Source organism: Nonomuraea sp. ZG12 (assembly GCF_052068115.1).
In the GTDB taxonomy this organism is placed as follows: Bacteria; Actinomycetota; Actinomycetes; order Streptosporangiales; family Streptosporangiaceae; genus Nonomuraea.
The window spans coordinates 566,070-622,148 of record NZ_JBQHCW010000002.1; the positions used below are offsets into that span (position 1 = coordinate 566,070).

A 56,079-nucleotide genomic window follows, 5' to 3' on the forward strand; every position below is an offset into this window, starting at 1 on the left:
GGGCCAGCAGTTTCCGCAGGTCGGTCCAGCGGGTGCTGAGCCCGCCCTCGATCAGGATGAGGGCCAGCGCGCAGGTGCCGAGGGTCTGGGCGAGCTGGGCGTCGTCGAAGTCCAGGCCCAGCACGTCCTCGCCGATCAGCACGCCGACGGCGAGGAACAGCAGCAGGCTGGGCAGGCCCAGCCTGCTCGCGGTGCGGGCGGCGGCGATGCTCGCCAGCAGCACCAGCCCTCCCGCGAGCAGGACCACGTACAGCTGCGGCAACGTCATCGTCACCACCCCTCCCCTTGCTCACGCGAAGCCCCGGGAAGCTCCAGGAAGCTCCCGGAAGCTCCCGGGAAGCTCACGCGAAGTACCGCAGCCACACATAGCCCCAGGCCATGACCGAGCTGACGGCCGTGACCAGCAGCCCGTACTTGGTGAACTGCCAGAACGAGATGGGCTGCCCAGAGCGGGCGGCGATGCCGATGGCCACCACGTTGGCGCTGGCCGCGACGGCGGTGCCGTTGCCGCCGAAGTCGGCTCCCAGGGCGAAGGCCCACCACAGCGCCTGCCCGGTGCCGGCGTCCGGGGCCTGCGCGACCAGTCCTTCGACGATGGGGGTCATGGTGGCGACATAGGGGATGTTGTCGAAGAACGCGCCGAGCACGGCGGAGCCGAACAGCAGCGCGGTCGCCGCGCCGAAGAAGTTGTCGCCCACCGCGCCGACCGCCCAGGTCCCGACGGTGGCGATGACGCCGGTGTGCACCAGCCCCGCCACCATCACGAACAGGCCCATGAAGAACACCAGCGTCGGCCACTCGACCTCACGCAGCGTCTCGTTGACGTCCGGGCGGGCCACCAGCATCATCAGGCCCGCGCCTAGCAGGGCCACCATCGACGGCTCCACGTGCACGACGGCGTGCAGGCCGAACCCGGCGACGACCAGGGCGAGCACGATCATGCAGCGGAGCAGCAGCTTGGGGTCGGTGATGGCACGCCGCTCCTGCAGCGCCATCACCTCGGCGACCCGGTCCGGGTTGTAATGGAACGAGCGGCGGAACATCACCCGTGTCATCAGCACGAAGACCGCGAACACCACCACGACGATCGGCGCCATGTGGACCAGGAAGTCATTGAACGTCAGCCCCGCGCGGCTGCCGATGATGATGTTGGGCGGGTCCCCGATGAGGGTGGCCGCGCCGCCGATGTTGGAGGCGAGGACCTCGGCGATGAGGTACGGCGCGGCGGGGATCGCGAGCCGGGCGCAGACCATGATGGTGACGGGCGCGACCAGCATGATCGTGGTGACGTTGTCCAGGAAGGGCGAGGCGATGGCGGTGATGGCCATCAGCATCACCATCAGCCGGTACGGCCGGCCCTGCGATTTCTTGGCGGCCCAGATGGCCAGATAGTCGAAGACCCCCGTCTGTTTGATGATCCCGACGATGATCATCATGCCGAACAGCAGGAAGATGACGTTCCAGTCGATCCCCTCGTGCTCGGAGAAGAACACCTCCGCGCCGGGGATCAGCCCGAACACCGCCATCACGCCGGCGGCGACGAGCACCACCTTGACCTTGTTCACCTTCTCGGTGGCGATGAAGAAGAACGCCACCACGAAGACGGTCAGGGCGAGGACACCGGTCATCGGTCGCGCCCTGGCGGTCCCGTCCGGACCCGGGCACGAGGGGCGCATGTGACATGCCGCGTCGATATCAAAAGTGCTGTCATGGCAAGTCCTTCACTTGAAAAGCGTCAGGTCCCTCAATTCTTGACAATTGGGACACATGGCACCATCGGGTCTGACACCCATCTCTCCCCTCGCGCACCATGTAGGTCCGCACGGGTGAGCCCGCAGGCGTACGGCGCGGATGGTGGCCACACCGGATGGACTCCGGTCCTCGCGCGGGGGCAGGGTGGAGGCATGACGGACCAGCGGCAGCGAACACCGGTGCAGGCCCTGTTCAGGCGGGTCATCGTGATCAACGGCCTGGTGTTCACCATCGGGACGCTCGTCCTGGCGCTCTCGCCCGCGACGGTGTCCTCGCCGGTGCTCCTCACCGAGATCCCGGTGCTGACGATCGGGCTGGCGCTGATGCTGGCCGCCAACACGCTGCTGCTGCGCAGGAGCCTGGCCCCGCTGGAGGCGCTCACCGCGCTCATGCGGCGGGTGGACGTGCTGCGGCCCAGCGACCGGCTCACCGACAAGGGCAACGGTGACCTGACGGACGTGATCGGCGCGTTCAACGCGATGCTCGACCGGCTGGAGGCCGAGCGGACGACGGCCAGCGCGCACGCCCTGGCCGCCCAGGAGGGCGAGCGGCAGCGCATCGCCCGCGAGCTGCACGACGAGATCGGCCAGAGCCTCACCGTGGTGCTGCTCGGGCTGAAGCGGGCCGCCGACCGGGCGCCGGAGGAGCTGCGCGAGGAGCTGCACGCCATCCAGGAGACGGTTCGCTCCAGCCTGGACGAGGTCCGGCAGGTCGCCCGGCGGCTGCGGCCCGGCGTGCTGGAGGATCTGGGCCTGATCAGCGCGCTGAACGCGCTGGCGGCCGAGGTCTCCTCGATGAGCGGCGTGCAGGTGGTCCGCCGCCTGGACACCGGGCTGCCTCCGCTGGGCGGCGAGGCCGAGCTGGTGCTCTATCGCATCGCGCAGGAAGGGCTGACCAACATCGGCCGCCACGCCCACGCCTCCCGCGCGGAGCTGACCCTGTGCGGGCAGCCGGGCGGCGTGCTGCTGTCCATCGTCGACGACGGGCGCGGCGGGCCGATCCACGAAGGCGCCGGCATCCGGGGCATGCGCGAGCGCGCCCTGCTCATCGGCGCCCGCCTGTCCATCGAACACCCGCCGGACGGCGGGACCGCGGTGCGCCTGGCCGTTCCGGTCCGGGCCGAAGGGAAATGATCAGCTTGGAACCGACCCGCATCCTGCTCGCCGACGACCACGCCCTGGTACGACGCGGGCTACGGCTGATCCTGGACGCCGAGCCGGACCTGACGGTGGTGGCCGAGGCCGGCAACGGCGCCGAAGCCGTCGAGCTGGCCGACGAAGGCGTGGACCTGGCCATCCTCGACATCGCGATGCCGCGCATGACGGGGATCCAGGCGGCGCGCGAGATCTCCCGGCGGCGGCCGGAGATCCGCCTGCTCATGCTGTCGATGTACGACAACGAGCAGTACCTGTTCGAGTCGCTCAAGGCGGGGGCCAGCGGCTACGTGCTCAAATCGGTGGCCGACCGGGACCTGCTGGAGGCGTGCCGGGCGGCGATGCGCGGCGAGCCGTTCCTCTACCCGGGAGCGATCACCGCGCTGATCCGCGACCACCTGCAGCGCGACGACCAGGGCGAAGGGCTGCCGGCCAGCATCCTGACGCCGCGTGAGGAGGAGATCGTCAAGCTCATCGCCGAGGGACACTCCTCCAAAGAGATCGCCGACCTGCTGGTGATCAGCGTCAAGACCGTCGAGCGGCACCGCGCCAACGTGCTGAGCAAGCTCGGCATGCGGGACCGCCTGGAGCTGACCCGCTACGCCATCCGGGCGGGCCTGGTCGAGCCATAGCCCCCGTCATTCGGGACATCCCATAACCCCCCATTGACATCTGTATAAATCGGCCCTTAGCTTTGCGAAACGTTTCGACAAGCTTCTCATGGGCCGAAGGGGGCCGAAACCGGATGTCCTCATTACGCGACGTGGCCGAACGCGCACAGGTCGCGGTCAGCACGGTCTCCGCGGCGCTGAACGGCACCCGCCCGGTGGCGGCGGCGACCAAGGAGCGCATCGAGCAGGCCGCCGCCGAGCTCGGCTACCGCCCCAACGTGCTGGCGCGCGGCCTGGTGAGCAAGCGGACCCGGATCCTGGCGCTGCTGTTCCCCGCGCCGCGCAGCGGATTCGGCCTGACCGAGATGCAGTTCGCCACCGGCGCGGCCGAGGCCGCCAGCGAGCGGGGCTATCACCTGCTGCTGTCGCCGGAGAACGCCGACCCGATCGAGGAGCTGCGCCACCTGACCGGGCTGGGCCTGGTCGACGGCGTGCTGCTGATGGAGGTACGGCTCGACGACGAGCGGACGCGGTGGCTGGCGGAGGCCGGTTTCCCGTTCAGCATGATAGGCCGGACCCGCGAGCCGGGCCCGATCGACCACGCCGACATCGACTTCGCCCGGATGGCCGGCGACGCGGTCGCGCACCTGACCGGGCTCGGCCATCGCGCGATGGCCTTCTTCAACCACTCCACCGACGGCTACTCCGCGCAGTACGGCCCGGCCATCCGCGCCGGCGAGGAGTTCGAGGCGGCCGCCCGCGAGGCCGGCCTGGGCTACGTCGGCGACTTCCGCGCCGACTCGGCCGAGCAGGGGCGGCAGGCGTTCGAACGGCTGGTCGCCGAGCACCCCGAGGTGACCGCGCTGGCCGTGATGAACGACCACGCGGCCGTCGGGGTGCTCGCCGCGGTGGCCGAGCACGGCTGGCAGATCCCCCGTGACCTGACCCTGATGCTGGTGCTCTCCTCGGCCCGGGTCGCCGAGATGTTCCACCCGAGGCTGACCACGCTGGAGCCGCCCAGCGCCGAGCTGGGCCGGCTCGGCGCCGGCATGCTCATCGACCGGCTGACCGGCGACGGCGACGGGCCGCCCCGGCGGCACCTGGTGGCCTGCCGGCTGGTGCCCGGCGACAGTTCGGGCCCACCGCCGGCCGACCGGACAGCCGACAGAACAGCGGGACGACGATGACGCCACGCCTGGGCATGCACACCCTCACGGCCGGCCGCGGCCTGCTCTTCGGCGGTGACTACAACCCCGAGCAGTGGCCGGAGAGCGTCTGGACCGAGGACGTCGAGCTGATGCGGGCGGCCGGGGTCAACCTGGTCACCGTCGGCGTGTTCAGCTGGGCACGGCTGGAGCCGGAGCCGGGCGCCCGGGACTTCGGCTGGCTGGACCGGGTGCTCGACCTGCTCGGCGACGCCGGGATCGCGGTCGACCTGGCCACCCCGACCGCCTCACCGCCGCCGTGGCTGGGCCACCGCTGGCCCGAGACGCTGCCGGTCGACGAGTCGGGACACCGGCTCTGGTACGGCGCCCGCAACCAGTTCTGCCCGAGCTCGCCGGTCTACCGGGAGCGGGCCCTGGCCCTGGTGGCCGACCTGGCCGACCGCTACGCCGGCCATCCGGCGCTGGCGCTGTGGCACGTCGGCAACGAGTACGGCCAGATCTGCCACTGCGACGACTCGGCGGCGGCGTTCCGGGCCTGGCTCCAGGAGCGCTACGGCGATCTGGACGGGCTCAACGAGGCCTGGGGCACGACCTTCTGGAGTCAGCGCTACAGCGACTGGGCCGAGGTCATCACGCCGCGCCGCGCGCCGTACCTGATCAATCCCACGCAGCTGCTGGACTTCCGGCGGTTCAGCTCCGACGCGCTGCTCGCGCACTACCGCGCCGAGCGCGACCTGCTGCGCGCCCGCACCCCGGACACGCCCGTCACGACGAACTTCATGGGCCTGTTCAAGCCGGTCGACTACTGGTCGTGGGCGCCGGAGGAGGACCTGGTCTCCAACGACCACTACCCCGATCCGGCCGACCCGCTGGCCCCGGTCCGCACGGCGCTGGTCCACGACCTGATGCGCGGCCTCGGCGGCGGACGGCCGTGGATGCTGATGGAGCAGGCGACCACGGGGGTCAACTGGCGCCCGCACAACCTGCCCAAGCCGTCCGGGCAGATGCGCCTGGAGTCGCTGCAGGCGGTGGCCCGTGGCGCGGACGGGCTCTGTTACTTCCAGTGGCGGGCCTCCCGGTTCGGCTCGGAGCGGTTCCACGCCGCGATGCTGCCGCACGCCGGTCCCGACACCCGGCTGCACGCCGACGTGCGCGCGCACGGGGCCGAGCTGCGCCGGCTGGCCCCGGTCGCGGGCACGCGGGTCGCCGCCCGGGTGGCGCTGGTGCACGACTGGGCGAGCTGGTGGGCGCTGGAGGAGCGCGGCCAGCCGAGCGACCGGCTCTCCGCCACCGACCAGCTGCTCAGCTACTACCGGCCGCTGTGGGAGCGCGGGGTGGCCGTGGACGTGGTGCCGCCCTCGGCCGACCTGTCCGCGTACGCGCTGGTCGTGGTGGCGAACCTCTACCTGATCGGCGACGCCGACGCCGCGGCGCTGACCGCGTACGTGCGCGCCGGCGGCGTGCTCGTGGTCGGCCCCTACTCCGGGGTCGTGGACCCCCGCGCGCACGTCCGCACGGGCCGGTTCCCCGCCCCGCTGCGCGAGGTGCTGGGCGCCTCGGGCGAGGAGTGGCGGCCCGCGCCGGAGGACCGGCCGGTGCCCTGCCGCTGGGCGGACGGCACCGGGTTCGCCGCGCACGCCTGGACCGAGCTGGTGCGCTCCGACGGCGCCGAGCCGGTGGCCGCCTTCACCGAGGGCGACCTGGCCGGGCACCCGGCGGTGCTGCGGCACCGCAGCGGCCAGGGCGTCGCGTGGTACGTCGCGACGATGCCGGAGCAGGACGCGCTGGCCGAGCTGACCACTCGGGCGCTGGCCGACGCCGGCGTCACCGGAGTCCTGCCCGAGGTGCCGCCCGGCGTCGAGGCGGTCCGCCGCGGCCCCGCGCTGTTCCTGCTCAACCACGGCGACCACGCCGCCGAGATGCCGATCCCGCACCGCGCCGAAGACCTGCTCACCGGATCCACGGCGGAGGGCCGGATCACCCTGGCCCCCAGGGCGGTCGCCGTCCTGCGCCCGCTCGACACCCTCTAGGAGAAAGACCCCCATGCACAGCAGAAGAACCTTCCTGGCCTCGTCCGCGGCGATGCTGTTCCTGTCGGCCTGCGGCTCGGGCGGCTCGGACGACGCCGCCGCTCCCGCCGCCTCCCCCATCGGGGGCGACGAGAACGCCGCCGCGACGCTCACCTTCTGGGCCTGGGCGGAGAACATCCAGCGGGTCGTCGACCTGTGGAACTCCAAGAACCCCACGCAGAAGGTCACCCTCAGCGGCCAGGCCGCCAGCGACGAGCTGATCGCCAAGTTCCTCACCGCGGTCAAGGCGGGCAACGCGCCCGACATCCTCCAGGTGGAGTATCAGTCGCTGCCGACCCTCATCACCAACAACGCCCTGCAGGACCTCACCCCCGTGATCGGCGACGTGAAGTCCGCCTTCCCGGCCGGCACCTGGAACCTGACCTCCTTCGGCGGCGCCACCTACGGCGTGCCGCAGGACGTCGGCCCGATGATGCTCTTCTACCGCGCCGACATCTTCGAGGACATGGGCCTGAAGGTGCCCGCCACCTGGGAGGAGTTCGGCGCGCTGGCCGAGACCGTGCGAAAGAAGGACGACAAGCGCTACCTGACCACGTTCTCCCCCGGTGACGCGGGCTGGCTGTCCGGCTTCGCCCAGCAGGCCGGCGCCAACTGGTGGACGAACGAGGGCGGCGCCTGGAAGGTCTCCGTCGACGACCCGGCGACCAAGAAGATGCTCAGTTTCTGGGGCGAGCTGGTCAACTCCGGCACGCTGCTCGGCGACCCGATGTACACGCCGCAGTGGAACAGCCAGATGAACGACGGCACCATCATCGCCTGGCCGAGCGCGGTCTGGGGAGCCGGTGTGCTGGCGGGCGTCGCCCCGTCCAGCAAGGGCAAGTGGAAGATGGCCCCGCTGCCGCAGTGGAGCGCGGACGAGCGGTTCACCGGCTTCTGGGGCGGCTCCTCCACCGCCGTCGCCGCCTCCTCCAAGCAGCAGGCGCAGGCCGCCAAGTTCGCCAAGTGGATGAACACCGACCCCGAGGCGCTGAAGGTGCTCGTCGAGATCGGCCTCTACCCCTCGGCCACGGCCGGCCAGACCTCCGGCGGGCTGGGCGCCGCGCCCGACTACATGGCGAGCCAGACCGACTACTACGCGTCCGCCGCCGCGATCGCGCAGACCGCCCGCGGCTTCAGCAGCTGGGGCCCGAACACCAACGTCACCTACGGCGCCCTGGAGGACCTGATGCCGACCGCGGTGAAGGACAAGTCCGACTTCGCGGCCGTCGCCACCAAGGTCCAGGAGCTGAGCCTGGCCGACCTCAAGAAGCAGGGCTACGAGGTCTCCGGCGGCTGAGACGCCCCTTGGAGCGTTCCAGCTCGCAGAACGGATATGACCATGACTGTCAACAAGCTCGCCCCCCGGCGGCGCGGGACGGCGTCGGCGCCCTACCTGATGACGGCGCCCGCCGTGGCGTTGTTCGTCGTCTTCATCCTGGTGCCGATCGGGTACGCGATCTGGCTCAGCCTGCACGCCATGCGGGTGCGCGGCGCCGGGTTCGGCATCCGTACCGAGGTGTTCATCGGCCTGGAGAACTACCTCGACGCGTTCCGCGACTCGGCGCTGCTGGAGTCGCTGGGGAACATGCTCTTCTACGGCCTGATCATGGTGCCCGCCACCATGGGCCTGGCCCTGCTGTTCGCCCTGCTGCTGGACGCTCCGCGAGTCGGCGGCAAGCGCTACTCGCGGATCACCATCTTCCTGCCGTACGCGGTGCCGGGAGTCATCGCGAGCCTGCTGTGGGGGTTCATCTACCTGCCCGCGGTCAGCCCGATCAGCGCCGCCCTGGAGGCGGTCGGGCTGCCCGCCGCCGACTTCTTCGGTGACGCGTCGATCTTCTTCTCGATCGCCAACATCGCGGTCTGGGGCTCGGTCGGCTTCAACATGGTGGTGCTCTACACCACCCTGCGGGCCATCCCCAAGGAGTTGTACGAGGCGGCGCGGCTGGACGGGTCCGCCGAGTGGCAGATCGCACTCAAGATCAAGATCCCGCTGCTGCGCCCGGCCCTCATCATGACCTCGGTCTTCACGCTGATCGGCATGCTGCAGGTGTTCAGCGAGCCGGCCACGCTGCGGCCGATGACCAACACCATCACGCAGGACTGGGTGCCCCTGATGCGGGTCTACCAGCAGGCGTTCGTGGAGAACGACATCTATCTCGGCGCCGCCACCTCGGTCCTGCTGGCGGTCGCCACCGTGCTGCTGTCGCTCGGCGCGATCGGCGTCTTCCGGATCCGTACCAACAGGAGCGAGCGATGAGCGTCCTGCGAGACCGCGGCACGCGCACGAAGATCGTGCCCACGATCGTGCTGGCGCTGGGCGGGCTCTACGCCATCCTGCCGCTGCTGTGGGTGGTGTTCGCGGCCACGAAGAGCTCCGAGGAGCTGTTCACCACCTTCTCCGGGTGGCCGAGCTTCAACGGCGGCTTCACCGGCAACCTCAGCGCGCTCAACGCCTACGGCGACGGCCGGTTCTGGCTGTGGATGCTCAACAGCCTCATCTACGCGGGCGGCGGCGCGTTCCTGACCGTCGTGGTCTCCACGGCGGCCGGGTACGCGCTGGCGAAGTACCGCTTCACCGGGCAGCGGCTGATCTTCGGGGCGCTGCTGGCCGGCGTGCTGGTGCCGCAGATCACGCTGGCCATCCCGCAGTATCTGATGCTGTCGGAGATGGGTCTGGTGGGCACCTACTGGTCGGTCATCCTGCCCAGCATCATCAGCCCGTACAGCATCTACCTGTGCCGGATCTACGCCGACGCGGCCGTGCCGGACGACATCCTGGAGGCCGGGCGGATCGACGGGGCGAGCGAGTTCAGGCTGTTGTGGTCGGTGGCCGCGCCGGTCATGCTGCCGGGCCTGGTCACCGTGTTCCTGCTGCAGTTCATCGCCATCTGGAACAACTTCCTGCTGCCGTACATCATGCTCGCCGACGACAGCCTGTTCCCGCTCACCGTGGGACTGTACTCACTGCTCAACCGGGGCGCCTCGCAGCCCGCCCTCTACACCCTGGTGATCACCGGCTCGCTGCTGTCGATCATCCCGATCATCGCGCTGTTCCTCTTCCTACAGCGCTTCTGGCGGCTCGACCTGGTCGCGGGCAGCGTCAAGGGCTGACCCGCACTCCTCAAGAGAACGGACACCATGAAGTTCAAAGACGGCTACTGGCGGATGCGTCCCGGCACGCGGGGCGCGTACGCCAACGCGGCCTTCGACGTGACCGCCGGACCGCCGACCGCCGGCACCCTGCGCATCCTGGCGCCGACCAGGCCCATCACCCGTCGCGGCAACACCATCGACGGGCCCGTGCTGCGGGTGGACCTGTCCTCGCCGATGCCCGAGGTGATCCGGGTCCGCGCGGTGCACCTCGCCGGGTCGGTGCCCGCCGCGCCCGCGTTCGAGGTGCGGGACGAGCACCCGGCGGTCCAGGTCGGCCTGGACGCCGAGGCGGCCACGCTGACCAGCGGCTCCCTGCGGGTCAGCGTGCGCAGGGACGCGCCCTGGGACATGACCTTCAGCGCCGGCGGGCGGGAGCTGACGCGCAGCGGCGAGAAGTGCCTGGGCGTCATGACGGACCCCGACGACCGGCACTTCATGATGGAACAGCTCCACCTCAGCGCGGGCGAGCTGGTGTACGGCCTCGGCGAGCGGTTCGGCGCGCTGGTGCGCAACGGCCAGGCGGTCGACATCTGGAACGACGACGGCGGCACCAGCAGCGAGATGGCGTACAAGAACGTCCCGTTCTACCTGACCAACCGGGGCTACGGAGTGTTCGTCAACCATCCGGGCCGGGTGTCGTTCGAGGTGGGCTCGGAGACGGTGTCGCGGGTGCAGTTCAGCGCCGAGGGGCACGACCTGGAGTACCTGATCATCCATGGTCCGACGCCGGCCGACATCCTGCGCCGCTACACCGCGCTGACCGGCCGCCCGGCCCTGCCTCCGGCCTGGTCGTTCGGGCTGTGGCTGTCCACGTCCTTCACCACCGACTACGACGAGGCGACCGTGACCTCGTTCGTCGACGGCATGGCCGAGCGGGATCTGCCGCTGAGCGTGTTCCACTTCGACTGCTTCTGGATGCGCCAGTTCCGCTGGTGTGACTTCGAATGGGACCCCGAGGTGTTCCCCGACCCCGAGGGGATGCTCAAGCGGCTGAAGGATCGCGGGCTGAAGATCTGCCTCTGGATCAACCCGTACATCGGGCAGGCGTCCGCGCTGTTCGAGGAGGGCATGGCGGCCGGTCACCTGCTGCGCCGCCCGGACGGGACCGTCTGGCAGGACGACCACTGGCAGGCGGGCCGGGCGCTGGTGGACTTCACCTCGCCGGCCGCCCGTGAGTGGTACGCGGGCAAGCTGCGCGGGCTGCTGGACATGGGCGTGGACTCGTTCAAGACCGACTTCGGCGAGCGGGTGCCGACCGACGTGGTCTACGCCGACGGCGCCGACCCCGAGCGGATGCACAACTACTACAGCCTGCTCTACAACGAGACCGTGCACGAGGTGCTGACCGAGCGCCGCGGGCCCGGCGAGGCCGTGCTGTTCGCCCGCTCCGCCACCGTCGGCGGGCAGCGGCTGCCGGTGCACTGGGGCGGCGACTGCGAGTCGACCTTCGAGGCGATGGCGGAGAGCCTGCGCGGCGGGCTGTCCCTCGGCATGGCCGGCTTCGGGTTCTGGAGCCACGACATCGGCGGCTTCGAGGGACGGCCGGATCCCGCGGTCTTCAAGCGCTGGGTCGCCTTCGGCCTGCTGTCGTCGCACAGCCGGCTGCACGGCAGCCAGTCCTACCGGGTGCCGTGGCTGTTCGACGAGGAGTCGGTCGACGTGCTGCGCTCCTTCACCCGGCTCAAGGCCCGGCTGATGCCCTACCTGTACGGCGCGGCGGTGCGGGCGAGCCAGGAGGGCCTGCCGGTGATGCGGGCCATGCAGCTCGAGTTCCCCGGCGACCGGGGCTGCGAGTACCTCGACGCCCAGTACATGCTCGGGTCCGACCTGCTGGTGGCGCCGGTGCTCTCGGCCGAGGGCGAGGTGTCGTACTACGTCCCGGCCGGCGTCTGGACCCGGCTGCTGGACGGCGGCACCGTTGGCAGCACCGTGAGCGGACCCGGCTGGCACACCGAGCGGCACGGCTTCGACAGCCTGCCGCTGCTGGTGCGGCCGGGCGCGGTGCTGCCTACCGGAGCCCGCTCCGACCGGCCCGACTACGATTACGCCGACGACGTCACCCTGACGGCGTACCGCCTGGCCGACGGCGATCGACGGACGGTGACCGTACCGGACACCAGCGGTGACGCGGCGGCGGTGTTCGAGGTCTCCCGCGTGGGTGACCGCGTCCACGCCCGCCGCGCCGACGGTGTCCCCGCCCGCTGGAACCTGTTGCTGGCGGGCGTCGCCGAAGCCGCCGGCGCCACCGGCGGCACCCTTGAGACCACCCCCGGCGGCGTACGAGTCGCCGCGAACGGCGACACTGATCACATCGAGATCGTCCTGAAATCATAGGAGTGACTCCCCATGCCCGCTTTCCCCGAGAACTTCCTGTGGGGCACCGCCACGGCCGCCTACCAGGTCGAAGGCGCCGCCTTCGAGGACGGTCGCGGACCGTCGATCTGGGACACCTTCTCCCACACCCCCGGCCTGGTGGCCAACGGTGACACCGGTGACGTGGCCTGCGACCACTACCACCGGCTTGAGGAGGACCTGAACATCCTCGCCGACCTGGGCGTCGGCGCCTACCGCTTCTCCATCTCCTGGCCCCGGGTGCTGCCGGGCGCCGGTGACCGGATCAACCAGCCCGGCCTGGACTTCTACCACCGGCTCGTCGACGGGCTGCGCGCCCGCGACATCGCCCCGGTGGCGACCCTCTACCACTGGGACCTGCCCCAGGAGCTGGAGGACGCCGGCGGCTGGCCCAACCGTGACACCGCGCTGCGTTTCGGCGAGTACGCCCGGCGCATGGGCGAGGCGCTCGGCGACCGGGTGCACACCTGGATCACCCTCAACGAGCCGTGGTGCTCGGCCTACCTGGGCTACGCCTCCGGCGTGCACGCCCCGGCCCGCACCGACGCCGCCGCCTCGCTGGCCGCGGTGCACCACCTCAACCTGGGTCACGGCCTGGCCGCCAGGGCGCTGCGCGAGGTGATCGACCCGGCCGCGAAGATCTCCGTCACCCTCAACCTGCACCACATCCGGGGCGAGTCCGAGCGGGACGCCGAGGCCGTGCGCCGCACCGACGCGCTGGCCAACCGGGCCTTCCTCGGCCCGATGCTGGATGGCGCCTACCCGCGTGACCTCATCGAGGACACCGCCTCCGTCACCGACTGGTCCTTCGTCCAGGACGGCGACGAGGCGACCGCCGCCGCGCCGCTGGACCTGCTCGGCGTCAACTACTACAACCCCGTCCTGGTCCGCCAGTGGGACGGCACGAGCGAGCGCGACCAGGCCGACGGCCACGCCAACGGCGCCGCCTCACCGTGGATCGCCTGCGACGACGTCGACTTCGTCCGCCAGCCCGGCCCGTACACCGAGATGGGCTGGAACATCGACGAGACCGGCCTGACGGAGCTGCTGCTGCGCCTGCACCGCGACTACCCCGAGCTGCCGCTGATGATCACCGAGAACGGCGCGGCCTTCCCCGACGTCGTGTCCGACGACGGCCACATCCACGACGAGCAGCGCGTGGACTACCTGCGCCGGCACCTGACGGCCGTCACCGAGGCCATCGAGGGCGGCGCGGACGTCCAGGGCTACTTCCTGTGGTCCCTGATGGACAACTTCGAGTGGGCGCACGGCTACGCCAAGCGCTTCGGCATCATCCGCGTCGACCACGACACCCAGGTCCGCACCTGGAAGGACAGCGCCCACTGGTACCGCGAGGTGGTGGCGGCCAACGCGCTGCCCGCCACCGACCAGGTCACCACCACCGCCTCCTGACCACGGCGAAAGCGGCGGATCGGGCGGATCGGGCCCTCACCCGATCCGCCCCCGCCTTTGCCTCAGGTGAGCAGTTCGACCGTGCCGCGTTCGCCGTCCACCCTGACGCGGTCGCCGTCGCGCAGCCTCATGGTGGCGTTGCCGGTGCCGACGACGGCGGGGATGCCGAGTTCGCGGGCGACGATGGAGGCGTGGGAGAGGGGTGCGCCCATGTCCGTCACCACGGCCGCCGCCCTCGGGAACATCGGCGTCCAGCCGACGTTCGTGAGCGTCGTCACCAGGATCTCGCCCGGTCCGAGCCGGTCGCCGTCCTCCGGCCCGATGATCACCCGGGCGACGCCCTCGACCACGCCGGGCGCGCCGGGAAAGCCCGTCACGATGTCACTGATAGGGGCGCCGCCGCCGCGCGCGTCGTAGAGGTCGCCGCGCCGGTCCGGGTCGGCGGCCCAGCGGATCGGGTCGAAGCGGCCGACGATCAGGGCGGGGTACGGCGGCAGCGCGGCGTAGCGCTCATAGGTCGCCCGCCGCACCGGCACCTGCTCCAGCGGGGTCTCGTCGCCGTGGAGCACGGCGAGGATCTCCTCCCGGGACAGGAAGAACATCGCATCGCCATGTCCGGTGAGCTCGCCGGCGCGGACGGCGAACGCGCGCACGACCCAGAAGGCGCGCACGACCTCCGACCGGGCGGACTCACGGTCACGCACGACGGCGTTCCAGCGCCGCACCTTGGCCCGCGTCCCGGCGAGCCTGCGCGGGTAGCGCCGGGCGAAACGGGCCCACGCCTCCTCACGGGCCCGTTCCTGGCGGGCCAGCAGCGCCTCGGTGTCCACGCTGGAGTCGCGCAGCCCGGCGAGCTGCGCGTCGATCCAGGCCGGGTCCTCGCCGGGGCGCGGCATGGAGATCTCGAACTCGTGCGGGCCGCGATGCCCGTACGCGCGGGCGAACTCCGCACAGGTGATCTCGCCCCTGGCCAGTTCGCCGAGCCCGGTCAGCAGGCCGAGGCTGGCCAGCTCGCCGTCCACGTTGACGCCGGTGAGCATGGCCTCGGCGTCGAGGTCGCCCACCAGCCGGCGCAGCCTGTCGCGGGTGAAGACCAGCGTGGCGCCGCCCTGCCTGCCCGCCGCCTCCAGCATCCGACAGGCCGTGACCAGGTGCGGCTCCCCCTCGCGGGTCCACAGCCCGGCCAGCTCCGGGCCGGTCCGGGCGCCCGCGACGGCGGCGCGGAGCTCCTCGCACCGCTGCGCGGCGGTGGCCAGGAACGGGCGCAGCCCCCTGATGTTGGCGCGCACCCGCCTGCGCACGCGTACGGCCGCCGGGAGGACGCCCTTGACGATCTCCCAGCGGGAGGCCGTCAGCAGGGGCACGTCCAGGCCGGGCGGCAGCTTGCCGAACACGTCCTCGATGGCGCTCAGCCGGCTCTGCATGCCCAGCGCCCTGGCGGCGGAGAAGGCGACGCTCAGGTTCATGTAGAAGCGGCCGCCGATGTTGCCGATCAGGTCGAAGCCGGGCAGGACCGAGGCGGACATGGCCTCGCTGATGAACAGCTGGACGAACGACCAGGTGGCGGGCGTCATCACGTCGGGGATGGCCTCGCCGAGGTTGCCCGCGGTCCACAGATGGTCGCCCTTGAGGCTGTCGTTCCACTCCTCGACCCGCTGCCCGATGGCGGTGATCGGGCGGGCCTGCACGATGGCGAACGCGCCGCCGCTCCTGGCCCACTCGACGTCCATGGGCGCGCCGTACAACTCCTGGACCCGCGCGCCCAGCGCGGCGAGCTCCAGGGCCTGCGGCTCGGTGAGCACGGGCGCGTGGCGCAATTCCTCCGGCGTCGGCCGCTCGTGCGTGCCGTCGGGGGTCCGTACGGTCATCACGGCCTTGTCCCCGGTACGCGTCTGCGTGATCTTTCCTGCGGACACCACGATCGTGTCGGGGGTGACCTGACCGCCGACGACGGCCTCGCCGAGCCCCCAGGAGGCGTTGATCACGGTCTCGGCGCGGTCGCCGGTGACGGGGTTCGCGGTGAACATGACGCCCGCCGCGTCGGCGTCGACCAGCGCCTGGACCACCACGGCCAGCGCGACGTCGTCGTGCGGCACGCCGTTGTGGTCGCGGTAGGCGATGGCGCGCGGGTTCCACAGTGAGGCCCAGCAGCGCCGGACCGCGTCGAGCAGCGCCTCGCCCCGGATGTTGAGGTAGGTGTCCTGCTGGCCGGCGAACGACATGTCCGGCAGGTCCTCGGCCGTCGCGGAGGAGCGGACAGCCACGGCCACGCCGCCACCCGCGACCTCGCCGCCCACCGCCTCGGCCCCTGCCGCCTGGTCGCCCATCGCCTCGTAGGCCGCGAGGATCTCGGCGGCGAGGTCGGCCGGGAGGTCCCGCGCGGCGAACAGGGCCGCGATGCCGGCGGCGTCGGCCTGGAGCAGCTCGTCGCGGAAGTCGGCGACGAAGGTCCGGTAGGCGTCGGTGGTGATGACGAAACCGCCGGGAACGGGCAGTCCCGCCCTGCTCAACCTGGCCAGGGACGCGCCCTTGCCGCCCGCCGTGGCGAGGTCGGCGGCGGCGTCGCCGAGAGGCAGCACGGTCTTCACGTCTCACGCTCCGCGATGCCGAGGCTGAGCGCCAGCTTGCGCCGGGCGACGTCCTCGACCGTGTCCAGATAGACCTTCGTGGCGGCCGCCACCCCGTCGGCGGCGGCTCGGTCCGCCGGAGCACCCGCGCTGAGCGCCCGGTCGGCGGTGTCCGCGATCAACTCCGGCAGCCGGTCGTCCGGCACCCGCACCGGCTCGGCCAGCAGGCCCTGGGTGAACAGGAATCCGTACAGCACCGAGGAGACGACGGCGAGCTGCTCGGCGGGCGTCCGGTCCGCGCGGGCCACGCCCAGCCCGGTCAGCGCGCCGAGGTAGGTCTCGAACGCACTGGTCAGCACGGGTGTGGTCACGCTCTCCTGCTTCTGCTTGCCGAGCCTGCCGAGCACCTCGGCGTCGCCGAGCAGCAGCGCCCGCATCAGGGGCCGCCGCAGCAGCGCCTCGGCCAGCCCACCCACCACCTCGCGCAGCGTCCCGGGAGCCGTGGCGCGGACCTCCTCCAGCAGGAGCACCCGCTCCCGGCGGAGCAGCGCGGCGAAGAGCGCGTCGCGGGTCTTCCAGTGCAGATAGATCGTGCCCTTCGCGACGCCCGCCTGCTTGGCCACGTCGTCGATGGTGGTCTTGTCGTAGCCCCAGCGGAGGATCAGCTCCGCGGCGGCGTCCAGGATCCGGTGCGCCCGCTCCACCTGCCGGACCGGATCCTGCGGCGGTCGTCCAGCCTTGACCATAGCTCGCCCCCAAATGTTTGACTGGATGAGCGTATATGGTCATTAAATAGAAATCAAAGTTTGGTGAGGAGCGCCTCCGCCTCGGCGGCGAACAGGTCGTCGCCGGTGGCGACCGCCTGCTCCAGCAGCCGTCGGGCGGCTGGCAGGTCGCCGTGCTCGTAGCGGATCTCCCCCAGCCGGCAGGCGGCCTCGGCGACGAGGCCGGGCCGGTCCGTCAGGTTGAGCGTCAGTTCGTAGAAGCGCAGCGTCCCGTCCCGGTCGCCCAGCCAGTAGCAGAGCTCGCCGAGGTGCGCCGCCGCCATGGCCGACTCCGCGTCGCCCGAGTCGATGACCCGCTGGTACCAGCCGAGCGCCTCGGGGAAGTCACGCTCGCGCTTGGCCAGCGCGCCCAGGTGCATGGCCGCCACCGCGGCGACGTGCCCCTCGGCCGCCGTCACGGCCCTGAGATACCAGGCGCGGGCGCGTACGCCGTCCTCCTCGTGGAAGGTGCCGCCGAGGGCCACCATCGCCCTGGCGGCCAGGTCGGCGTCGCCCGCCTCCAGCACCCGCTCGTACACCTGCCGGGCCTGATCCACCTGCCCGTCGCCGACCAGGGCCTGCGCCAGCACGGTGAGCGCGGTCGGCTCGCCGCTCGCGGCCGCCGCGTGCAGGGTGCGCAGCGACGCCTCGGTGTCGCCCCGCTCCTCCTGCAGCAGGCCGAGCAGGCTGCCGAACACGCCGTGGGCCGGGCCGTCCGCGTCTCCCGCCCGGCGCTCGGTCAGGGTGTAGAACGCCGCCGTCTCGCCCTGCTCGTCGAGCAACTCCAGCAGCCTGCCGCCGGCGACGAACCGCACGTCGGCGTCCTCGTGCTCGTTCAGCCGCTCGTATACGGCCCTGGCCTCCCCCGTCTCCCCCAGCTCCGCCAGCCGCCCGGCGACCTCGATCTCGGTGTACGGATCGGCGCCGGCCAGCGCGAAGTAGCGGCGCACGGCGGCCGGGTCGGCACAGAGCCCGCCGAGCCGCCGTGCCGGTTCGGCGGCGTCGGCGCCGAGCCTGGACAGCATCCGCACGGCGAGCGTGTGCTCGCCCCGCTCGCAGGCCTGCCCGGCGATGATCACCAGGTTGGCGGACGCGGCCCCCGCCTCCTCCGACCGCGGATGCGCCCGCACCGCCGCCGCGAACGCGTCGGCCGCCCCCAGCGGGTCACCGTCCTCGTGCAGCCAGCAGCCCAGCTGAAAGCCCGCCCGCGCGGCGGCGTCCGGGTCGTCGGAGCCCACGGCCAGCATCGCCTGCTCGGCCGCGGCCGCCGTGTCCCCCGTCGCGCGCAGCGCCCGCGCCAGGTCGCCGCGGATGGACGGCACCGCGTCGGCGTACCCGGCCTCGATCGCCTCGCGGAACCTCACCGCCGCGCCGTCCTGGTCACCGGCCGCCCGGCACGCCTCACCCCACGTCCAGTGCCCCATGGCCACGGTCTCCGGATCGCCGCTGGCGACGGCCTGCCCCGCCCTGCCGGGGATGGCGTCGTACTCCTCGTGCCGCACCAGATGGACCAGCAGGTGGCGCAGGCTCTCCAGGTCCCCCGCCGACACCCCCGACTCCAGCGCCCGCCGCGCCTCCCCCACGTCGCCGCGCTCCTCCTGCACCTCGGCGAGGTGTACGGCGGCGGCCGGCATCGCGGCGGTCAGCGCCTCGACCGCCCCCTCCAGATCCCCGCGCCGCGTGCGCGCCACCCCGATCCGACGCCAGGCCGGCTCCGCGCTCTCCGCCTCCCGCGTGGCGGGCAGCAGGCACAGCTCGGCCCTGCAGTGCTGCCCCTGACGGACGAGCAGCTCCCCCAGAGCGACCCGTGCCCGCCCTGCCACGGCCGAATCGCCCAGCTCGACCACCAGCCTGTACAACTCCTCGGCCGGCTCGGCACCCTCCAACGCCCCGGCCACGGCCACGACCTCCGCGAACGCCTCCGCCGTCGCCCCCTCGGCCAGCAGCCGGCGCACCTCCGGCACGTCACGCGCGTCCAGCGCCAGCAACAACTCGGCCCCCGCCCCCGACCCGGTCAGCTCCGTCAACGCCGCCACGGGCGCACTTCCAGGGTCGGTGCCCGTTTCGGCCGCAGTCGCGGTCGCCTCCTCGGGAGGGACGGTGGGCGTGGTCGGCGTGGTGAGGGCGGTGGTGGCGGCTGTCAGGTGGCCGTGGGCGCGGAGGAAGCCCGCGAGGTGGAGTGCCCCGGCGTCGCCGAAGGCTTCGTCGAGCACCTCCCGGGCCTGGGACAGCTCACCGGCGGCCACCAGGACCTCGCCGAGTCCGAGGGCGGAGCGCTGGTCGGCCGGGTTCAGGGCCAGGGCACGGCCGTACGCCCGCGCCGCCGCGTCGTACCGCTCCAGGGCTTGCCAGGCGCCGCCCAGGCTCTGCAGGGCCAGGGCCGCCATGGGCTCGTCCGCGCCTTCGGCGGCGTGCTCCCAGGCTGAGATCGCGCCGGGCCGGTCACCGGTCTCGTCGCGGAGTGCGCCCAGGTAGCAGGCCGTCTCCTGCTGGAGGCCCGGGTGTCCCGCCTCCAGGGCGAGCGACAGGGCGGCGTCGGCGGCCGCCCGGTCGCCGGCGCGCTGCCACGCGTGCGCGGTCTGCACCGCCAGCATGGTCGCCAGCCACTGCCCGCCGTCGGCCGGGATGGCGGCGAGGGACCGCGCGGCGACGGCGAAGTCCCGATCGAGCAGCGCCCTGGCGTAGCGCCCCGTCTCCCCCTGCTCCGGATCGTCGCCGGGCACCAGGGCGAAGGCCGCCCGCGCCCCTTCGACGTCGTCGAGCCGGACCCGGGTGAGACCGAGAAGCCAGCCGCTGCGAGCCGTGTCACCCTCGGCGACCAGCCGCTCGTACAACCGCCCAGCCGCCAGCAGGTCCCCCTGCCGCTCAAGAACCTGCAGCAGCCCGGCCGCCGCCGCCTTGCGCAGCCCCTCATGCTCGGCCGCGAGCGCCTCCCCGTAAGCGGCCCGCGCCTCACCGTAGGCCGCCCGCTCCTCGCCATAGGGCCCCAGCGCCCCGCCGTACGAGCCCGACATCCCGCCGTACGGACCCGGCACCTCGCCGTACGGACCCTGCGCCTTGCTGTGAGGGGCCGGCGCCTCGCTGTGAGCGGCCCGTGCCGCAGCGGGCTCGCCGGCCACCAGGTCGGCCAGGCCGTACGCCACCCAGGGCGCGAGCACCGGGTGACCGTGGGCGCGTGCCCGGCGCAAGAGGTCGATCGCCTGTTCCCGCTGGTCGTGGCCGAGGAGGAGCTCCTTGTAGACCACGGCCGTGTAGGACAGGGCGAGCGGGTCACCGGAGGAGGCGGCCGACTCGAACAGCCTGGCCGCCTCCGACAGGTCGTACCCGACCGCCACCAGCACCTGGGCGTAGACGGCGGCGGCCAGGCCGTTCGCCGGGTCGTGGTCCAACGCGGCGCGGTAGCGGATCAGCCCTTCCTGCCGGCCCAGCCGCTGGTGGTCGACGATCGCCCGCAGCACCGGGTGCGGGTCGTCGTCGCCGGAGGTGCGCAGCAGGTGCAGGAGGAAGGCGGCGTTGAAGCCCTGAGCCACGTCGTGGCCCTGGGCGACGTAGGAGAGCAGCTCGTCGGCCTGCTCCCGGTCCCCTTCGCCGATCTCCAGCTCGGCCAGCGCCACCATGGCCCTGATCGACTGGGTCTCCGCGCCGGAGTCGACGGCCCCGCGCAGCAGCCGCCGGGCCTCCTCGACCTCCCCGGCCCGCAGCCGCTCCAGCCCGCTGTCGGCGTCCTGGAGCGCCTGCTCCTCGGCGGGGTCGGCCATGGGCCGCCGGCGCGCGTCCTGGTCGAGCAGCAGCGCCGCCTTGAAGGCGGTGTCGGGGTCGGGGTGCGTGGCCGCCGCCCTGACCAGCTCCATGGCGGGTTCGTACGACGAAGGGTGCTGGTCCAGCAGCAGCGCGAGCAGGGTGACGCAGGGGGAGGACCACGGCGACTCCCCCGCTTCCAGTACGGCGCGCAACGCGGTCAGGGCCTGGGCCGCCTCGCCCGCCTCGGTGTGCAGCTGGGCCAGGCAGGCGTGCGCCTGGACGGCGTACTCGCGCTGGCCGCTGGCGATCACCCGGTGGAAGATCGCCCTGGTCGTCTCCTCGTCGCCGAGCTGGGCGAAGACCTTGGCCTGCTCCAGGAGCGCGGGCAGGCGCAGCTCGGGCCGCGGGTCCTCGGCCGCCCTGGCGTAGGCGTCGGCCGACTCGGTGTACTCGCCGAGGTTCGCCAGCGCCGCGCCGAGGAGCTTGTACGCCATGGCCAGGTGTTCGGGGTGGCCCACGGCGACGGCGTGCTCGCACACCTGGCGGGCCGCCTCGTGCTCCTCCTCCTCGGCGTACAGCTGGTAGAGCCTGAACGCCGACAGCGACACCACCTCGGGGTCGCCGCAGGTGAGGAGCCGCCGGTAGTCCTCCTCGTCCTCGGCCACCTCGTACAGCTCGGCCGCCGTGGCGGCGGTGAGGAAGGCGAATTCCGGCAGTTCAAGGTGGGCGGCCAGCTCCGCGACGGCGGGGCTGTCACAGCGGCGCGCCCGCCTCAGTGCCGCCTCGGCGCCCGCCGCGTCGCCCAGCTCCGTGCAGACCAGCACCAGCGCTGTATCGGCCAGTGCCGCCACCTCGAAGTCGGCGCCGTCGGCCGCGATGGACAGCACCCGGTGCGCCGCGGGCCACTCGCAGGCGCTGACCAGCATCAACGCCATGGCGATGGCCGAGCGCTGGGCGAACACCGGGTCGTCGGAGAGGATCACCGACCGGTGCGCGGCCTCGGCCCCGTCCAGGTCGCCCATGTCCTGCAGAAGGCAGGCCAGCAGGTGTGACGCCTCGGGGTCGCCGGCGGCCGCGACCTCCCGGAACAGCGCGGCGGCCCCGTCGAGATCTCCCGCTTCCCAACTCCGCATGGCCGGCCCGAGCCGTTCTGACGTCATGTGTCCACTCCTTGTATAGCTTTAAAGTGAAAAAACTACACATATGGCCACTTCGAGCACAGGGCTATCCGGATATCGCGAGTCCCGCGACGGGTGGGGCAGGCCGCGCCGTAGCGTAGACCTCATGGCAAAAGCGTTCTGGATCGACCAGGAGTTCGACAGGGACCGTGACGGGCGCTTCTCCGTGCACGTACGCAAGAATCTCGAAGAGTTCGAGTGGGGCGACATCGCGCCCGTCAGGTTCGCCTGCGCGGCGTGGCGGCTCGCCACGCCGCCGTCGCTGTCACCGGGCTACGTGCGCTGGGACCGGCGGGTCCTGGAGGCCATCTGCGTCCGCAACACCTGGGACGGCACGCTGAACGCGCGCATCAGGGTCGCCTCCCCGCTGCCCGCGCAGCTCACCAGCTCCCGGACCTGGTGGCGCGACCGCGGCTGGCTCGGCTGGCAGGAGGTCTTCGGCCAGTACGTCGAGCCGACGCAGCAGGACCTGGCCCGGCACCCCTTCGTACGGGCCAGCCTGCTCATCGAGGTCCCGGTGCCGCTCGCCGACCTGCCACCGGAGCCGGAAGGCCCCCACGACCAGGTGGAGCAGAGCGCCGCGCGCGCGGTGACGGTGCTGGTGCGCGAGCTGAACGAGCTGGTCACCCCCGTGCTCGACCAGCTCGGCTAGGACGCGGAGACGAGATGCGCCGGCCCAGACTCGGCGTACCTGCTGTCCCAGGTGGAGTTCCGCGAGAGGTTGGTCGTTGGCGGTACCGCCAACGTACACTCGCAGGCATGAGCGCCGGACATGCGCACGAGGAGCTTCACCACCTGGTGGATCAGCTATCGCCCGACCAGGCGCGTCGCCTCTTGCGATTGGTCAAGACCGACCCTGAACTCGTCCATGTCTCAGACGAACACGACGAACCGGTACGTCGTCGCCTCTCTATCGCCGGCATCGGGGCGTCCGGTGAGGGCGATCTCTCGGAACGGGTCGAAGATCTGCTGGCGGAACGGTTCAATCGGTCAGTGTGATCGCTGTTCTTCTGGATACAGGCCCCTTGATCGCGGTAGTCGATCGAGATGACAAGCATCACGCTTCCTGCGTCCGGCTGCTGGAAAGCTGGAACGGACCACTGCTCCTGCCGTCTACGATCTTGATCGAGGCTGGCTGGACCATCAATCGACACATGGGTTCGTCCGTACACGCTTGACTTCATCCCACCAGACGTTCAGCGAATGGCCGAACTCGTCCGCACGTATGAGGACGCACGCCTCGACCCCGCCGACGTGTCCGTCGTTGCGATCGCCGAGCGGCTCGCGATCACACATATCGCAACCCTTGACCGTCGAGACTTCTTGCTGATGCGCCCTCGCCATGTGCCGGCGTTCAGGCTGCTGCCAGAAACACTGCTGTGAAGGGGAGCGCGTGGGTTGCTCGTACCTGCGCCGAACCGCACCTCCGCCGGCTGCGGCTCAGGTGGCGCCAGGCGGGCGTCGTCGGACGGGCGGGCACGTTCCCACCCAGGCCGACAACTACGGCTAGGCGCCCGTGGAGCCGTCGATCAGTTCGCGCAGGATGTCCAGGTGGCCGTTGTGGCGGGCGGTCTCCTCGGTCATGTGACCGATCACCCAGCGCAGGGTGAGGTGGCCGCCCTTGCTGTCCTTGCCCTTGGACAGGGTGTCCAGGTCGACGCCCGCGATGCGCTCCCGTACGCGCTCGCACTGCGCCTCGTACTCCACCAGGAGGCGTGCCAGCGGCATCGTCAGCGCGACCTTGAACTCGGCGTCAGGGTCCTCGTCGGTCCACGGCCCCCGGTCCTCGTCCCCGAAGAACATCACCTCGAACCACCAGTGCTCGTTCCACCGCAGGTGGTTGACGATGCCGGCCACCGACATCAGCGGCGAGGTGGGCAGGGGCGTCCTTCTGGCGTCCTCGCTGCCCAGCCCCTCGCATTTGTGGATCACCGTCGCACGGACGTAGTCGTGGAAGGTGGTCAGTGTGGTGCGCTCGTCCCAGGAGGTCGGCGTATCGGTCCTCTTCATCGGACCAGCATGCCCGATCTTCAAATGGGTAGCAGCAGCGTATGCGGATCACCCTCGCTGTCGCGCTCGCCGCGGTGCTGGTCGCCGGCTGTTCGGTCGACACGGCCGGGCCGGCCCGCGCGGCCGAAGGGTTCCACAGCGCCCTCGCCTCCCAGCAGTTGGACGCCGCCTGCGCCATGCTCGCGAAGCAGACCGCCGACAAACTGCCCGATCCCGGCCAGAGCTGCGCGGAAGCGCTGCGTGAGCTGAACCTGGGCGCCGGCGGCCCGGTCACCGAGGTGAGCGTCTGGGGCGACGAGGCCCAGGTCCGGCTGGCGGGCGACACCCTGTTCCTGCGTCACTACCGGGACGGCTGGCGGGTCAAGGCCGCCGGTTGCGAGCCGGTGCACGATCTGCCCTACGAGTGTGAGGTGGAGAACTGATGCGGGTGATGTTCACCCTGACCGTGGCCGTGATCGTGACCGGCCTGGTCTTCTTCTTCCTGATCGGGCTGGCGCACCAATGAGCCGGATCAAGGACAACGCGCTCTCGGTGACGTTCCTGGCGCTGTTCCTGATCTGCCTGGCCGGTCAGGGGCTGGCGGGCATGCTGCACTACAACGAGCGGCAACTCGTCGACGGCGGGCAGGCCAACTCCTATCTGGAGTACGTGACCTCCTCCTCCTTCGCCGTGGACGTGGCGGAGAACTGGCAGTCGGAGTATCTGCAGTTCCTGCTGTTCATCATGCTGACCATCTGGATGGTGCAGCGGGGCTCGCCGGAGTCGAAGGAGCCCGGCAAGGAGGGCGCCGAGTCCGACGAGGAGCAGCAGATCGGCCGCCACGCCAGGGCCGACTCGCCCGCCTGGGCCAGGGCGACGGGCTGGCGGCTCAGGCTCTACAGCAACTCGCTGGGGCTGGCGATGGGGACCGTCTTCCTGCTGTCGTGGCTGGCGCAGTCGGTCGCCGGGCTGGCGTCGTACAACTCCGAGCGACTCACCGACCTGCGCGATCCCATCGGATGGAGTTCGTACGTCACTTCGCCGGAGTTCTGGGACCGGAGCCTGCAGAACTGGCAGTCGGAGTTGCTGGCGGTGCTGTCGATGGTGGTGCTCTCCATCTATCTGCGCCAGCGCGGCTCACCCGAGTCCAAGCCGGTGGGGGCGGCGCACTCGGCGACGGGGGTCGAGGGCTGACCGGTGACGACCGCGACGATCCGGGTGCCGCGGGGGAAGGCGCCCTGCCGTACGAGGTCGAGAATGCCGTACAACATCTTCGCCACATACACCCCCTCCACCCGATATTTCGCGATGAATCCGTTCAAAGTGGGTGTGGTGCGGGCGTAGCCGCCGAAGTGGTAGTCGAGGTTGATCGACCAGTTCGACCAGACCCGCCCGTACGCCTCCCGCTGCAACCTGGCCACCTCCCCCATCAGGAACCCGGCCCCCTTCAGCACCGCGAACCCGAGCGCCCGCCTCCCCTCGGGCAGCCCCGCCGAGATCCCGGCCAGCGTGCCCCCGGTCCCCACCGGGCAGCAGATCACGTCGTAGTCCCCGGCGACCTCCCCGGGCAACTCCCCCGGCAGCTCGGCGCACCCGCGCACGGCCGCCGCGTTGCTCCCGCCCTCGGGCAGGATCGCCACGTCCCCCCACCGCGCACGCAGCCGCGCCTGGATCTCGGGGGTGTGCTTGAGCCGGTACGACGTCCGGTCCAGGTAGTCGAGCCGCATCCCGCAGGCCACGGCGTGGGCCAGCGACGGGTTCAGCGGCAGGTGCTCCTCGCCGCGGATCACCCCGATGGTCTCGAACCCGTGCCGCAGACCCGCCGCCGCCACGGCCCTGATGTGCCCGGAGTAGGCGCCGCCGAAGGTGAGGATCCGGGCGGGGCCGAGGTTGTAGCGGAGCTTGCGCGCCTTGTTGTCGTCGTGCACCAGGAAGACCCGTACAGCGCCCAGCGCGGGATCCAGCAGCTCCTCCACAGCCCTCCTCGTGCCGTTCCGCCGCCCGTTGCCGCTAGTCTACGGTCGGGCCATTGTTGAGGAGTGTTGGGTTATGCGCGTTGTTGAAGCTTTTCGTGCCGCGTTCGGCTCGGACCCCGAGACCGTCTGGCGCGCTCCCGGCCGGGTCAACCTGATCGGCGAGCACACCGACTACAACGACGGCTTCGTGCTGCCCTTCGCCGTCCCGTGGGGCGTCACGGCCGCCGTGAGCCCGCGCCCGGACCAGACGATCCGCCTGCTGTCCCTCCAAGGCTCCTCCACCGAGCCCATCACCCTGGCCACCCGCGAGGAGGCCACCGGCTGGACCCGCTACGCGGTCGGCGTCCTGGCCATGCTCGGCGACCGGGTGCGCGGGGCCGACATCGCCCTCGACGGCGACGTGCCGCAGGGCGCCGGCCTCAGCTCCAGCGCCGCCCTGGAGGTGTCCGTCGCCTCGGCGCTCAACGAGCTGCACGGCCTCGGCATGACCCCCATGGAGATCGCGCTGCTCAGCCAGCGGGCCGAGAACGACTTCGTCGGCATGCCCTGCGGCATCATGGACCAGGCGGCCTCGGCGCTGTGCGAGGAGGGCCACGCGCTGTTCCTCGACTGCCGCACCCTGGGCTCCCGTTCCATCCCGCTCGACCTGGCCGCCCAAGGGCTGCGCATTCTCATCATCGACACGCAGGTGCACCACGAGCACGCCGGCGGCGAGTACGCCAAGCGCCGGGCGGAGTGCGAGTCGGCGGCCCGCAAACTGGGCGTCGCCTCGTTGCGCGACGTCACCGACCTGGCGGGCGCGCTGGAGCGGCTGCAGGGCGACGAGCGTAAGCGCGTCATGCACGTCGTGACGGAGAGCCACCGCGTGGAGGCCCTGGTCGGGCTGCTGCGCGCGGGCGCCACGAGCGAGATCGGCGCGCTGCTGAACGCCTCACACCTGTCGCTGCGCGACCAGTACGAGGTGTCCTCGCCGGAGCTGGACGTGGCCGTGGAGGCGGCCGTGCGCGGCGGCGCGAAGGGGGCCCGGATGACGGGCGGCGGCTTCGGCGGGTCCGCGATCGCCCTGGTCGGCGAGGACCGGCTGGACAGCGTGCGCGAGTCCGTCCTCGCCGCCTACGCCGAGCGCTCCTGGACGCCACCCCGCTTCCTGCCCGCCACCCCGGCGAAGGGCGCCCACCGCCTGTCCTGACGACTCACCCGTGTGTCCTTACGGGCTCAGAGCGGGGGGAAGTCGGGGTCCCGTCGCTCCAGGAAGCTCGCCACGCCTTCGGCGAAGTCGGGGCGCTCGAAGGAGGCGAGCATCTCCTGGGTGGCCGCCTTCGCCGACTCCTCCAGGCTCGTCGTCCAGTCGGACCAGATCTGGCGCTTGATGATGGACATCGACGTCGGCGAGCTGTGCCGGGCCAGGTCCCTGGCATAGGCCTGGGCGGCTTCCAGGAGCTCGCCGGGCGGCAGGGCCCGGTTGGCCAGCGACAGCGCGACGGCCTCCCCACCGGTGAAGGTCCGGCCCGACAGCAGGAGGTCCATGGCCTTCTGCTGGCCCATGACGCGCGGCAGGATCCACGACAGGCCGTACTCCGCGATGAGCCCGCGCCGGGCGAAGGCGGTGGTCCACTTGGCCTCTTCCGAGGTGAAGACGAGGTCGCAGACCAGGGCGTGGACCATGCCGAGGCCGGCGCAGGCGCCGTTGACGGCGGCGATGATCGGCTTGCCGATCGTGGTGGGGAAGGTGGCGGGCCGGGGGTCCGGCGGCTCGGCGTAGGTGCCCGCCTGGATGGCGGTCAGCGCCTCGAAGTCGGCGCCGGAGCAGAAGCCCCTGCCCGCCCCGGTCACCACGACGGCCCGCACTTCGGGGTCGCGCTCGGCCTGGGCCAGGAGGTCGAAGTATCGGCGCCCCATGGCGTCGGTCCAGGCGTTGAGCCGCTCCGGGCGGTTGAACGTGAGGGTCAGCACGCCTCGGTCGAGCGAGGACAGTACGAGTTCGGCCATGAGGCAACAGAACCATGTTCTAGGACGGGGACGCAAGGTCAGTGGCCTGTTGAGGGGTGCGGGGAGGACGGGGACGCAAGGTCAGTGGCGCGGCATGAAGGTGGGGGTGAGGGTGGGGTTGTCGTAGGAGCGGTGGAAGACGGGGGTCGCGCCGCCCGAGATGGGCGGGACGATCCACGACCACTCCGCCGGGCAGGTGCGGCCCGCCTTCTCCTCGCGCTCCAGATGGGTCAGGAACCGGCCGGACTCCGTGTGGTGGTCCGTCATGGTCACGCCCGCCGCCTCGAAGGAGTGCAGCACCGCCACGTTCAGCTCCACCAGCGCGTGGTCACGCCAGAGCGAGCGCTCGGTGGAGGTGTCCAGGCCGAGCCGCTCGGCGACCACGGGAAGCTGGTCGTAGCGGTCGGTGTCCGCGAGGTTGCGCGCGCCGATCTCGGCGCCCATGTACCAGCCGTTGAACGGCGCGCACGGATAGCAGACGCCGCCGATCTCCAGGCACATGCCGGAGATCGCGGGCACGGCGTGCCAGCGCAGCCCGAGGTCGGCGAACCAGGCGTACACCGGATGCGTGATCGGCACCTCCAGCACCGCGTCGCCCGGCAGGTTGCACAGCAGCGGCTCGCCCCGGCCGGGGTCGATGATCAGCGGCAGCACGTCGAACCTGCCCAGCCCGCCGTGCCACCCCAGCCCGCGGGCCAGGGCGGTGAACTCGATCTGGCGGGGGTCGCCGATGATCGACCCCTTCCTGGTCCGGTGCCCGGCGTAACGGATGAGCTGCTCGTTCAGCACACGCGGGGCCGGGTGGCCGGGCCGGTCGGGCGGGAACACGGTGATCGTCGGCCTGATCCGGCCGTCGCCCGTGGCCTCCCGCAGGTGGGCGACGCACTCCAGGGCCACCCCCTCCGCGCCGGTGACGTCCCGACGGTCGCGCACGCGCAGCGACTGCCAGTACAGGCGGCCGATGCAGCGGTTGCTGTTACGCCAGGCCACCCGGGCGCCGAACTGCAACTCCTCGAAGGTGTGCGTGTAGGTGCCGTGGCGGGTGATGTCCCGGGCCACGTCACGCAGGCGCGCGTGCATCCCGCCGTCGGTGGGGTGCTCGGCGTGGAAGAGCCTGATGAAGCGCTCCGCCTCGCGGAAGTCGGCCACCCGCTCCATGAGGGGCGGGGCGTCGAAGGGGCGCAGGGATCTGATCCAGGTAGGCACGCAGCAACCAGCACTTTTCGTTTCACGGAGCACCCCGCCGATTCCGGGTCGGCGACGCCTCCTGCCGGCGGCGTCCCTTTCCACGCCACCTCGTCGGCTTTGTCCGCGGCAGCCGCGCCGGTCATGGGGCTGACCGGCGCGGCGATCCCCATCCTTAACCCTCGAAGCCCCGCTTGTCCGGCGAAACGCTGAAACGTGTGACCTACCAACTACAAGGAGTGAAAATCCGCTCCCATCCTCACGCGCCGCGTCGCCGTACAACACCGAGCGCCGCCTGCGTCTCGGCGGCGGCGTCGCCGGTGCTCCACCGGCAGGCCGGAGTCCGTGGCCGGCCGGCGCAGCGCCTCCGCCAGGGTCAACCCGTCCAGCGCGGGCGGGGTGAGTGCGTCGATGAGGGCGCGGGTCCCGGCGAGGTCGTCCCTGGCGGTGCGCTTGGCCAGCGCCACGTGCCGGTCCGTGCCGGACTCCAGCAGCATGACGATGGCGGCGAACCCCAGGGCGAGCGTGTCGTGGGTCACCGGCCAGCCGCTCCCGCTCGGCCAGCACGCCGGCCTGCCTGCTGACGGCGGCGAGCGCGTCTCTGGTGCGGTCGAGCTCGGCGATGGGACATCCCGGCGGGGCCGGCAGCGGGATCGTGGTCACCAGAACAGGAAGACATACCTCGCGGTCATGGTGGGCGTGACGATGGTCTACGGCGCGGTGATCGCGATCATCGCCATGCTCGGCCTGACGACATCGCTGTCATCGCCGCGATCGGCGCCGTCATCCTGGGCCTGGGCTGGTCACTCCTCGGCGTCCTGAGCAAGAGCGACAGCGCCTCCTGACAGCACCGAGCAGGAGCGTGAGTGCGCCGGACACCACCGGACCTGCGGGCCCGCTCGGCAGGCGAACTTCTTTGCGAGCCGACCGCCTGCCGACCCAGAACAAGCGAAAACCCCCGGACCAGGGGGTCCGGGGGTTTTCGATGCACTGGCTCCCGCGAGAGGACTCGAACCTCTAACCTGCCGGTTAACAGCCGGCTGCTCTGCCGTTGAGCTACGCGGGATCGTACGATGGCGCTGATCGGCGGGGGGTTGGCCCGTCCGTCGTGCGCAGGAATAGATTAGCGCACTCGCGGAGTGCGTGTCGCATCGTGATCGGGGTAGGGCCGTGGGAGCGGAGGTGCAACATGCGATATCGAATGCCATTCGTCATGGGACTGGCTGTCGGCTACGTGCTCGGCAGCCGGGCAGGCCGTGAGCGATACGAGCAGATCAAGCGGACGGCACAGCGTGTGGCCGACAACCCGAGGGTGCAGGAGGCCGCGGGGGTGGTCGGGGCGCAGATGTCGAAGGCCGGGGAGACGGCACGGTCCAAGGTGGGCCCGCTGCAGGAGCGGATGCCGTTCAGGAATCGGCACCGCCACGACGGGGAGGCCGGCACGGGCTGGCCCGAGGAGACGCCGGCCGAGCCGAAGGCGGCCGGGCAGAGCCGGATGCCTTACTGATCGGTGCGCATGGGCGTGTCGTCTCTCACACGCCCATGCTGCGCCGCAGCCCTTCGAGAGCCTGTTCGGCCAGGGCGCGCAGGCCCGGGTCGTCGGGGTCGAGGCCGTCGTCGAAGACGAGTGTCCAGCCCACCATCTCGCCCGAGGGGCGGCGTCTGGCCACCAGCCGCACGCCGCCGCGCCCGGGCAGGTTCACGTGCTTGTTCACCACGATGGTGGCGTTGACCCGCTCGCGCACGGTCTCGGGCAGCAGCCGCGGCTCCGGCACGAGCGCCCGGCGGCTCTGGCCGTCGATGGTGAGCAGGCGCAGCCCTTCTTCGTCCCAGGACGCCTTGTCGACCGTCTCGTACGGCACCCGGGTGCCGTCGGCGAGGTACAGGGCCAGGTCCGTGGCCACCACGTAACCGTCGCCCGCGGCGGGGCTGAATGTCAGCACCCGCTCCCCCGGCAGCGTGGCCAGGGACTTGCGTACGTCGGCGGGCAGGCGGCGGAAGGCTTTCATGGCTCCACGGTATCGGCGAGCAGGTCGAGGGTGAGCGCCGCACTCCAGGAGAAGTCCCTGCACCCCCGGCCGCTGCCGTCGAACGGGTCGAAGCACTCGCGGAAACCGGCCTGCCGCACCAGCCGCAGGGTGCCGTTGGCGAGCTGCCGGCTCAGGGGTTCGAGCGCGTGCACGGCCGCCGCGTGGCGCAGGAGCCAGTTGGTGTTGACCCAGGAGGGGCCGCGCCAGTAGCGGGTCCGGTCGAACGTGGCCGCGCGGATCTCGCAGCTGGGCACGGGGTAGCCGGTCGCGCCCATGAACCGGGCCGACTCCAGCATGTCGACGGCGGCGCTGACGTGCCCGCTGGGCAGCCCGGGGTCGAGCAGCGGGCCGAACGCACCCACCGTGCAGACTTTGATCAAGCTGTCGGTACGCAGGTCGCGGGCGTAGAAGAAGCCGTCCCACAGGCGTTCGAGCAGCGCGTGCCGGATGCGCTCCGCCTGCTCGGCGTGCGGTTTGCCGTCGGCGCCGGTCAGCGGCGCGAGCTCGGCCATGGCCTGGCAGGAGGCGAGCCAGATCCCGTTGAACATCGGGTCCTCGATGGCGAACGGGTGCTCGTCGCGCAGATACTCGGGGCGGTAGCCGGCGTCACGGTAGCGCAGGGCCAGCCAGACGTAACGGTCGTGGTCGCTGTCCGGGTGCCGCTCGGCCAGCTCGATCTTGCGGTAGCCGTACCTGATCTCCGGGAGCGCGGCGAGCGGCTGGTCCCAGGCGGGGCTGTCGTCCATGCCCGACTCCCAGGGGTGCACGATGGCGGCCAGGCCGCCGCCGCCGAGGTCGCGGGCGCTCGCGAGGTAGGCGTGCTGGGCGGCGATGGCCGGGAAGACGCGCCTGACAAAAGCCACGTCGCCGGTGTGCCGGTAGAGCCACCACAGGGCCAGCCCGTGCAGCGGCGGCGCGGTGAGGCCGGAGGTCAGCACCGGTGGCGCGGCCTCGTGGTCCTGTGAGCGCCAGACGGGCGGGCCGGGGAAGTACGCCTCGGGCGTGTGGAAGACGATGTGCGGCAGCATCCCGGTCGCCCACTGCCCCTGGAGCAGGCCGAGCAGCTCGGCGCGGGCCCGGTCGGGGCGGTGCCTGGCCAGCCCGATCACCACGAACGCGGAGTCCCAGCTCCACTGGTGGGGGTAGAGGCCAGGCGCGGGCACGGTGGCGCATCCCGTCCAGTTCGCCTCGAGCACGGACAGCGCCTCGCGCCCGAGGGCAGCGTCGTCGACCGCTGGCCGCGCCTCCATCAACCCACTATGCGCCGGGATGCACCAGGACGCTATGTCCTTTTAGCCCACTTCGACAGGAACATCACGCCGAGCGCCACGGCACCGATGATGAGGCCCCACTTGACCAGACCGAAGACGAGGCCCATGAGAGGGCCTATGAGGAAGAGGGCGGCGATGATCGCCGCGATGATAAGAAGAATTCGTCCCATGCCCAGACCGTACGAGATCATTTAAGTGTTCTGCAGGTAAGACAGGGTTCAATCAGGGACAAGTCAGGGGTTCCCCTACTCTTTTGGAACCAACCGGTCGGTCCTCCCGTTGACACGGGCAGCGGGGGACTGCTGCACGGGGAGCGTGATCAGTCTGGGACCACCGATGAGCAGGGAAGCGGCCGAGTTCGCGCTCAGCGCCAGAGCCGCCGAGCGTGACCGCATCTCCGGTGACCTGCTCGACCTGGAGTCGCACACCACCTACCGATTACTGAAGGACGCGCAGTTACGCGGCCGGACGCGGCAGCGCTGGGACCGGGCGCAGGCGGCGCTGGCCACCATGTGGTCGCTCAACGACGCCTACCGCGAGGTGCTGCGCCAGGCCGAGCGGATCAGGGCCGGACGCGCCCGGCTCGGCGGCGATCAGCTCGCCGCGCTCACCGAGCTGCTGGCCGGGCCCTCGGTCGTGGTCAGGGCGCCGCGCCGGCCGGTCGAGCAGCGCTCACTGTTACCCCAGCCGGACGAGCGGCTCACCCTCGACGAGACCGTCATGCGGATGGACGCCGCCTTCCAGACCGCCACCGACGCGCTCACGGAGATCGACTCCACCTGGACCGCCCTGCTGCCCCGGCTCGACGCGGCCGACAACGCCCTGCGCAAGGTGGACGCCCTCCTGCTCCGTCTGGGTGAGACCGCCGATCTGGCCCGTACGCGCGCCGACCTGAGACGCCTGCGCGCCGCCGTCCTGGAGGACCCGCTCGACGCGGGCGCCGCCAAGCAGGAGCTCGACCCGATCGCCCGCTTCCTCGCCGACAGCCAGGCCGACCTGGAGCAGGCCCTGGCCGTCAGGGACGAGTACGGCAGGCGGCGCGAGAACCTCGGCGCCGCCCTCGATCAGGTGCGCGCGGCCGAGAGCGAGGCCCGGCTGGCGCACGGCGCGGTCGTGGTCAAGATCGCCCTGCCGCCCCAGGCACAGCCGCGCAGCCGGGTCGGCGAGCTGGCCGGCGAGCTCGACGCGCTGGACGCCGCGGCCGACTCCTGGCTGGCGCGCTCCAAACGGCTCGCCGCGCTCGAACAGCGCGTCCAGGAGGCCGCCCAGCAGGCCCTGACCACCGCGAAGGCGCTGTTCGGCCTGATCGCCAGGCGTGACGAGCTGCGCGGGCTGCTCGTCGCCTCCCAGGCCAAGGCGGCACGCCTCGGCACGGCCGAGGACCCCGAGGCCGTCCGGCTCTACGCGCAGGCGCGGGCGCTGCTGTGGACCGCCCCCTGCGATCTGACCAAGGCGGCCTCGGCCGTCGATCTGTACAAGCGCGCGATCCACGGAGGTGGCCGATGACGCCCTGCTCGCAGCCCGGCTGTACGGGCACGATCGAGGACGGGTACTGCGACCAGTGCGGGCACGCGGCCGGCCCGTCGCTGAGCACCTGCTCACAGCCCGGCTGTTCCGGCATGATCGAGGACGGGTACTGCGACCGGTGCGGGCACGCGGCCGGCGCCGCACCGGCGGCCGCCCCCGCCGCCCCCGCCGCCACCCCGTCCGGTTCCGTGAACAGCGGCGTGACCGCGCCCGTGAGCAGGGGCGTGACCTCACCGGCGAGCAGCGGCCGGTCGCGGGCCGGCATGCTCGCCGAGCTCGCCGACCTGCCGTCGGCGCCCTACCGGAATCCGGCCGACGCGGTGCTGTCCGACCCGCAGGTGTCCGAGGAGAAGCGGTTCTGCGCCAACCTGTCCTGCGGCAAGCCCGTCGGGCGCTCGCGGGACGGGCAGCCGGGCCGCGGCGACGGGTTCTGCCCGCACTGCCGCACCCCCTTCTCCTTCACCCCCAAGCTCGCCAAGGGCGACCTGGTGGCGGGCCAGTACCGGGTGCTGGGCTGCCTGGCGCACGGCGGGCTCGGCTGGATCTACCTGGCCGCGGACGAGAACCTCAACGGCCGCTGGGTGGTGCTCAAGGGCCTGCTCAACACCGGCGACCCCGAAGCGCTGGCCGCCGCCGAGGCCGAGCGCAGGTTCCTGACCGAGGTCGACCACCACAACATCGTCAAGATCTTCAACTTCCAGCGCTCGGCCGGCCTCGGCTACATCGTCATGGAGTACGTCGGCGGCCAGTCCCTGCACGAGCTGCGCCGCCAGGGCCCCTTACCGCTGCGCGAGACCCTCATGTACGGGCGCGAGATCCTGCGCGCGTTCGGCTACCTGCACGAACAGGGCCTGGTCTACTGCGACCTCAAACCGGCCAACGTGATCCGGGTCGGCAAGCGCCTCATGCTCATCGACCTCGGCGCCGTACAGCGCATCGGCTCCCCCGCCGGCTCCTCCTGGGTCACCGTCGGCTACCACGCCCCGGAGCTGGACACCCAGCCCGCGTCGGTGCGGTCCGACCTCTACACGGTGGCCAGGACGCTCGCGGTGCTGGCCATCCCGTCCTTCAGCCCGGCCAGGGGCGGCGTGGCCTCACCGCTGCCCGACGACTGCGGGCACGAGTCGTTCGCCCGGTTGCTGCGCCGGGCGACCGCGCCGGACCCCGCCGACCGGTTCGCCGACGCCAGGGAGATGGAGGAGCAGCTCGTCGGCGTGCTGCGCGAGATCAGCGCCGCCGCCGACGGCGTGCCGTACCCGGCCGCGTCCACGCTGTTCGGGCCCGAGCGGGCGCCGGTGGGAACGGCGCTGGCCGCCGCCGACGACCAGGTGTTCGACGACCTGCGCGCGCTGGACGCGGTGGCCGCGCTGCCCGTGCCGCTGGCCAACCCGGAGGACCCGGCCGCGGGTCAGCTCGCCGGCCTGGCGGGCCGCCATCCCAGCGAGCTGCTGACCGAGGTACGGGCCATGGCACCCACCCCGGAGACCCGTTTCACGCTGGCCAGGCTGCTCGTCGAGGAGGGCTCGCCCGAGGCGTCGGAGGTGCTGGACGAGCTGGACCGGCTGCTGCCCGGCGACTGGCGCGTCACCTGGTACCGCGCGGTGGCCGCGCTCGGCCTGGGCGACCCGTCGCAGGCCGTGCGGATGTTCGACGCCTGCGTGTCGCTGCTGCCCGGCGAGCTCGCGCCCCGGCTGGGCCTGGCCTTCGCCCTCGAATGCGCCGGCCAGGATCCGGTGCGCTGGTACGAGAGCGTGTGGCGGACCGACCACGGCTATGTCAGCGCCGCCTTCGGGCTGGCCAGGAACGGCCTGCCGGGGGCGCTCGACGAGGTGCCCGTCACCTCCAGCCACCGGGTGGCGGCCCAGGTCGCGCTCGTCGCCGCCACCTCCAGGGGTCCCGACCCCACGCGGCTCGGTCACGGCGACCTGGCGGCCGCCGTGACGAGGCTGGAGCAGCTCGCCGACCTCGACCCGCGCCGCCGCGAGCACCTCACCGCCGAGGTGCTGCGCGCCGGCCTGGCCCTGCTCGGCAGCACCGCGCCGCCTGCGGGGCTGCGCCTGGCCGGCGCGCCGTTCACCGAGCGGGGCGTCCGCCGCAGGCTGGAGGAGATCTACCGCGGGCTGGCCGCCGCCGCGCCCTCCCGTCAGGAGCGCCACACCCTGGTCGACCGGGCCAACGAGGTACGTCCCCGGACGTGGCTGTGAGCTGCCCCGTCTGCGACGCCCCGGTGACGGCGGGCGACGCCTACTGCGAGGCGTGCGGCCACCGGCTCTCCGCTCCTTCCTGTACGGCCTGCGGCGCGCCCGCCGTGGACGCCGAGGGCTACTGCGAGCGCTGCGGTTTGCGCCAGCCCACCGGTAGGGACCACGCGGAGCTGGAGCTCCCCGGCGGCGCGGCGGGCGTGACCGACAGAGGACTGCGCCGCGCCCGCAACGAGGACGCGATGGCCCTGCTCGCCGGTGGGGCGGTCGTGGCGGTCGTCTGTGACGGGGTGGGGAGCTCGCCGAGGGCCGACGAGGCGTCCGCCGTCGCGGTGGAGACGGCCGCCGCCGCCCTGGCGCGCGGCCTGCCGCACGAGGAGGCGTTCACGCTGGCCAAGCAGGCGGTCGTCAAGCTGGCCGCCTCCGAGGACGACGCCCCCGCCTGCACCTACGTGGCCGCGGTGGCCGAGCCGGGACGAGTGACGCTCTGCTGGGCCGGTGACAGCCGCGCCTACTGGCTGCCCGGCGGCACGCCGCTGACCGAGGACGACGCCGTCCCCACGGGTGAGATCACCGCCTGGCTCGGCGCCGACTACGCCGACGCGGTCCCCCGCGTCCGCACCTTCGTCCCGCCTGGGCCGGGGTCGCTGCTCATCTGCAGCGACGGCCTGTGGCGCTACCTGAACGGCTACCGCTTCCCCGCTTCCGGCACCCCGCTCGAACAGGCCCGCCAGATGCTGCGCCACGCACTCGACTCCGGCGGCCAGGACAACGTGACCATCGTCGTGATCCCCCTAGGAGGCCTGCATGGGTGACCAGCCCACCTTCACGCTACAGATCGACCAGAACAAGTACCTTCCCACCGGCGGGCGGGAGGTGCACGCCGTGCTCACGGTCTCCTCCACCGGTGACGCCCTGGCGACCTCCGTTCCTGCCGAGGCCGCCGAGGTCATCATCGTCGACACGTCCGGCTCGATGAGCGGCAGCAAGATCCGCGACGCCAGGCTGGCCGCCGCCACGGCCGTGGACACCCTGCGCGACGGCGTCTTCTTCGCGGTGATCTCCGGGACCAGCGGGGCCAAGGTCGTCTACCCGCGCGGCGAGGGACTCGTACGCGCCACTCCGGCCACCCGGGCGGAGGCGCAGCGGGCCGTCGCCAAGCTGAGCGCGCACGGCGGCACCGGGATGGGCGAGTGGATCAAGCTCGCCGGCAACCTGCTGTCGGCGCACCCGGACGCGATCCGGCACGCCATCCTGATGACCGACGGCCAGAACAACGAGCGCGACGAGGTGTTCGACGCCGTGCTGGCCGCCTGGAGCGGCAAGTTCGTCTGCGACAGCCTCGGCGTCGGCACCGACTGGGTGCCCGCCCAGCTCCGCAAGGTGGCCGACGCGCTGCTCGGCACCTTCCAGGACGTCCGGAACCAGAACGAGCTGGCCGAGTTCTTCCGCCGGATCACCCAGACCTCGATGAGCAAGACCCTGGCCGACCTGTCCCTGCGCGTGTGGGTGCCGCAGGCGGCCACGCTCAAGTTCGTCAAGCAGGTCTCCCCCACCCTGCTCGACCTGACCGGCAAACGGGTCGACGTCAACCCGCTGACCGGCGACTACCCCACCGGATCGTGGGGCGCGGAGGAGCGTGAGTACCAGCTGTGCGTGGAGGTCCCGCCCGGCCGGCTCGGCCAGGAGATCCGCGCGGCCTGGGTGAAGCTGGTACGGCCCGACACCCAGGACGTCTACGCCAGCGGCAACGTGCTCGCCCAGTGGACCGACGACCTGGCCCAGTCCACCCAGATCAACGTCAAGGTCGCCCACTACACCGGCCAGGCCGAGCTGCACGAGCTGATCCAGGACGGGCTCGGCGCCCGCGCGGCCGGAGACGAGCGGACGGCCACCGCCCGGCTGGCCAAGGCCAGGCAGATCGCCACCGACTCCGGCCGCGAGGACACCGCCAGGCTCCTGGACAAGGTCGTCGAGGTCGACCCGGTCAGCGGCACCGCCCGGCTGCGCGGCCAGGTCGACAAGGCCGACGAGATCGAGCTCGACACCGGCTCGGTCCGTACCAGCAGGCTGCGTAAGAGCGGGGAGGGCAGCTGATGGCGACCTGCCCTCAGGGCCACGCGTCGGGCAGCGACGACTACTGTGACGTGTGCGGCGCGCAGATCGCCGGAGCCGCCCCTGCGGCGCCCGAGCCGCAGCCGGCCGCCGAGCGGACGGGCGCCGAGCGGACGGGCGCCGAGAGCTGCCCCATCTGTCAGACGCCGCGTGCCGGGCAGTTCTGCGAGGTGTGCGGCCACGCCTTCGACGGCTCGGGCGCCCCGGCGCACCTGCCGGCGGCCGGCGCCCGCTGGGAGGCGGTCACCGCCGCCGACCGCGGCTACTACGAGCAGGTGATCGCCGAGGGCGGTCCGGACGCCGACGCCATCGCCTTCCCGCCGTACTGCCCGGAACGCTCCTTCCCCCTGGAGGCCGAGCAGGTGCGCATCGGACGGCGCAGCCGGGGCCGTGACCTCCAGCCGGACATCGACCTGTCCGGCCCGCCGTCCGACCCGGGCGTGTCGCACCTGCACGCCGTGCTGATCGCGCAGCCGGGCGGCTCCTGGATGCTCGTCGACCCGGGATCCTCCAACGGCACCCGGGTCAACGGCAAGCCCGTCGCCGTCAACACGCCCGTCACCGTCGGCGTCGGCGACCGCATCCACGTGGGCGCCTGGACGGTCATCACCGTCAGGGAGGGGACGCCTTGACCGTGACACAGGTTCAGCCGGCAGCGCCTCCCATGCCACCACCACCGGCACCACCCGCGCCACAGCCGCCGCCTTCGCGGGCGCTGCCCGCCCGGAGCGGCGTGCCCGGCCGGATCAGGTTGCTCACGGGCGTCACGGCGGCCGCGCTGGCGCTGCTCTTCGCGGCCGTCGCGGCCGGCGCCGCCGTCGCCGGCGACGGCATGCGGGTCATCGGCCGCGACGCCGGCCCGCAGGTCGTCGCCACCGCCGGGCTCTACTTCGGGCTGAGCGACATGGACTCGCAACTCGCCGACGTGCTCGTGATGGGTCAGGCGAACGAATCCCGCCGCCAGGCCGCCCTCACCCGGTACGAGCAGCAGCGCGCCATGGCCAACCGGGCGCTGCTCAAGGCGTTCGAGCTGGCCGGGACCGACCAGGCCGAGCGCCGCACCATCGAGTCGGTGCTCGACGGCCTCGGCCGCTACGAGCAGCTGGCGGCGCGGGCCCTGCTGCTCGACTCCCAGTCCGGCCACCCCGCCGGGCCACCGCCCGCCGAGGTGGTGGCGGTCTACCGGGAGGCCACCGACCTGATGCGGCTGGTGCTGCTGCCGCAGGCGTACAACCTGACGCTGGAGAGCGGCACGATCGTGCGCCGCACCTACGACGACAAGACCGTCATGCTGCCCGCCCTGCGGTGGGCCGTGGTGGCGGCCGGCCTGCTGGCGCTGGTCTGCCTGCTGCGGCTGCAGGTCTACCTGACCAGGCACTTCCGCCGCGTGTTCGGGCCCGCGCTGGTGGCCGCGACCGTGCTGACCCTGGCCACGCTCGCCTTCGGCGGGAACGTGCTCAGGCAGGATCTCGATCATCTGGAGACCGCCAAGTCCGACGGGTTCGACTCCATCGTCACGCTGGCCAAGGCCCGCGCCATCGGCAACAGCATGCAGGGCGACCAGAGCCGCTTCCTGCTGGACAAGGAGCGGGCCGACACCTACGAGCACACCTACCTCGACAAGTCGCAGAAGGTGCTCTACCGCGAGGCGGGCAACCTGGAGACCTACCACGCCCAGGTGGCGCGGGGCTCCGACGACTACCTCGGCATGCTGGGCCTGCGGCTCAGCACCGGCACCGGCCGCCCCGCGCTGGACGCCTACACCCGCTTCCAGGCGGCCGACCGGACCTTCCGCGACCTGGTGGCCGCCGGCCGGACCGACGAGGCCGTCGCCGCCCGGCTGGGGCCGGTGCGGGAGGCGTTCGACGCCTACGACAAGGAGCTGACGGCACTCGCCGACCGGCACCAGGCGGTCTTCCAGCGAGCCGTCGGCCAGGGCGAGAGCGCGCTCGGCGATCTGTGGCGGCTGCTCCCGTACGCGATGGGCGGCATCGGCCTGCTCCTCGTCGCCGGGGTGTGGCCACGACTGAGGGAGTACAGATGAAGCGGCTGCTGACGGCGGCGCTGGCGGCCCTGGTGGCGCTGCTCGCCGCCTCCTGCGGCGCCGGCGCCCCCGAGTCCGTCGTGGACAAGGACCGCATCGTCATCGGCGTCCGCCCCGACCTGCCGTCGGTGGGCTTCCGCACTGCCGACGGCGCCTTCGAGGGCTACGACGTCGACGTCGCCGGCTACATCGCCGACAAGCTCGGCAAACAGGCCGAGTTCATCCCCGTGCTGGCCTCCGACCGGGAGCGCGTCCTCGTCGAGGGCAAGGCCGACCTGGTCGTGGCCACGTACACGATCAGCCAGGACCGCAAGGCGCGGGTGCTGTTCGCCGGGCCGTACCACATCTCCTACCAGGACATTCTGGTACGGCCAGGAGAGACGGCCATCCGCAACGTGCGCGATCTGCGGGATCGCCGGATCTGCGAGGTGCAGGGGTCCAACGCGGCCTCGCGGGTGCTGGAGGAGCGCAAGGTGGCCGCGCGGGTGCTGCCGTTCAAGGACTACAAGGCCTGCCTGGCGGCGCTGAAGGCGGACCAGGTGGACGCGATCACCACCAACGACATCATCCTGGCCGGCCTGGCCAAGCAGGACGGCGGCGGGATGCGGCTGGTCAACGCCCAGTTCAACGAGCAGCGCACCGGCGTGGGCATGCGCCTGGGCGACGTGGCGGGCTGCGAGGAGGTCAACCGGGTGATCACCGGTATGTACCAGGACGGCACGGCCGCCAAGCTGCTGGAGAAGTGGTTCGGCGCCACGGGCCTGCGCATCGACACGGTGGCCGTACCGCAGTTCGAGGGCTGCGTCTGAGAGGGCTCACTCCGGGACGACGGCGGGCCGGGGAGCCATGCTCCCCGGCCCGCCGTCGTGACCCCTCTCAGTCCAGATAGTCGCGCAGCATCTGGGCCCTGGTCGGGTGCCGGAGCTTGGCCAGGGTCTTCGACTCGATCTGCCGGATGCGCTCTCTGGTGACGCCGAACTCCCTGCCCACCTCCTCCAGCGTGTGCGGATGGCCGTCGGCCAGGCCGAAGCGGAGCTGGATGATGCGCTGCTCGCGGTCCGACAGTGTCGCCAGGATGTCGTCGAGCTGATCCTGCAACATGATGAAGGCGGCCGCCTCCATGGGCACGACAGCGTCGGCGTCCTCGATGAAGTCCCCGAGGTCGGAGTCCTCCTCACCGATCGGTGACTGCAGCGACACCGGCTCCTGCGCGATGCGCTGGATCTCCACCACCCGATCGACGGGAAGGTCCATCTCCATGGCGATCTCCTCCGGGATCGGCTCCCGGCCGAGATCCTGGTGGAGTTGCCGCTGCACCCTGACGAGCTTGTTGATGGTCTCCACCATGTGCACCGGGATGCGGATGGTCCGCGCCTGGTCGGCGATCGCCCGGGTGATCGCCTGGCGGATCCACCAGGTGGCGTAGGTGGAGAACTTGTAACCCTTGGTGTAGTCGAACTTCTCCACCGCGCGGATCAGGCCGAGATTGCCCTCCTGGATCAGGTCCAGGAACAGCATGCCGCGGCCCACGTACCGTTTGGCGATCGACACCACGAGCCTCAGGTTCGCCTCGATGAGGCGCTGTTTGGCCCGGGTGCCCTGCCAGACGAGCTCCCTGAACTCAGGGAAGGCCAGCCGGGAGACTCCGTTGCCGAGCTTGTCCTCGGCGAACAGGCCGGCTTCGATCGACTTGGCGAGCTCCACCTCCTCTTCGGCTGTCAGCAGCGGCACACGGCCGATCTCCCGCAGGTAGATCCGGACCAGATCACTGGTCGGCGCCCGCTTGCCTACGTCTTCCTCATCGGCGCGGGCAGGCTCCTCGTCGCCCTGAGGCTCGAGCACCTCCACGCCGTTCTCGGCGAGCATCCGCACGACGCGTTCCAGCGCGTCGGACGGCAGCTCGGATCGGTCGAGCGCGGCTGCGACGTCATCGACGGTTACGCTTCCGCGCTCCCTTCCCTTTGCGACGAGGTCCGCCACCTGATCAACGGATGGCGGTCCACTTGGCAGCACCGATGCACCCACGGGAGACAGTCTGCAGTATTGGTTCCATAAAATGGCAGACCCATTTTTGGTACAGAAGGTAAGGCGACCACCCTTACCGAATTGAGATCACTTCAATGTTTAGCCGGAGTTTGATCAGGAAAGTAAAGTCAATTACGCGCTCTGGATTGATGTCGCCCGCCGGACGCCTCTGCACCCCTGCCGGAGGCCGTCCCATCAGGGCGTTCGCGGCGCCGGAATTGCCGATGAGTTCGGCCACTCCGTCCGCTTCCGGGCGGCTGAGTGGACTTTTCCCCGATCTTCGCCGCGCCGGGACGCACATTCATTCGGTAAGGCCGGGTCAGCTTCCGGCGGCGCGGTCGCGGAGCACGCGGCGCTGCTGCTCCAGCGCCACCAACTCGCCGAACAGCTTGTTGTAGTCCTGCTGCTCGTCCACCGGATTGAGGCGCTGCATGCGGGACTTGACCTGGGCGATCGCCCGGTCGACCGCCACGGCCTCCAGGGCGGCCAGCATGGCGCCGGCGTAGCGCTCCTCGGCGCCCGGCTCGACCTGGATCGCCTCCACCGCGAACCGGGTGACCAGCGCGCGGGCGCCCTCCTCGTGGGAGTGCGCCAGCAGCAGGTCCACCCATTCGCGCCCGCCGTGCCCGGCCGCGGCCAGGCCGCCGGCGGCGGTGAGGACGTGGTGCAGGACGACGTGGTCGGGGGCGGTGAACGCCTGCGGGTCGAGCGCGTCGAAGCGGGGGCCGAGCAGCGCGGGCCGCTGCACGGCGAGCTTGAGCAGCTCGGCCTCGACGCGTACGTGCGGGTCGACGGGCGCGAGCCTGGCGGTGCGCTGAGGGCGGCCCTGCTGGGCGCGGGCGACGTCGCCGATGCGCTGGATGACGAACCGCTCGTCCATGAACCCGAGCCACCGGTCGAGGTCGATGGCGTAGCGCTTGCGCAGGCCGGGGTCCTTGATGGCGGCCACGATGGGCGCGGCGGCGTCCAGGGCGGCGATCTTGCCTTCGTTGCTGCGCAGGTCGTAGCGGGCGATGGTGCTGCGGATGGCGAACTGGAACAGCGGCTCGCGGCTGGCGATGAGGTCGCGGACGGCGGCGTCGCCCTGCTTGACGCGCAGGTCGCAGGGGTCGAGCCCGTCGGCCTGGATGGCGACGTAGGTCTGGGTGACGAACTTCTGCTCGTCGGCGAAGGCCCGCAGCGCCGCCTTCTGGCCGGCGGCGTCGCCGTCGAAGGTGAAGACCACCTCGCCGCGGAACTCGGCCTGGTCGAGCAGGAAGCGGCGCAGGATCTTGATGTGCTCCTCGCCGAAGGAGGTGCCGCAGGTGGCGACCGCGGTGGGCACCCCCGCCAGATGGCAGGCCATCACGTCGGTGTAGCCCTCGACGATGACCGCCTGGGCGCGCTTGGAGATCTCCCGCTTGGCCAGGTCGATGCCGTAGAGGACCTGGCTCTTCTTGTAGAGCGGCGAGTCGGGGGTGTTGAGGTATTTGGGGCCGTCGTCGGAGTCGAGCAGCTTGCGGGCGCCGAAGCCGATCACGTCTCCGGTGGCGTCCCTGATCGGCCAGATGAGCCGGCCGCGGAACCGGTCGATCGGCCCGCGCCGCCCCTGCTTGGCCAGCCCGCCCTTGACGATCTCGTCGGCGGTGAAGCCGCGCCCCATCAGGTGGCGGGCCAGCGCCTCCCATTCGTTGGGCGCGTAGCCGACCCCGAACGTCTCGGCGTCGGCCCGCTCGAAGCCCCGCTCCGACAGGAACCGCCGTCCGGGCGCGGCGTCGGGGGCGAGCAGCTTGTCGGCGTAGAACTCGGCGGCGGCCCGGTGCGCCTCGATCAGCCTGGCCCGCTCGCCGTGGTCGCGCCGCGGAGCATAGCCGCCCTGCTCGAACTGCAGCTGGATGCCGGCCCGCTGGGCGAGCCGCTCGACGGCCTCGCTGAACGGCAGGTGCTCGATCTTCTCGACGAAGGTGATGACGTCGCCGCCCTCGGAGCAGCCGAAGCAGAAGTACATCCCCCGCTCGGGGGTGACGTTGAACGACGGACTCTTCTCGTCGTGGAACGGGCACAGCCCCTTGAGGTTGCCACCGCCCGCGTTACGCAACTGGATGTGCTCGCCGATCACGTCGGCGATGGGGGAGCGCTCGCGTACGAGCGCGATGTCGACATCACGGATCCGGCCAGCCACGCCGGTGAGTCTATTGCGCGCCTCCGACAGACTCTCACCCCGGTGAGAGAATGCTGTGACCTCCGTGACGGGCCGGACACCTGTGGTGACGCCATCACCCCGATACGCGGAAAGCTGTTATGGGAACGGTCCCCGTCGGCTACAAAGGTAAAGGTTGTCCTCGGATACGGTGACGCGGGTGGAGATCATGCGAGCGGGGCTGGGCGTGAGGTGGGCGGCGGTGACGGGCGTCGTGCTGCTGACGGCCTCCTGCAGCACGGCGACCGGCATCGCCGGAGTCAGCGCGCAGTCCCCGGCGTCCGCGCCCGCGTCCGGCACGGAGAAGAGGACGGCCTCTCCCGCCGTGACCGCGACCATCCCGTTGCCGTCCCCGTCCAACCAGGCGGCCGTGCGCGCCCCCGAGGGCGACGACCCGGTCAGGGTGCCGCCGCCCAAGCTGTCGAAGTACACCTACGTCTTCCCCGTCGAGGGCTGCAAGGTCACCTACCAGAGCAAGCTGCTGGTGCTGCCGAAGACGACCATCTGGGCGGCCAAGGGGTGCGCGTTCGTGGCGCCGGTCGGCGGCGTCGTCGACGAGGTCAACACCCAGAACCGGTGGCTGCCGTCCACCGACTCCGGCGCCCACCGCGAGGGCCGGTTCGTCACCATCATCGGCGACGACGGCGTCCGCTACCTCGGCGGCCACCTCGACAGCGTCGCCGACGGGATCCGGCCGGGCCTGCGCGTGTCGGCCGGCCGGCTGCTGGGGCGGATCGGCAACACCGGCAACGCCCGCGCCACCGCGCCCAACCTCTACTTCGCGATCTCCTGGAAGACCGGCCCGTCGCTGTGGTGGGTGCGCAGGGGCATGGTCAAGCCCTGGGACTATCTGGACGCCTGGCTGTCGGGCAACCCGACGCTCTCGCCCAGGGAGGAGACGCTGGCGCTGCGCGGCAGGGTCGGCGAGACGCCGCGCTGCACCGTGCTGTGCGCGTCGAAGAAGGCCCCGACCCCGCGCAAGACCAAGCAGGCGGACAAGGACGACGAGCCGTTCACGCTCAACCCGACGGGGTTCTCCTGACGCCGGTCACCGCGACAGGCGCTGGTGCCAGGCCACGGCCGAGGTGTCGGTGAGCGAGGCGATCTGGTCGATGACGACCCGGACCCTGGCGGCGTCGCCGGACGCCCCCAGGAAGTCCGGGCGGAAGGCCGGCTCCAGCGTGCCGGGCGCGCCGAGGGTGATCAGGGAGGCCAGCTCGGTGATGAGGTCGCGCTGCCTGGCCTGCTTGGCGTGGTGGTCCTCGGTGGTCATCACATAGTGGGCGGTGACGCCCTTGAGCAGCGCGCACTCCAGCAATGTCTCGTTGGGCACCAGCAGGTCGACGCGGTGGCGCGGGCCGTAGGCGTCCAGGGTGGCGGTCTGCGCGGCGCGGCAGAAGCGGCCGATCAGGCCGCTGGTGAGGGCCTTGAGCCCGGCCAGGTCGGCGAGGGTGGCGTCGAAGCGGCGCGGCCAGAGCGGGTCGGCGACCAGCTTGGCGAACACCTCCTCCAGCTCCACCGGGTCGGCGTCGGGGGCGTACCAGGTGCGGGCGATCCGGCAGACCTGCGCCCGCTCGGCGGGTGACCGCAGCGCCTCCGGGGTGACGTGACCGGAGTGCAGCGCGTCCTCCAGGTCGTGCACCGAGTAGGCGACGTCGTCGGCCCAGTCCATGATCTGCGCCTCGAAGCTGACCCGGCCGTCCGGCGCGCCGTCCCTGATCCAGGCGAAGACCGGCAGATCATCGTCGTAGACGCCGAACTTCGCCGACCGGTCACACGTCCAGGGGTATTTGATCGAGGCGTCCAGGGCGGCCCGCGTCAGGTTGAGCCCCGCGCTGCGGCCGTCGCCGGTGAGCACCTTGGCCTCGAGCCTGGTGAGCAGCCGCAGGCTCTGCGCGTTGCCCTCGAACCCGCCGCAGGAGGCCGACAGCGCGTTGAGCGCCACCTCCCCGTTGTGGCCGAACGGCGGGTGGCCGAGGTCGTGCGCCAGGCAGGCGGTCTCGACCAGGTCGGGATCGACGCCGAGCGTGGCCCCCATCTCCCTGCCGACCTGGGCGCACTCCAGTGAGTGCGTCAGCCGGGTGCGCGGGATGTGCTGGCCGCCGCCGGGAGACTCGCCCGGCCCCACCACCTGCGTCTTCGCCGCCAGCCTGCGCAGGGCGGCGCTGTGCAGAACGCGGGCGCGGTCGCGCTCGAACGCGCTGCGCTCCGGATTGCCGGGGGGCTCAGGAACCCACCGCTCCTGGTCGTGCTCGTCGTAGCCGATCATAAGTTCAGCGATTTTATCCGGTTTCCGGTCTCCGCTAGTGTCGAGCCTCGCGAGAACCCCTTCCCCGGGAGCCCTCCTCTATGACCACCGCTTTGCGCGCTCTGCTGGCCTTCGCCCTGCTCACCGGCTTCTACGTGCTGGTCGGCGTCGTCGTGGCGGTGGCCGTCGTCCTCGACGTGCTGCTGATCGTCGACTTCCACGGCAACCTCCTGCGGGGTGCGATCATCCTCACGCTCGCCGCGGCGGCGCTCGTCCGGACCCTGGTGATGGTGAGCCGCCGCAGCGGCGGCGAGCAGCCGGGAGTGCTGGTCGGCCGCGAGCACGAGCCGGTGCTCTGGCAGACCGTGGAGGATCTGGCCCGGCGGGTGCGTACGGCCCCGCCGGACGAGATCCGGCTGGTGCCGGAGGTGAACGCGGCGGTCGGGGAGGACACCCGCCTGCTGGGGCTGGTGGCGACCAGGCGGCGGATGTACATCGGGATGCCGCTGCTGCAGACGCTGACGGTGGACGAGATGCGGGCGGTGCTCGGGCACGAGCTGGGCCACTACAGCGGCGCGCACACCCGCCTGGGCGCCCCGGTCTACCGGGGCCGGGTCTCGCTCCTCGCGACCGTCCGCAACCTGCACAGGCACCGGTTCATCCAGCGCGTGTTCGCCGCGTACGCCAAGCTCTACCTGCGGGTCTCGCAGGCCGTCTCGCGCAAGCAGGAGCTGGAGGCCGACGAGTTCGCGGTCCAGATCGGCGGCCGGCAGGCCATGGGCCAGGCGCTGCGCAAGATCCACTACACGGCGACGGCCTGGGACCTCTACACCGAGACGTACCTCTCGCTGACCGGCGCGGGCGGCTACCGCCCGGCGGCGGTGTTCGGCGGCTTCCACTCGATGCTGAACGACACGGCCCGGCAGGCGGAGCTGGTGCGGCTGGGTGAGCGGCCCGAGGAGACCTCGCCGTACGACTCGCATCCGAGCCTGGCCGACCGGCTGGCGGCGATCGAGCTGCTGCCCGAGCCCGAGCACGTGCCGGACCCGCGCTCGGCGCTGACACTGCTGCAGGACGCCAACGTGGCCGCGCACGCCGTCGAGCAGTCGATGTGGACGCCGGAGGCCCTGACCGGACTGCGGGCGGCCTCCTGGGAGGAGCTCGTCGCAGAGGGCGTCTACAGCGCCCGCAACGCCCATGCGCTGTACGACCTGGCGGTGGCGGGCCAGCGGGTGATGGGGGCGAGCAAGCCCTACCTGGACGCGGCGTTCGAGGCGATCGCCAGGGGCTTGCAGGGCGAGCTGGAGGAGCGGCTCAAGGAGCTGGGCTGGGGTCCCGCCGAGCCGGTGCTGGCCAAGGTGCTGGGGCAGGCGCTGGAGGCGGTGCTGATCAAGCACGGCCAGGCCCGGTGGGAGCTGTCCTGGTCGGGCCCGGCCCGGCTGGTGTACGACGACGGGGAGGAGGTCGCGCTGGCGGAGTACGCGGCCCAGGTCGCGACCGGCCCGGCCGCCGTCGCCGGCCTTCGCGCGTGGCTGGGCGACCTGGGCGTACGCCATGACTACGTGCCGGCCGAGGCCGAGCCGGCACAGCAGCAGGCGGCCGGATAGCTCAGCGGGTGTCGGACTCGCAGTCGCTCAGCGCGGCGCGGCCCGCCTCCAGCCGGGCCACCGGGATGCGGAACGGCGAGCAGGAGACGTAGTCGAGCCCGGTGTCGTGGCAGAAGTGCACCGAGTCAGGGTCGCCGCCGTGCTCGCCGCAGATGCCGACCTTGAGGTCCGGCCGGGACCTGCGGCCGTCCTCCACCGCGAGGGCGACCAGGCGGCCGACGCCGTCCCTGTCGAGGGTCTCGAACGGGGAGACGCCGAAGATGCCGAGCTCCAGGTAGCGGGAGAAGAACGACGCCTCCACGTCGTCGCGGGAGAAGCCCCAGACCATCTGGGTCAGGTCGTTGGTGCCGAAGGAGAAGAACTCGGCCGCCTCGGCGATCTGCCCGGCGGTGAGCGCGGCGCGCGGCGTCTCGATCATGGTGCCGACGAGGGCGCCCACGCCCGCCTCCGCCAGGATGGCGACGGCCTCCTCGCGGACCGCCTCCAGCTCCTGCACGGCGGCGACGAGCGGGATCATGATCTCCGGCCGGGCGCCGGGCACCTCCCGCGCGGCCTGGGCGATGGCGCGTACCTGCATGGCGAACAGGCCGGGGATGACCAGACCGAGCCGTACCCCGCGCAGGCCGAGCATGGGGTTCTGCTCGTGCAGTCTCCTGACGGCGGCCAGCAGGACGCGGTCCTTGTCCGTGGCCTCGCCGGTGGCGACCTTGACCGACAGGTCCACGATGTCGGGCAGGAACTCGTGCAGCGGCGGGTCGATGAGCCGCACCGTCACCGGCCGGCCGTCCATCGCCTGGAAGATCCCGGCGAAGTCGGCCTTCTGGAGGGGTTCCAGGGCGTCCAGCGCCGCCTGCCGCTCCTCGTCGCCCTCGGCCAGCACCAGGTCCTCCACGAGCTGCCTGCGCTCGCCCAGGAACATGTGCTCGGTCCTGCACAGCCCGATGCCCTCCGCGCCGAACCGGCGTGCCCTGGCCGCGTCCTCGGGGGTGTCGGCGTTGGCCCGCACGCCCAGCCGGCGCGCCGCGTCGGCGTGCCGCATGATCCGGTCCACGGCCCTGACCAGGTCATCGCCGGGCTCGGCGCCCTCGAAGTACTCGACCACGGAGGAGTCGACCACCGGCACCTCGCCGAGGTAGACCTCGCCGCTGGTGCCGTCGATGGAGATCACCTCGCCCTCGGTGACCACCACGCCGCCCGGTGCGGTGAACCGGCGCTCGGACACCGACACCTCCAGCTCCTCCGCGCCGCACACGCAGGTCTTGCCCATGCCGCGGGCGACCACGGCGGCGTGCGAGGTCTTGCCGCCGCGGCTGGTCAGGACGCCCTGGGCGGCGATCATGCCGACCAGGTCGTCGGGGTTGGTCTCGCGGCGCACCAGGATGACGTTCTCGCCCTGCCCGGCGAGCTCGACCGCGCGCTCGGAGGAGAAGACCGCCTTGCCCACGGCGGCGCCGGGTGAGGCGTTCATGCCCTTGGCGATGCGGCGCTTGCCTGCGCCGCCGTTGAAGCGCGGGAACATGAGCATGGCGAGCTGGTCGCCGGTGACCCGCGTGACGGCCTCGTCCATGGTGATGTGGCCCTGGTCGACGAGCTGGACGGCGATGCAGAACGCGGCGGCGGCGGTGCGCTTGCCGACCCTGGTCTGCAGCATCCACAGCTTGCCGCGCTCGATGGTGAACTCGATGTCGCACAGGTCCCGGTAGTGGTTCTCCAGGGTCTCCATGATCGTCATCAGCTCGTCGTAGGAGCGCTTGTCGAGGCGTTCGAGCTCCTGCAGCGGGATCGTGTTGCGGATGCCCGCGACCACGTCCTCGCCCTGGGCGTTCTGCAGGTAGTCGCCGTAGACGCCCTGCTGGCCGGTGCCTGGGTCGCGGGTGAAGGCGACGCCGGTGCCGGAGTCGTTGCCGCAGTTGCCGAAGACCATCGCCACGATGTTGACGGCGGTGCCGAGGTCGGCGGGGATGCGCTCCTGGCGGCGGTACAGGATGGCGCGCGGAGCGTTCCAGGAGTCGAAGACGGCCATGACGGCCAGGCGCATCTGCTCGCGCGGGTCGGCGGGGAAGTCCTTGCCTGTCTGCTCCCGCACGATGCCCTTGAACGTCTCGACCAGGGCCTGCAGCTCGTCCGCGCCCAGGTCGGTGTCCTGGCGGTCACTCTTGAGCGTGTCGAGCGCGTGCTCGAACAGCTCGCCGTCGATGCCGAGCACGGTCTTGCCGAACATCTGGATGAGCCGGCGGTAGGAGTCCCAGGCGAAGCGGTCGTTGCCGCCGGACTGCTTGGCGAGGCCGTGCACGGACTCGTCGTTGAGACCGATGTTGAGCACGGTCTCCATCATTCCCGGCATGGAGAACTTGGCGCCGGAGCGCACGCTGACCAGCAGCGGGTCGTCTGCCTGGCCGAGCCGCCTGCCCATGCGCGCTTCGAGCGCGCCGAGATGCTCGGCGACCTCCCGCTCCAGGGCGTCGGGCGCGGCGCCCTCGGCCAGGTAGTGGCGGCACGCCTCCGAGGTGATCGTGAACCCGGGAGGAACGGGCAGCCCGAGGTTCGTCATCTCGGCGAGGTTGGCTCCTTTGCCGCCGAGCAGGTCTTTGAGATTCCTGTTGCCCTCGGTGAAGTCGTAAACATACTTGGCCACCACAGCTCCAATCAACGCTCCTGTTCCGGACTCTACCGGCGGAATTGATGATGAAACTGCACTCATTGGTTAAGTCACTGTTTCCCCAGGTAGAACCTCCTAGACAGGTCTAATCCAATCTTTATTCGGTTCCTTACCAGATTGGTTTATACCAATGGTTCAAACCAATTTCTCCACCTATGTCCACACCGCGAAGGGCACCTGACATCCGAATGTGATCCACGTCTGCCATCCTCAGCCGGTGCGCCCATCGACCCCCCTCCTGGCGGCCGCCGGCCTGGTCTGGACCCTCTCCGCCTGCACCGCCGCACCGCCCGGCCCCCTGCCGTCCCTGGAGCCATCGCTGGTCGGCTCCGAGCAGTACCACGTGACCGACCTGCGGCCGGGAGACTGCCTCGCCGCCATCTCCGCCGACCTTCGGGTGGCGGTCGTGCCGTGCGACGTCGGCCACCACGCCGAGTTCTCCTCCGTGTACGTGCTCGCCGAGGGGCCGTGGCCGGGCGCGGAGGTGGCGATGCGGAAGTCGGTGGAGTGGTGCGCGGCCAAGTTGCGGGTGAGACCGGAGAAGCGGGACACCGTGAAGGCCGGCGCCATCCTGCCGCTGGAGAGGGACTGGCCACGTACTCGCACGGCCTACTGCGTCGCGGTGCCGGTGCGGGGGGAACTGGTGGGGCGGGTGCTCAGTTAGGCCTGCGGGTGAGCGGGTTGTGGCCGGGGGCCGGGCCGCCGGCGGCGTCGCGGGCGGGCAGCCAGAGGACGAACGTGGACCCCTGGCCGACCTCGGAGAAGACCGCGACCCGGCCGCCGTGCGACTCCACGATCTGGCGGACGATCGCCAGGCCGAGGCCGGTGTGCCGGTCGCGGCGGCTGGCCTCGCCGCGCCAGAACCGGTCGAACACCCGCGCCTGGTCGGCCGCCGCCAGCCCCGGGCCGTCGTCCTGGACGGCCACCCACAGCCAGTCGCCCGCCCCGCTCACGTCTCGGTGCGCGTCGGCGCTCGACGGGCGCAGCTTGCTCATCCGGGACGATCCGCTCAGGATCTCCGCCGCCCCCATCGGAACGCCGACCGGACCGGAGGCGACCCGGACCCGGCCGCCGGGCGGGGACAACCGGACCGCGTTGGACAGCAGGTTCGCCACCGCCCGTCGCAGCGCGTCCTGGTCGCCGGTCATCTCCAGACCGGGGATGAGCTCGCGGGAGACGGTCAGGCCGCGGGCGACGGCGAGCGCGGCGTACTCCTCGCACGCCTCCCCCGCCACCCGCGACAGGTCCAGGTCGGTGTCGGCGAACGCGCTGCCCTGCCGCCTGGCGCTGGCCAGCAGGTCCTCCACCAGCCGGGTCATCCGGGTCGTCGCCCGGTCCACGATGGCGATCGCCCTGGTCCGCTCCTCGTCGCTCGCCTCGGGCGACAGCAGCACGGCGTCGACGTTGGCCCGGATGATCGTCAGCGGGCTGCGCAGCTCGTGCGATGCGTCGTCGATGAGCTGCCGCTGCGCCCTGAACGCCTCCTCCAGCCGGTCCAGCATGGTGTCGATGGTGTCGGCCAGGTCCTTGAGCTCGTCGCTCGGCCCGCTCAGCGTGATGCGCCGGGTCAGGTCCGTCGCCTGGATCTCCTCGGTGGTACGGGTGATCGACCGGACCGGGCGCAGCACCCGGCCGGACAGCACCCAGCCGATGCCGAGACTGGCGACGAAGAGCGCGCCCAGGGTGTAGAGGGAGTAGTCGCGCAGGGTGTCGAGCGTCCTGACGTTGACCGCGTTCTCCACCTCTTCGATGAAGACCACCTCCTGCTTGCCGACGTACTCACCGTTGCGGTACGCCTTGGCGATGTCGGTGGCGTACGACCGCTGCTCGGTGGTCCGTGAGACGCCGTAGTAGATGCCACCCAGCACCAGCGCGGCCAGCAGGAAGAGCAGGCCGGAGTAGAGCACGGTGAGCCGGAACCGGATGGTGTGGATCATGTTGGCTCCTTGAGCCGGTAGCCGCGGCTGATCACCGTCTCGATCAGGCCTTCCGCCTGCAGTTTGCGGCGCAGGTTGCCGACGGTCACGCGCACGGTGTTGGTGAACGGGTCCGCGTGCTCGTCCCAGACGTGTTCGAGCAGTTCCTCGCTGGAGACGACGTGTCCCGGCCGGGTCATCAGGTAGTGCAGCACGCCGTACTCCTTGGGGGTGAGCGCCAGGTCCCGGCCACCCAGCGACACCTCCATCCTCGCGGTGTCGATCCGCAGCAATCCCACTTCGAGGACGGAGGTGCCGCCGGTGTCCCTGCGCAGCAGGGCTCTGACCCTGGCCAGCAGTTCGGGAAAGGCGAACGGCTTGACCAGGTAGTCGTCGGCTCCCTCGTCGAGCCCTCGCACGCGGTCGTCCAGCCGGTCGCGGGCGGTGACCATGATGATGCGCACGCCCTGACCAGCGGCCCTGGCCGCCCGGCACAGCTGGAAGCCATCGCCGCCGGGCAGGTTGAGGTCCAGCAGAACCAGGTCATAGGCGTTGACCTGAAGTTTCTCGTGCGCGGCCGGGGCGTCGTAGGCGACGTCCACGGCATATCCGGCCCGGATCAGGCCGACGCGCAACGCGTCGACCAGATCCTCTTCGTCCTCGACGACCAGCAATCGCATGTTGTGGACCCTAGTTTCGGATGATTCGTTCTGCGATGGGGGCCGCCCGGTCGATCGGGATGGCGAAGCCGATGCCGATGTTGCCGCCGCCCCGCCCGGCCGCTATCGCGGTGTTCACCCCGACGACCTCGCCACGCGCGTTGACGAGCGGGCCGCCGGAGTTGCCCGGGTTGATGGAGGCGTCGGTCTGCACGGCCCTGCGGGTGGACCCGCCGAGCCGCACCTCACGGTCCACCGCGCTGACGATGCCCGCGGTGACGGTGCCCGACAGGCCCAGCGGTGAGCCGATCGCGAGCACCTGGTCACCGACCGACAGGTCCCCCGACCTGCCGAGCGTGGCGGCCGGCAGGTTCGCGGCCCCGTCGACCTCCAGCACCGCCAGGTCCTCGTCGAAGTCCGCGCCCAGCACCCGGGCCGACAGCCGGCGCCCGTCGTTGAGCACCACGGTCACCTGGCTCTCCCCCCGGATCACGTGCGCGTTTGTGACGATATGTCCCCGCGTGTCCACCACAAACCCCGACCCGCCGCCGCGCCCCGCCTCGATGGAGACGACGCTGGGCAGCACCCGGGCGGCGGTGGCGCTCAGGCCGGTCACGCTCCCGGCGGGCAGCGGGGCCGCCCGGGGCAGCGCGGTGGCCGGAGCCGGCTCGCTCCCCTCGAAGATGGCGGCCCCCGCCAGGCCGGCCGCACCGCCGGTGAGCGCCGCGACGAGCACGGCGGTCAGCAGCACCCGGCTGCCCCTGGCCCGCGCCGGAGATCCCCCCGTGACGACGGATCGCGGGACCGTCTCGATCGGGGCGACGGGCACCGTGCGGAAGTCAGGCCCGCTCGGCCTGCCGAGCCCGTTCACGGCAGCCTCGCGAACCACAGCATCGAGGTCACCGCCGCGAGCAACGCCGACAGCAGCGCCGCGGCGACGAACCACTGCCAGATCTCCTGCTGCTCGGTCCGGTAGCCGACGGAGGTGCCGATGTCCTCGTAGACCGCCTGGAGCTCGTCGCCGCTGGCGGCCTCGTAGAAGCCGCCGCCCGCGACCTCGGCCAGGTCCTGCAGCGCCGGTCCGTCCACGGGCACGGGCACCTGCCTGCCCTGGAGCTCGATGACGCCGCCCTGGGTGCCGTAGGCGATGGTGGTGACGGGCACGCCGCGCGCGGCCGCCTCCTCCGCCGCCTCGGTGACCGTACGGCCGGTGGTGTTGGAGCCGTCGGACAGCAGCACGATGTGCGCGGGCGGCGCCTCCTCCTCGCTGTCGAGCGCGGCGATGGCCTCCAGCGAGGAGTAGACCGCCTCGCCGATGGCGGTGCCGGACGTGGTGGACAGCCGGTCGAGCGCGCTCAGCACCGCCTGCCTGTCGGTGCTCGGCGGAACCGCCACGGACGCCTCCGAGGAGAACGCCACCAGGCCCAGGTTGAAGCGGGGTGGCAGGCCCTCGACGAACTGTTTGGCCGCCTGCCTGGCCGCGGTGAACCGGTCCGGCGAGACATCGGTGGCGCTCATCGAGGCCGACACGTCGAACGCCACCATGATCGTCGCCCGTTCCCTGGGCACCTGCACCTCGGCCGTCGGCCTGGCGAAGCCCACGACCAGCAGCACGAACATGCCCAGCAGCGCCGCCGCCGGGACGTGCCTGCGCCAGCCGGGCCCGCGCGGGGCGACCTTGTCGAGCAGGTCCAGGTTGGTGAACCGGACCGCGTACGCGCTGCGGCGCCGCGACACCAGCAGGTACGCGACCGCCAGCAGGGCGACCGGGACGAGCAGCAGCAGCCAGAGCGGTGAGAGCAGCGTCATGCCGCGTCACCCCCTCCCTTCGGATCGAATCCCACGACCGGACGACCACCGGACCCGGCCCCGCCACCGCCGCCGCCTCCCGTGCCGACGGCCCCCGTACCGGCGGGTCCCGTGTCGCCGACGCCGGTACCGCCGGCCCCCGTACCGGCGGCTTCTGTATCGGCGGGGCGGGCCGGGGCGGCGAGCCGGGCCAGCCGCCGTTGCCGCAGGACGTGCTGCACCAGCTCGCGGACCCAGTCGCCGTCCGTGCGCAGCCGCAGGTGGGACGCGCCGGCCCGGCGCAGCCCGTCCTGGATGGCGCCGCGCTGCACTGCCGCCGCCTCCGCGTACCGCAGGCGCAGCCGCGCGCTCGCCGTAGACACCTCGCGCCGCCGGCCCGACTCCGGGTCGATCAGCGTCAGGATCCCCACGTCGGGCAGGGTCAGCTCGCGCGGGTCGACCACCTCGACGGCCAGCACCTGGTGCCGGACCGTGAGCCTGCGCAGCTCGGACTCCCAGGTACGCGGGTCGTCCAGGAAGTCCGACACCACGACGACCAGCCCGCGCCGCCTGACCACCCGGCCGAGCTGGCCTGCGGCGGTGCCGAGCAGCGGCTCGCGGGTGCCCGGCGGGGTGCGCGGCAGCCCGAAGATGGCCTGGAGCAGCGCCATCAGGTGCGGCCGTCCCGTCCGGGCGGGCAGCACCCGGACGCCGCCGCCGTGGACCAGGTGGGCGCCGATCCGGTTGC

Annotated in this window: 49 protein-coding genes and 1 tRNA gene (2 of these 50 running past the window's edge); 27 read left to right on the forward strand and 23 right to left on the reverse strand. The window is 71.8% G+C overall.

The features are described from left to right. Positions 1 to 268, reverse strand: partial view of a potassium/proton antiporter gene (locus tag ACTMTF_RS09675; protein WP_441110288.1) — the 5' end (the start) only. Its footprint begins 1,430 nt before the window's first position; only the first 268 of its 1,698 coding nucleotides appear in the window; the start codon lies at positions 266 to 268; its stop codon lies beyond the left edge, outside the window. Positions 269 to 341: 73 nt separating this feature from the next. Further along, the gene (locus ACTMTF_RS09680; protein ID WP_397009688.1) at positions 342 to 1,628 is read right to left on the reverse strand and encodes an ArsB/NhaD family transporter; all 1,287 of its coding nucleotides are present in this window, start codon (positions 1,626 to 1,628) and stop codon (positions 342 to 344) included. 276 nt (positions 1,629 to 1,904) lie between these two features. Between ACTMTF_RS09680 and ACTMTF_RS09685 the strand changes: the two genes are divergently transcribed. The 9 genes from ACTMTF_RS09685 (at position 1,905) to ACTMTF_RS09725 (ending at position 13,673) form a co-directional block, all read left to right on the forward strand. Continuing rightward, positions 1,905 to 2,885, forward strand: coding sequence for a HAMP domain-containing sensor histidine kinase (locus tag ACTMTF_RS09685; protein ID WP_397009686.1), 981 nt, complete (start codon positions 1,905 to 1,907; stop codon positions 2,883 to 2,885). Further along, the gene (locus ACTMTF_RS09690) at positions 2,882 to 3,538 is read left to right on the forward strand and encodes a response regulator (RefSeq protein WP_441110289.1); all 657 of its coding nucleotides are present in this window, start codon (positions 2,882 to 2,884) and stop codon (positions 3,536 to 3,538) included. The genes ACTMTF_RS09685 and ACTMTF_RS09690 overlap by 4 nt, the downstream gene beginning before the upstream one ends. 113 nt (positions 3,539 to 3,651) lie before the next feature. After that, positions 3,652 to 4,704 carry a LacI family DNA-binding transcriptional regulator gene (locus ACTMTF_RS09695; protein WP_441110290.1) on the forward strand — a complete coding sequence of 351 codons (1,053 nt, stop codon included), beginning with the start codon at positions 3,652 to 3,654 and terminating at the stop codon, positions 4,702 to 4,704. Next, positions 4,701 to 6,713 (forward strand): beta-galactosidase, encoded by a 2,013-nt coding sequence (locus ACTMTF_RS09700; RefSeq protein ID WP_441110291.1) that lies wholly within the window; start codon positions 4,701 to 4,703, stop codon positions 6,711 to 6,713. Before ACTMTF_RS09695 ends, ACTMTF_RS09700 begins: the two co-directional genes overlap by 4 nt. Before the next feature lie 13 nt (positions 6,714 to 6,726). Further along, complete coding sequence (locus ACTMTF_RS09705) at positions 6,727 to 8,049, forward strand: ABC transporter substrate-binding protein (RefSeq protein WP_441110292.1); 1,323 nt, start codon at positions 6,727 to 6,729, stop codon at positions 8,047 to 8,049. Positions 8,050 to 8,091: 42 nt separating this feature from the next. Then, a complete protein-coding gene (locus tag ACTMTF_RS09710) occupies positions 8,092 to 9,012 on the forward strand; it encodes a carbohydrate ABC transporter permease (protein WP_441110293.1) in 921 nt (306 codons plus the stop codon). Next, entirely contained in the window at positions 9,009 to 9,866 is an 858-nt protein-coding gene (locus ACTMTF_RS09715) for a carbohydrate ABC transporter permease (protein WP_441110294.1), read from the forward strand. Before ACTMTF_RS09710 ends, ACTMTF_RS09715 begins: the two co-directional genes overlap by 4 nt. 27 nt (positions 9,867 to 9,893) lie before the next feature. Next, on the forward strand, positions 9,894 to 12,242 hold the full coding sequence (yicI, locus tag ACTMTF_RS09720; protein WP_441110295.1) for an alpha-xylosidase: 2,349 nt from the start codon (positions 9,894 to 9,896) through the stop codon (positions 12,240 to 12,242). A 12-nt stretch (positions 12,243 to 12,254) separates the two neighbouring features. Beyond that, positions 12,255 to 13,673, forward strand: a complete 1,419-nt coding sequence (locus ACTMTF_RS09725; RefSeq protein WP_441110296.1) for a GH1 family beta-glucosidase — start codon at positions 12,255 to 12,257, stop codon at positions 13,671 to 13,673. 62 nt (positions 13,674 to 13,735) lie between these two features. Here the strand turns inward: ACTMTF_RS09725 and ACTMTF_RS09730 are convergent, their stop codons facing one another. The 3 genes from ACTMTF_RS09730 to ACTMTF_RS09740 are packed head-to-tail and all read right to left on the reverse strand — an operon-like array spanning position 13,736 to position 21,905. Then, positions 13,736 to 16,261, reverse strand: coding sequence for a PEP/pyruvate-binding domain-containing protein (locus ACTMTF_RS09730; RefSeq protein ID WP_441110297.1), 2,526 nt, complete (start codon positions 16,259 to 16,261; stop codon positions 13,736 to 13,738). Beyond that, positions 16,258 to 16,986, reverse strand: coding sequence for a TetR/AcrR family transcriptional regulator (locus ACTMTF_RS09735; RefSeq protein ID WP_441110298.1), 729 nt, complete (start codon positions 16,984 to 16,986; stop codon positions 16,258 to 16,260). The genes ACTMTF_RS09730 and ACTMTF_RS09735 overlap by 4 nt, the downstream gene beginning before the upstream one ends. 53 nt (positions 16,987 to 17,039) lie before the next feature. After that, complete coding sequence (locus ACTMTF_RS09740) at positions 17,040 to 21,905, reverse strand: tetratricopeptide repeat protein (RefSeq protein ID WP_441110299.1); 4,866 nt, start codon at positions 21,903 to 21,905, stop codon at positions 17,040 to 17,042. Between the two features lie 124 nt (positions 21,906 to 22,029). Here ACTMTF_RS09740 and ACTMTF_RS09745 point away from each other — a divergent pair, with 124 nt between their 5' ends. The 3 genes from ACTMTF_RS09745 (at position 22,030) to ACTMTF_RS09755 (ending at position 23,306) form a co-directional block, all read left to right on the forward strand. Further along, positions 22,030 to 22,575 carry a hypothetical protein gene (locus tag ACTMTF_RS09745; protein ID WP_441110300.1) on the forward strand — a complete coding sequence of 182 codons (546 nt, stop codon included), beginning with the start codon at positions 22,030 to 22,032 and terminating at the stop codon, positions 22,573 to 22,575. Positions 22,576 to 22,682: 107 nt separating this feature from the next. Further along, complete coding sequence (locus ACTMTF_RS09750; protein WP_441110301.1) at positions 22,683 to 22,922, forward strand: hypothetical protein; 240 nt, start codon at positions 22,683 to 22,685, stop codon at positions 22,920 to 22,922. Between the two features lie 204 nt (positions 22,923 to 23,126). Continuing rightward, positions 23,127 to 23,306: a hypothetical protein gene (locus tag ACTMTF_RS09755; protein WP_441110302.1), complete on the forward strand. Its 180-nt coding sequence runs from the start codon at positions 23,127 to 23,129 to the stop codon at positions 23,304 to 23,306. A 123-nt stretch (positions 23,307 to 23,429) separates the two neighbouring features. Here ACTMTF_RS09755 and ACTMTF_RS09760 read toward each other — a convergent pair whose 3' ends face one another. Then, positions 23,430 to 23,933, reverse strand: a complete 504-nt coding sequence (locus ACTMTF_RS09760) for a DinB family protein (RefSeq protein ID WP_441110303.1) — start codon at positions 23,931 to 23,933, stop codon at positions 23,430 to 23,432. A gap of 41 nt (positions 23,934 to 23,974) precedes the next feature. On the opposite strand from ACTMTF_RS09760, the gene ACTMTF_RS09765 reads away from it, so the two are divergent. Both ACTMTF_RS09765 and ACTMTF_RS09770 read left to right on the forward strand, forming a co-directional pair. Beyond that, positions 23,975 to 24,355, forward strand: coding sequence for a hypothetical protein (locus ACTMTF_RS09765; protein ID WP_441110304.1), 381 nt, complete (start codon positions 23,975 to 23,977; stop codon positions 24,353 to 24,355). Between the two features lie 79 nt (positions 24,356 to 24,434). Beyond that, positions 24,435 to 25,106 (forward strand): DUF6766 family protein, encoded by a 672-nt coding sequence (locus tag ACTMTF_RS09770; RefSeq protein WP_441110305.1) that lies wholly within the window; start codon positions 24,435 to 24,437, stop codon positions 25,104 to 25,106. Here the strand turns inward: ACTMTF_RS09770 and ACTMTF_RS09775 are convergent. After that, a complete protein-coding gene (locus ACTMTF_RS09775; protein ID WP_441110306.1) occupies positions 25,031 to 25,888 on the reverse strand; it encodes a 1-aminocyclopropane-1-carboxylate deaminase/D-cysteine desulfhydrase in 858 nt (285 codons plus the stop codon). The two genes, ACTMTF_RS09770 and ACTMTF_RS09775, sit on opposite strands and share 76 nt — an antisense overlap. A gap of 73 nt (positions 25,889 to 25,961) precedes the next feature. Here ACTMTF_RS09775 and galK point away from each other — a divergent pair, with 73 nt between their 5' ends. Next, positions 25,962 to 27,077 carry a galactokinase gene (gene galK, locus ACTMTF_RS09780; RefSeq protein ID WP_441110307.1) on the forward strand — a complete coding sequence of 372 codons (1,116 nt, stop codon included), beginning with the start codon at positions 25,962 to 25,964 and terminating at the stop codon, positions 27,075 to 27,077. Positions 27,078 to 27,103: 26 nt separating this feature from the next. Here galK and ACTMTF_RS09785 read toward each other — a convergent pair whose 3' ends face one another. The 3 genes from ACTMTF_RS09785 to ACTMTF_RS09795 form a co-directional block, all read right to left on the reverse strand. After that, the gene (locus tag ACTMTF_RS09785; protein ID WP_441110308.1) at positions 27,104 to 27,877 is read right to left on the reverse strand and encodes an enoyl-CoA hydratase-related protein; all 774 of its coding nucleotides are present in this window, start codon (positions 27,875 to 27,877) and stop codon (positions 27,104 to 27,106) included. An 81-nt stretch (positions 27,878 to 27,958) separates the two neighbouring features. Beyond that, positions 27,959 to 29,083 (reverse strand): nitric oxide synthase oxygenase, encoded by a 1,125-nt coding sequence (locus ACTMTF_RS09790; protein ID WP_441110309.1) that lies wholly within the window; start codon positions 29,081 to 29,083, stop codon positions 27,959 to 27,961. A gap of 209 nt (positions 29,084 to 29,292) precedes the next feature. Next, positions 29,293 to 29,601, reverse strand: coding sequence for a hypothetical protein (locus ACTMTF_RS09795; RefSeq protein ID WP_441110310.1), 309 nt, complete (start codon positions 29,599 to 29,601; stop codon positions 29,293 to 29,295). On the opposite strand from ACTMTF_RS09795, the gene ACTMTF_RS09800 reads away from it, so the two are divergent. Further along, positions 29,588 to 29,884, forward strand: a complete 297-nt coding sequence (locus ACTMTF_RS09800; RefSeq protein WP_441110311.1) for a hypothetical protein — start codon at positions 29,588 to 29,590, stop codon at positions 29,882 to 29,884. The two genes, ACTMTF_RS09795 and ACTMTF_RS09800, sit on opposite strands and share 14 nt — an antisense overlap. Before the next feature lie 169 nt (positions 29,885 to 30,053). On the opposite strand, the gene ACTMTF_RS09805 is transcribed toward ACTMTF_RS09800, so the two are convergent. Next, positions 30,054 to 30,128: transfer RNA gene (locus ACTMTF_RS09805), tRNA-Asn, on the reverse strand. A gap of 123 nt (positions 30,129 to 30,251) precedes the next feature. Here ACTMTF_RS09805 and ACTMTF_RS09810 point away from each other — a divergent pair. Next, complete coding sequence (locus tag ACTMTF_RS09810; RefSeq protein WP_441110312.1) at positions 30,252 to 30,569, forward strand: YtxH domain-containing protein; 318 nt, start codon at positions 30,252 to 30,254, stop codon at positions 30,567 to 30,569. A 25-nt stretch (positions 30,570 to 30,594) separates the two neighbouring features. On the opposite strand, the gene ACTMTF_RS09815 is transcribed toward ACTMTF_RS09810, so the two are convergent. Genes ACTMTF_RS09815 through ACTMTF_RS09825 form a run of 3 tightly spaced genes read right to left on the reverse strand, consistent with a single transcriptional unit; the run spans position 30,595 to position 32,533 of the window. After that, complete coding sequence (locus ACTMTF_RS09815) at positions 30,595 to 31,071, reverse strand: hypothetical protein (protein WP_441110313.1); 477 nt, start codon at positions 31,069 to 31,071, stop codon at positions 30,595 to 30,597. Further along, on the reverse strand, positions 31,068 to 32,342 hold the full coding sequence (locus tag ACTMTF_RS09820) for an amylo-alpha-1,6-glucosidase (protein ID WP_441110314.1): 1,275 nt from the start codon (positions 32,340 to 32,342) through the stop codon (positions 31,068 to 31,070). The genes ACTMTF_RS09815 and ACTMTF_RS09820 overlap by 4 nt, the downstream gene beginning before the upstream one ends. Positions 32,343 to 32,374: 32 nt before the next feature. Then, positions 32,375 to 32,533 carry a hypothetical protein gene (locus tag ACTMTF_RS09825; protein ID WP_441110315.1) on the reverse strand — a complete coding sequence of 53 codons (159 nt, stop codon included), beginning with the start codon at positions 32,531 to 32,533 and terminating at the stop codon, positions 32,375 to 32,377. A 166-nt stretch (positions 32,534 to 32,699) separates the two neighbouring features. Between ACTMTF_RS09825 and ACTMTF_RS09830 the strand changes: the two genes are divergently transcribed. Genes ACTMTF_RS09830 through ACTMTF_RS09860 form a run of 7 tightly spaced genes read left to right on the forward strand, consistent with a single transcriptional unit; the run spans position 32,700 to position 41,059 of the window. Continuing rightward, a complete protein-coding gene (locus tag ACTMTF_RS09830) occupies positions 32,700 to 33,869 on the forward strand; it encodes a hypothetical protein (RefSeq protein ID WP_441110316.1) in 1,170 nt (389 codons plus the stop codon). Then, on the forward strand, positions 33,866 to 36,094 hold the full coding sequence (locus ACTMTF_RS09835; protein WP_441110317.1) for a tetratricopeptide repeat protein: 2,229 nt from the start codon (positions 33,866 to 33,868) through the stop codon (positions 36,092 to 36,094). Before ACTMTF_RS09830 ends, ACTMTF_RS09835 begins: the two co-directional genes overlap by 4 nt. Further along, positions 36,085 to 36,906, forward strand: a complete 822-nt coding sequence (locus tag ACTMTF_RS09840) for a PP2C family serine/threonine-protein phosphatase (RefSeq protein WP_441110318.1) — start codon at positions 36,085 to 36,087, stop codon at positions 36,904 to 36,906. The genes ACTMTF_RS09835 and ACTMTF_RS09840 overlap by 10 nt, the downstream gene beginning before the upstream one ends. Next, a complete protein-coding gene (locus tag ACTMTF_RS09845) occupies positions 36,899 to 38,188 on the forward strand; it encodes a vWA domain-containing protein (RefSeq protein WP_441110319.1) in 1,290 nt (429 codons plus the stop codon). The genes ACTMTF_RS09840 and ACTMTF_RS09845 overlap by 8 nt, the downstream gene beginning before the upstream one ends. Beyond that, positions 38,188 to 38,838: an FHA domain-containing protein gene (locus ACTMTF_RS09850; protein ID WP_441110320.1), complete on the forward strand. Its 651-nt coding sequence runs from the start codon at positions 38,188 to 38,190 to the stop codon at positions 38,836 to 38,838. The genes ACTMTF_RS09845 and ACTMTF_RS09850 overlap by 1 nt, the downstream gene beginning before the upstream one ends. 32 nt (positions 38,839 to 38,870) lie before the next feature. Further along, entirely contained in the window at positions 38,871 to 40,250 is a 1,380-nt protein-coding gene (locus ACTMTF_RS09855; RefSeq protein ID WP_441110321.1) for a hypothetical protein, read from the forward strand. Further along, the gene (locus ACTMTF_RS09860) at positions 40,247 to 41,059 is read left to right on the forward strand and encodes a transporter substrate-binding domain-containing protein (protein WP_441110322.1); all 813 of its coding nucleotides are present in this window, start codon (positions 40,247 to 40,249) and stop codon (positions 41,057 to 41,059) included. Before ACTMTF_RS09855 ends, ACTMTF_RS09860 begins: the two co-directional genes overlap by 4 nt. Before the next feature lie 67 nt (positions 41,060 to 41,126). Here the strand turns inward: ACTMTF_RS09860 and rpoD are convergent, their stop codons facing one another. Beyond that, positions 41,127 to 42,230, reverse strand: a complete 1,104-nt coding sequence (gene rpoD, locus ACTMTF_RS09865) for an RNA polymerase sigma factor RpoD (protein ID WP_397009615.1) — start codon at positions 42,228 to 42,230, stop codon at positions 41,127 to 41,129. A gap of 364 nt (positions 42,231 to 42,594) precedes the next feature. Continuing rightward, positions 42,595 to 44,436: a DNA primase gene (gene dnaG / locus ACTMTF_RS09870; protein WP_441110323.1), complete on the reverse strand. Its 1,842-nt coding sequence runs from the start codon at positions 44,434 to 44,436 to the stop codon at positions 42,595 to 42,597. A gap of 187 nt (positions 44,437 to 44,623) precedes the next feature. Between dnaG and ACTMTF_RS09875 the strand changes: the two genes are divergently transcribed. Continuing rightward, positions 44,624 to 45,496 (forward strand): peptidoglycan DD-metalloendopeptidase family protein, encoded by an 873-nt coding sequence (locus tag ACTMTF_RS09875; protein ID WP_441110633.1) that lies wholly within the window; start codon positions 44,624 to 44,626, stop codon positions 45,494 to 45,496. Between the two features lie 6 nt (positions 45,497 to 45,502). Here ACTMTF_RS09875 and ACTMTF_RS09880 read toward each other — a convergent pair whose 3' ends face one another. Beyond that, complete coding sequence (locus ACTMTF_RS09880) at positions 45,503 to 46,723, reverse strand: deoxyguanosinetriphosphate triphosphohydrolase (protein WP_441110324.1); 1,221 nt, start codon at positions 46,721 to 46,723, stop codon at positions 45,503 to 45,505. An 80-nt stretch (positions 46,724 to 46,803) separates the two neighbouring features. Here ACTMTF_RS09880 and ACTMTF_RS09885 point away from each other — a divergent pair, with 80 nt between their 5' ends. Next, the gene (locus ACTMTF_RS09885; protein ID WP_397009609.1) at positions 46,804 to 48,309 is read left to right on the forward strand and encodes a M48 family metalloprotease; all 1,506 of its coding nucleotides are present in this window, start codon (positions 46,804 to 46,806) and stop codon (positions 48,307 to 48,309) included. Position 48,310: 1 nt separating this feature from the next. Here the strand turns inward: ACTMTF_RS09885 and ppdK are convergent, their stop codons facing one another. Then, positions 48,311 to 50,944, reverse strand: coding sequence for a pyruvate, phosphate dikinase (gene ppdK, locus ACTMTF_RS09890; RefSeq protein ID WP_441110325.1), 2,634 nt, complete (start codon positions 50,942 to 50,944; stop codon positions 48,311 to 48,313). A gap of 241 nt (positions 50,945 to 51,185) precedes the next feature. Between ppdK and ACTMTF_RS09895 the strand changes: the two genes are divergently transcribed. Next, positions 51,186 to 51,632, forward strand: coding sequence for a hypothetical protein (locus ACTMTF_RS09895; protein WP_441110326.1), 447 nt, complete (start codon positions 51,186 to 51,188; stop codon positions 51,630 to 51,632). Here the strand turns inward: ACTMTF_RS09895 and ACTMTF_RS09900 are convergent. The 5 genes in view from ACTMTF_RS09900 to ACTMTF_RS09920 are tightly spaced (at most 10 nt apart) and all read right to left on the reverse strand, a layout consistent with a single transcriptional unit that may run on beyond the window. Further along, positions 51,625 to 52,905: a sensor histidine kinase gene (locus ACTMTF_RS09900; protein ID WP_441110327.1), complete on the reverse strand. Its 1,281-nt coding sequence runs from the start codon at positions 52,903 to 52,905 to the stop codon at positions 51,625 to 51,627. The genes ACTMTF_RS09895 and ACTMTF_RS09900 overlap by 8 nt on opposite strands. Beyond that, positions 52,902 to 53,564 (reverse strand): response regulator transcription factor, encoded by a 663-nt coding sequence (locus ACTMTF_RS09905; RefSeq protein WP_397009601.1) that lies wholly within the window; start codon positions 53,562 to 53,564, stop codon positions 52,902 to 52,904. Before ACTMTF_RS09905 ends, ACTMTF_RS09900 begins: the two co-directional genes overlap by 4 nt. Before the next feature lie 10 nt (positions 53,565 to 53,574). Next, positions 53,575 to 54,432 carry a S1C family serine protease gene (locus ACTMTF_RS09910; protein WP_441110328.1) on the reverse strand — a complete coding sequence of 286 codons (858 nt, stop codon included), beginning with the start codon at positions 54,430 to 54,432 and terminating at the stop codon, positions 53,575 to 53,577. Then, a complete protein-coding gene (locus ACTMTF_RS09915; RefSeq protein ID WP_441110329.1) occupies positions 54,411 to 55,352 on the reverse strand; it encodes a VWA domain-containing protein in 942 nt (313 codons plus the stop codon). The genes ACTMTF_RS09910 and ACTMTF_RS09915 overlap by 22 nt, the downstream gene beginning before the upstream one ends. Continuing rightward, positions 55,349 to 56,079, reverse strand: partial view of a DUF58 domain-containing protein gene (locus ACTMTF_RS09920; RefSeq protein WP_441110330.1) — the 3' portion only. 352 nt of this gene lie beyond the right edge of the window; only the last 731 of its 1,083 coding nucleotides appear in the window; its start codon lies off the right edge, out of view; it ends in the stop codon at positions 55,349 to 55,351. Before ACTMTF_RS09920 ends, ACTMTF_RS09915 begins: the two co-directional genes overlap by 4 nt.

Excerpts from the sequence above, each read along its gene's own strand:
- ACTMTF_RS09680 (WP_397009688.1), bottom strand. The coding sequence starts at position 1,628 with ATGACCGGTGTCCTCGCCCTGACCGTCTTCGTGGTGGCGTTCTTCTTC.
- ACTMTF_RS09685 (WP_397009686.1), top strand. The coding sequence starts at position 1,905 with ATGACGGACCAGCGGCAGCGAACACCGGTGCAGGCCCTGTTCAGGCGG.
- ACTMTF_RS09690 (WP_441110289.1), top strand. The coding sequence starts at position 2,882 with ATGATCAGCTTGGAACCGACCCGCATCCTGCTCGCCGACGACCACGCC.
- ACTMTF_RS09695 (WP_441110290.1), top strand. The coding sequence starts at position 3,652 with ATGTCCTCATTACGCGACGTGGCCGAACGCGCACAGGTCGCGGTCAGC.
- ACTMTF_RS09700 (WP_441110291.1), top strand. The coding sequence starts at position 4,701 with ATGACGCCACGCCTGGGCATGCACACCCTCACGGCCGGCCGCGGCCTG.
- ACTMTF_RS09705 (WP_441110292.1), top strand. The coding sequence starts at position 6,727 with ATGCACAGCAGAAGAACCTTCCTGGCCTCGTCCGCGGCGATGCTGTTC.
- ACTMTF_RS09710 (WP_441110293.1), top strand. The coding sequence starts at position 8,092 with ATGACTGTCAACAAGCTCGCCCCCCGGCGGCGCGGGACGGCGTCGGCG.
- ACTMTF_RS09715 (WP_441110294.1), top strand. The coding sequence starts at position 9,009 with ATGAGCGTCCTGCGAGACCGCGGCACGCGCACGAAGATCGTGCCCACG.
- yicI (WP_441110295.1), top strand. The coding sequence starts at position 9,894 with ATGAAGTTCAAAGACGGCTACTGGCGGATGCGTCCCGGCACGCGGGGC.
- ACTMTF_RS09725 (WP_441110296.1), top strand. The coding sequence starts at position 12,255 with ATGCCCGCTTTCCCCGAGAACTTCCTGTGGGGCACCGCCACGGCCGCC.
- ACTMTF_RS09735 (WP_441110298.1), bottom strand. The coding sequence starts at position 16,986 with ATGGTCAAGGCTGGACGACCGCCGCAGGATCCGGTCCGGCAGGTGGAG.
- ACTMTF_RS09740 (WP_441110299.1), bottom strand. The coding sequence starts at position 21,905 with ATGACGTCAGAACGGCTCGGGCCGGCCATGCGGAGTTGGGAAGCGGGA.
- ACTMTF_RS09745 (WP_441110300.1), top strand. The coding sequence starts at position 22,030 with ATGGCAAAAGCGTTCTGGATCGACCAGGAGTTCGACAGGGACCGTGAC.
- ACTMTF_RS09750 (WP_441110301.1), top strand. The coding sequence starts at position 22,683 with ATGAGCGCCGGACATGCGCACGAGGAGCTTCACCACCTGGTGGATCAG.
- ACTMTF_RS09755 (WP_441110302.1), top strand. The coding sequence starts at position 23,127 with ATGGCCGAACTCGTCCGCACGTATGAGGACGCACGCCTCGACCCCGCC.
- ACTMTF_RS09760 (WP_441110303.1), bottom strand. The coding sequence starts at position 23,933 with ATGAAGAGGACCGATACGCCGACCTCCTGGGACGAGCGCACCACACTG.
- ACTMTF_RS09765 (WP_441110304.1), top strand. The coding sequence starts at position 23,975 with ATGCGGATCACCCTCGCTGTCGCGCTCGCCGCGGTGCTGGTCGCCGGC.
- ACTMTF_RS09770 (WP_441110305.1), top strand. The coding sequence starts at position 24,435 with ATGAGCCGGATCAAGGACAACGCGCTCTCGGTGACGTTCCTGGCGCTG.
- galK (WP_441110307.1), top strand. The coding sequence starts at position 25,962 with ATGCGCGTTGTTGAAGCTTTTCGTGCCGCGTTCGGCTCGGACCCCGAG.
- ACTMTF_RS09785 (WP_441110308.1), bottom strand. The coding sequence starts at position 27,877 with ATGGCCGAACTCGTACTGTCCTCGCTCGACCGAGGCGTGCTGACCCTC.
- ACTMTF_RS09810 (WP_441110312.1), top strand. The coding sequence starts at position 30,252 with ATGCGATATCGAATGCCATTCGTCATGGGACTGGCTGTCGGCTACGTG.
- ACTMTF_RS09815 (WP_441110313.1), bottom strand. The coding sequence starts at position 31,071 with ATGAAAGCCTTCCGCCGCCTGCCCGCCGACGTACGCAAGTCCCTGGCC.
- ACTMTF_RS09820 (WP_441110314.1), bottom strand. The coding sequence starts at position 32,342 with ATGGAGGCGCGGCCAGCGGTCGACGACGCTGCCCTCGGGCGCGAGGCG.
- ACTMTF_RS09825 (WP_441110315.1), bottom strand. The coding sequence starts at position 32,533 with ATGGGACGAATTCTTCTTATCATCGCGGCGATCATCGCCGCCCTCTTC.
- ACTMTF_RS09830 (WP_441110316.1), top strand. The coding sequence starts at position 32,700 with ATGAGCAGGGAAGCGGCCGAGTTCGCGCTCAGCGCCAGAGCCGCCGAG.
- ACTMTF_RS09835 (WP_441110317.1), top strand. The coding sequence starts at position 33,866 with ATGACGCCCTGCTCGCAGCCCGGCTGTACGGGCACGATCGAGGACGGG.
- ACTMTF_RS09845 (WP_441110319.1), top strand. The coding sequence starts at position 36,899 with ATGGGTGACCAGCCCACCTTCACGCTACAGATCGACCAGAACAAGTAC.
- ACTMTF_RS09850 (WP_441110320.1), top strand. The coding sequence starts at position 38,188 with ATGGCGACCTGCCCTCAGGGCCACGCGTCGGGCAGCGACGACTACTGT.
- ACTMTF_RS09855 (WP_441110321.1), top strand. The coding sequence starts at position 38,871 with ATGCCACCACCACCGGCACCACCCGCGCCACAGCCGCCGCCTTCGCGG.
- ACTMTF_RS09860 (WP_441110322.1), top strand. The coding sequence starts at position 40,247 with ATGAAGCGGCTGCTGACGGCGGCGCTGGCGGCCCTGGTGGCGCTGCTC.
- ACTMTF_RS09875 (WP_441110633.1), top strand. The coding sequence starts at position 44,624 with ATGCGAGCGGGGCTGGGCGTGAGGTGGGCGGCGGTGACGGGCGTCGTG.
- ACTMTF_RS09880 (WP_441110324.1), bottom strand. The coding sequence starts at position 46,723 with ATGATCGGCTACGACGAGCACGACCAGGAGCGGTGGGTTCCTGAGCCC.
- ACTMTF_RS09885 (WP_397009609.1), top strand. The coding sequence starts at position 46,804 with ATGACCACCGCTTTGCGCGCTCTGCTGGCCTTCGCCCTGCTCACCGGC.
- ACTMTF_RS09900 (WP_441110327.1), bottom strand. The coding sequence starts at position 52,905 with ATGATCCACACCATCCGGTTCCGGCTCACCGTGCTCTACTCCGGCCTG.
- ACTMTF_RS09905 (WP_397009601.1), bottom strand. The coding sequence starts at position 53,564 with ATGCGATTGCTGGTCGTCGAGGACGAAGAGGATCTGGTCGACGCGTTG.
- ACTMTF_RS09915 (WP_441110329.1), bottom strand. The coding sequence starts at position 55,352 with ATGACGCTGCTCTCACCGCTCTGGCTGCTGCTGCTCGTCCCGGTCGCC.